Origin of the sequence: Collimonas sp. NPDC087041 (assembly GCF_044745265.1) — a bacterium.
In the GTDB taxonomy this organism is placed as follows: Bacteria; Pseudomonadota; Gammaproteobacteria; order Burkholderiales; family Burkholderiaceae_D; genus Collimonas.
The window spans coordinates 1-57671 of the sequence record NZ_JBIUZX010000010.1 but is presented as its reverse complement, the minus strand read 5'-3'; the positions used below and the strand labels follow the sequence as shown (position 1 = coordinate 57671).

The window sequence follows — 57671 nt, the reverse complement described above, 5'->3', positions numbered from 1 at the left end:
ATAATTTTCTATGGGGTTTTGATGGCAGTTTGTTCCGCGCGTTACGTTACATGTTACGTGTCACGGGTGGGTATGACAGCCATCCATTTAGTTTTCGCAGATTTTCGATTTCGTTTGTTAGTCATTGATTTTTAACGATTTTCCTCAATATTTCCCAAGTCCCATGAGGTCTGAAAAAAGGCCGTTTCGGAGGCATTTTTGCCTGGCACGCTCTTTGCGAAATGACAGTAGGCATAGCGGTTATCCGATTCATCAAAAAGGGAGATAGATCATGAAAGCATCGAAGAAAAGCGGAATCTTTGCAGCATCCATGTTGCTGACGGCTTTGCTCGCCGGCTGCGGCAGCAGTGGCGACCTGGTCGGCAACACCGGCACCGGCGGTACTTCAACCGGTACAGGTCCTGGCACGACACCAACCACGCCTACCACTCCAACTACGCCGACCACGCCTACTGCTTCATCGAGCAACCTGATCAGCAATGTTGGTACAACCGTCACCAGCGTCGGCACCGCAGTAAACGGCATTGGCAGCACAGTCATCAGCCAGCTGCCGCTGTTGAATCCTGAAACCAAAGCCGGCCTGACCGGAGTCGTGAATAACGCCAGCGGTATCGTCACGACACTGGGCGGCGGCTTGACCGACGGCCTGGGTCAACTCGGTACTGCGCAGAACCCGGTCGGCATTACAGTCGGAAGCGTCGGCGGTGTGGTGGCTCAGACTGGCGCCACAGTGCAAAGCCTCGGCCAGACTGTCACCGGCCTGGGCAGTAGTGGCCCGCTCAGCGCCCTGGCTCCTGTGACGGCACCTGTCGGCGGTTTGGTCAGCACGCTGGGTGGCACGGTCTCCGGCACAGTGGCGCCGATCGTCACAGGCGCACTGACCACCGGCCCAGTACAGCAACTTACGCAAACTGTGAGCACTGCGATCGTGCCGTTGACCAATACGGCCGGAACTTTGTTGCAGACAGTTGGCAATGCTACCGCGCTGAATCAACCGGCCAATCTGCTGCTCGGCGTAGTCGGTGGCACGGTTGCCAATGTTGGCAATGGCCTGACTAATTCCGGCGTACCGGTCGTCAGCAATCTCGGCCCGGTAGTGAATAACGGCGGCAAGCTGGTGGGTGACCTTGCAGTCAACGGCGTGACAGGCACCGGTCAGCCTCTGCTCGGCAACAAGACTGGCGGCTTGCTGCAGCCTCTCGACAACACGTTGGTTGGCGCACTTGCCGGCCCATTGGCGCCGGTGGTTGGTGTCGTCAACGGCTTGACTGGCAGCTTGAGCGGAGCGGCCGGTAGCGGTGCGCTGGCTCCGGTAACCGGCTTGCTGGGCGGTTTGACAGGTGCAGTCGGCGGCGCAGGCGGCAGTGGCCCACTGGCTCCTGTGACTAGCCTGCTGAGCGGTTTGAGTGGCGGTGTGGCTGGCGGTAGCAACCCATTGGCTCCTGTGACCGGATTGCTGAGCGGCCTGACCGGCGGCGTTAGCGGAGCGGGCGGCAGCGGTCCTTTGGCCCCGGTAACCGGCTTGTTGGGTAGCGTGACTGGTGCAGTCGGCGGTGGCACTGCTGGCGGCAGCAATCCGCTGGCTCCAGTGACCAATCTGGTGGCCGGCTTGACCAGCACCGTTACGTCAGGCGCTGGCGCCACCGGGACCGGGCAAGCGGGTGGATTGCTTACCGGCTTGCTGGGTGGCCTGACCAAAAAATAATTGTTGGCAGGGTGGGATGAAAAGCCTTGGCGTTTGCCAAGGCTTTTTTATTTGTCAGAACTCAGCTGAATTGCACAGAGGCGGAATGACAACATGACGCACAATAATATAGTTGCATTAAGTTAATTATTGCCGTAATTTAATAGCGACTTATGGTCCCCCAGGGCGTATCGCCGATAACAAAAGAGAGCCGTAGCCGCATGCAATTATTCAAATCGAGTTGGCGTATCCAGTGGCCGTCCAGAATAAACCGTCGTGTCGTTTTGAGCCTGGCAAGCGGCGCATATCTGATCGTTGCGTTGCACCCGGCGCCGGCCAATGCCGATGCGCGCAGCCCGTTGCAAGGTAATCCGGCTGATACCTTGCCGAAGGCGGAAGCGCCGGTCAGTCCGCCGGTGACGATCAATATCCAGACCCAGGCCGTCGATCCGGCCCTGCAAAAACTGCTGGCCAGCCATTTGACGCCATCCAGTTTCAAGATTGCCGGTGTGCAGGCTTTGCCGTTCGAGGAAGTCGCTGCATTGTTTACACCGATGGCGAACCGCGACACAACCGTGGCTGAATTACTGCAGGCGGCCAACAAGGTCACGGCGATGTATCAGGAGCGCGGTTATCCGTTGTCCTTTGCCTTCATTCCGGCGCAGACATTTGAAAATAATGTCGTGGTGGTGTCGGTGGTCGAAGGTTACGTCAAGACGGTCAAGGTCGAAGGCAATCCCGGCGGCAGTGAAGAGCGCCTGAAGCAGATTGCCGAGCAATTGCAGCAGGAACGTCCGCTGCGCCGCGCAACGTTCGAACGGGTTGCCGGAATTCTCAGTTTGCAGCCCGGGGTCAAGATTGTCGCCAACGTGGCGCCGCCGACCACCACCGATGGTGCTACCGAAATGGTGCTGACGGTGAAGCGCAAGCCGATTACGGTCGGCGTTGGCGCCGATTACCGGCAACCGGGAATACGCGGTTTGCTGACTGCCAGCAGCAATGGCCTGACGCCGCTGGGTGAACAGATCACCGTCAGCACGCTGCAGCCAAGCGGCCCGCAGGATGAGAAATACTATGCGATCAATTATGTCCAGCCGGTCGGCAATGACGGCATGCTGGCCAGGTTGAATTGGTCCGACTATCGTGCCGAGCCGCAGAATAATGCGCTGGAAAGTGTGCAATACCAGGCTCGCTACCAGACCAAGACAGTGCGCGCCGGCGGCTCCCTCAGCTATCCGGTGATCCTCGACAATACGCATAGCCTGACGGTGACCGGCGGCGCCTATGCCGCTGAAAACACGCAGGAATACACGCGTTCGGTGCCGACCACGCCGATGTCGATCAAGCTCAGTTCGCAAGTGCGCGTATTGAGCGCCGAAGCGGCCTGGACCGACGTCAAACAGGATTCGGACAAACTGCAGCAGACGCGCCAGTTGAGCGTCGGCATATATAAGGCGGTCGACGCGCTCGGCGCCAAGCGCGAGAACAGCAATGTCGATCTGGGCTTCACCCGGGTCACGCTGCAGATGGCGCAATCGAACCAGCTGCCGGGCGGCTTCGGCGTTGCGGTTGCGGCCAGCACGCAGTACAGCAGCAACATCCTGCCGACCTCGGAGCAGATCGGCTTCGGCGGCAAATTGTTTGGCCTTGCCTATCCTGCAGGTGAGGTGGCGGGCGACAAAGGCTGGGGCATTTCGGCTGAAATCAATCGCCTGTTCCCAATGAGTTATACCTACCTCAAGAGCGTCCAGCCATACTTCCTGGTCGATCACTCACGCGTGTATTCGAATGCCGGCCCGCTGATCCACGATACCTTGGGATCGGTTGCGTTTGGCGTGCGCTTTTCGGATGGACGCTACTACACCCTCGATCTGTCGCTGGCAAAACCGGTGGCGGACATTCCTACCAACGCCACGTCACGATCACCACGTGTAAATGCGATGTATTCGTATCAGATGGATTGAGTATCGATGCTGCGCGATTGAATTTTTAAATCGAACGCGCAGTGATCGATTGCGCATTGCATGAGCATTCCGGAATATCTGCGCGATGTGATGTTTCACTGTCTGAATTTACTACTGCACTACCGCAGGTTTTTGTTAAGCGACGTGTAAAAAAGTGTAAATAAATTTCTGAAATTTACGCATCGCAAAGCCCCAAAAAAAGCGCAGAAATGGCGGCTACAAGGCGCTGCCGGCTCATCTTGGTGTGTGCTGACGCGGGCAAATATTTTCACAATATAAAACGCTATTGCATATCTAAAGTAGGTTTTCCCTATGAGGAAGTGGTTAGAGCATATGTTCTAACAACGTGTTGCTTTTATGGAAAATTTATCTTGAGGTAATTTTTAATCGGGGCTATGCTGATACCGCGTAGTGCAAATTAACGGATCGTTATTTGCGATAAAAAAGGCGCGCGATGTCTCAGTGGTTTGTTACGCAATGTTAGATTTTTTGTGCACTGGTTTCTTCTTCGGGAGCTTGCTATGAACGCCAAATTACTCAAATTTCTTCGGGACGAAGATGGTATTACCGCGATCGAATATGGATTGATCGGGGGACTCGTAGCCGTGGCTTTGATTACGGCTATTGGGTACCTGACCGGCAGCGCCGGTACGGGAGGTTTGAGCGGAATATTTAACGCTATCGGCACCAGATTAACTACCCTCGGCACTTCAATCACTTCGGGTTCCTAAAGAAAACGGTCTTGATCAAAACGATGTTGTTCCGTTCGACATTTTTCAACTGCTAGTTGGACGGAGAAAAAATGTTTGATGCGACCGTTTTCCTGCTGATCCTGTTTGTGGTGTTCTGCGCGCTGATATTTTTATCCGATTACCTGTTTCGCCGAGTGCCCAATAACTGGCTGTTGATTGCGTTAGCGGTGCAACTCGGTTGTCTCCTGGTACTTGGTAAAGGATTGAACGGAATCGGTTGGTCGAATGCGTTGTCCGGTTTGGCCGTTGGGATGGCGTTTTTCTTGCCGCTGTATGCACTGCGTGCTATGGCTGCGGGGGATGTCAAATTTTTTGCAGTCCTTGGTTTTTTACTGGGACCAGTTGCATTGTTGCCGATTTTCCTGATTGCTTCGCTGATTGCGGGGGGGCATGCCGCTGTTGTTTATGCGTTGCGGTTGGGATTTGTCCCAGGTATGCAGTTGGTTGCCATGCGGATGTCACGCTGGCCGCTGTACCAGTGGGTGTTGGAAAAGCGTGGCAACCGGGTCGGCATTCCTTACGCGGCTTACCTGGCTTTGGCAGCCGCTTGGGTCGGAACAAGCGGTGCGGGAGTTTGGATGTACTTTACTTGACGGTTGGTTGAATCGTGTGTGGTTGGCAACGCACATCGTCGGGATCGGGAGCAGGGATGTACAAAAAATATAAATGCATGGCTCATCCCGACGTTGCTGCGGCATCCGGCTGCAGAAAGCAACGCGGTGTTGCGGCCATAGAATTCGCGTTGATCTTCCCGGTATTTTTCATGCTGTTGTATGGAATCATTACCTATGTACTGATTTTCCTGGCGCAGCAATCCCTTGCGCTGGCAGCTGAAGAAGGGGCGCGCGCTGCATTGCGTTACTCGACCGCTGCCGCCGCAGATCCCAAGCAGCGCGGTTTGGTCGGCTGCGCTGTGGCGAAAGGCCTTGTTAGCTGGCTCGGCAAAGACTCCCAAAATAATTCAATTGCCACTTGCAGCTTTCCTCCGCCGGGTCCTTGCACGCTTCCGGGCGGTGGTAGCGCGTTTCCTGCAGGCGTCACATCGCAATGCATCACGATCAAGGTTTTCTACCCATATAGCAGCAATCCATTGGTACCGCGGTTGCTTGGGCCAGTAATGAATGTGGCATTGCCGACGACGTTAGCGAGTGCCGCCACGGTACAAATTGATTGAGCCGACTCAAGCGGTACTCGTTTTCGATTGCGACTAAATACCTGCCAGCTGTAGCGCTGTAATGGCCGATCACGAACCGGTGATCGAATGAACTGTAGCCCTGTGATGATTTGCGTTTGACATGGAAGCCACCTTGAACAATTTCCGCGTTCGGATAGACATCGAGTACATGCTATGAATAACCTGACAAAAATTGTTGCTGCGCTACTGGTAATGGCGGCCCTATGCCTGGCGTTTGTTGCCTGGTGGCTGGGCAGCCGGCCGCCGCCGACCATCTCCTCGGCGCCGGCCGCAACCGCGGACACTTCCCGGCAATATGACGTCGTCGTGGCGGCGCGCATTCTTGAAGCCGGAAAGGCCATTACTACCGACGATATCCGTCTGGTAAGCCTGCCGATCAATCCGGCCGGCGCCTACAATCAAACCAGCGCAGTAGTCGGCAAGGTGCCGCTGATTGAAATCGGCACCGGTACGCCAATCACCGAAAGCGGCCTGGCCAGCGGCCTTGCGATCAAACTTGCGGACGGCGAACGGGCCATCGCGATTCCCGTCGACGAAATCGTCGGCGCCGGCAATCGCATCCAGCCAGGCGATTTTGTCGACGTGTTTTTCACCCTCAAACAAGGCCAGGATGTCGATCGTACGCAGTCGCGTTTGCTGATGTCGCGCTTGCGCGTGTTGTCTTATGGCGCCGCCGTGATCGGTTCCGCAACCGCCGGCGGCAGCGCCGGGGCGATTCCGGCAACACAAACGCAACAGTCCTCGACGCAGCAGATGCAATCGCAACAGCAAACGCAACAGGGACAGCAGGTTCCTCGCAACGCCGTGCTGGCGACGCCGGTGGCTGAGGTCAATCGCTTGCTGCTGGCAACGCAGAATGGCAAGTTGACGTTGGCGCTGCGTAATCCAACCGATGAAACCGTGCCGGACATGGCCTTGTTCCCGCAGCCGGCATCAGCGCTGAGCGGCAAAAAAGACCTGACTCGCAACGAGATCGAAGCGCTCAAGATTCCCGATAACCAGGCCTTCGCCGGTATCGAGCTGACTGGCTTGGCAGGCGAATCAAAGTCACCTGTGCGCAAGCCAGGCAACCCGACGCCGCAAGCAAAGGCGCCGCATGCCGGCGCAACGGTTGAGGTGATTCGCGGAACGCAACGGGAGTCGGTGCCGTTTTGACGAAAACGGGTTTGCCAACATTGCTTGATTGATTGCTTGTATTCATAACAGGATTGACCGCAACTCATGAAAATACACGACTTATTCTTGCCGCTGATAGTGAGTGTAGCCGCCGTTCCCGCCATGTCGATGGCAGCCGGAAAAGATGTCACGATCGGCGTGCGCGAGCAGCAAAGCCTGGCTGTTGCGGGAACGCTGGAACGGATCGCCGTTGCCGATCCGGAGGTAGCCGATGTTTTGATGGTACGCGGGTCCGATGGCAAGAGCGGCAGTGTGATACTGGTCGGTAAAAAAGCCGGGTCGACTACTGTGACGGCCTGGTCGAAAGGCCTGCCGCCCACCACATGGCGGGTGACGGTACAGGGTGATCTGCAAGCGGCCTTGTCCGGCAAGGGCGGCGCCGAGGTGCATGTGCATGGTGCGCTGGGCGTCGTCAGCGGCCAATCGCCTTCCCTGATGGCTCACGCGAACAGCGTTGCCGCTGCCGTCGATGCGGTGGGCAAAGACAAGGTCGCGGACATGTCGACCATCGACAGCAGCGGTGTGGTGCAGATCGACGTCAAGATCGTTGAGTTCAGCAAATCGGTCTTGAAGGAAATCGGCTTTGATTTTGGGTTTGGCCTGAACCGCGGAAATTTCAGTTTCAACCTGGCCAGCAATCTGGCGTCCAATGGCGGCTTGTCGACTACCTCGTCGGCATTCAGTCTGCTGACCAAATTCAGCCGTGGCAGCTACAACCTGAGCAACAACCTGCGCCTGATCGAGGGCAATGGCATGGCACGCGTGCTGGCCGAACCGTCACTAACTGCATTGTCCGGCCAGAGCGCCAGTTTCCTGGCCGGCGGCGAATTGCCGATCCCGCAATCGGGCGGACTTGGCACCACCACCATTACTTATAAGCCATTCGGTATCGGCCTGACGGTTTCACCGACCATCTTGTCGAAGGGACGGATCGCCTTGAAGGTAGCGCCGGAAGCCAGCGATGTCGATTACAGCAAGGCCATCGTCACCGATGGCGTATCGGTGCCGGCGATCACCACGCGGCGCGCCGACACCACGGTTGAATTGGGCGATGGTGAAAGCTTCATCATCGGCGGTTTGGTTTCGCGCACTACCCAATCAAACGTCAACAAAATCCCACTGTTGGGCGACCTGCCGATCATTGGCACCTTCTTCCGTAACCTGAGCTACAGCCAGGACGACAAGGAGCTGGTGATTGTGGTTACGCCGCACGTGGTGCAGGCGATTGCCAAAAATGTGCCGCTGCCATTGCCTGGAGAATCCCAGGAACGCAGCAATACCGCATCGACCGCATGGGGGAGCTACCTGCTCGGCAAGGCCGGCCGGGATGAGTTGCCAGGATTTTCAAAGTAGGCGAAACCATTTTTGGACCACATGATGAATGCTCGCAACAAGGCTCTGAATGAATTGACGGCGCTCAGCCGCTTCGTCTTCTGTTCTCGCAACAGTACGCAGGCGGAATGGCTGGGCGCTGCGCTCGGCAAGTGGGGAACGCTATTGCAGGAAAAGGCCGAGGTGGCCGAACTGCTACCGCGCATAGTTGAACTCAATCCCTTGCTGGTGCTGCTGGATTTTTCCGGCGTCGAACATGCACACGACAGTGCCAGCGTCATCACCGCCGATTTCCTTGGCACCACGGCGCACGCCATTGAACTGGCGCAGGCGCTGGCCAAGAAGGCGCCGGGGTTGCCGTTGGTGGCGGTCGGATCAATGGCGTTTCCAGAAGGCGCGATTGCTGCGTTGCGTGCCGGCGTCAGTGATTTCATCGATGTCAGCGCTTCTGAAGAGGAAGCGCGCGATGTGGTCCAGAGAGTCTTGGCCAAGGCGGCGGCGCGTGCGCCGGCGCCAGTCAAGCGCGGCCAGCTGGTGACCTTGCTGGGCGTACGTCCAGGCATCGGCACCAGTACCTTGGCGGTGCATCTCGCCGACATGATCCAGCAACGCGGCGCAACCGTGACGGGCAACAAGCGATTGCCTGCAGACAGCCGTGTTGCACTGCTGGATCTCGGACTGCCCGCCGGCGACGGCAAGCTCTACCTGAGCGCCTCTGGAAATTTCGATTTTGCCGAAGCGGTGCGCAACCTGCGCCGTTTCGATGAAACACTGGTGCACACCGCATTGCCGCGTAGCCCCGGCGGCGTCACCGTGATTTCTTTGCCGCACAGCCTGAGCGAGATGCGCACTGTGTCGCATCACGACGCGCTGGCCCTGCTGGATCGCTTGCGCCTGTATTTCGATGTGCTGATCGCTGACCTCGGCGGTTTCTCCAACCATGAATTCATCGCCAACCTGGCTGGCGCCGCCGATCAGGTATGGCTGGTGACCGATCAAAGCGTCGGCGCCCTGGTGTCCCTGGCCGGTACCTTGCAGGAATTGAATGGACGTCATCCGGATGACGGCAAGCGGCACCTGCTGGTGAATCGTTATGACGACCGCTTCGGCATGGCGGCAACACAGATCGCCGAACGCTTCAAGTTGCCGTTGTTGGCGACCTTGCCGGAACGTACGCTCAAGCTGACCTCCAGCGCCAATCGCGGCAAGTTGCTGCATGAGGTTGCGCCGCACGATTCCTATGTGCAAGCGATCGACGGCTTGATAGATGGCTTGCTCGATCACGATGAAGCGGTGCCGCACAAGCATGGAGTAGGGCGCTGGCTGCCAAAAATCATGCTGCGAAAATAAGATCGATTAAGCCGATTTCCGCCGCGGCCATGAGATCACCATGCAACGGCGTCTGACGAAAGACGGGAGAGCCACGTGAGTAACCAGATTGAGTTTGCCGACGACGATCAAACGTTCTCGAATACCCAGGAATTCCAGGACATCAAGACCGCAGCCTACGATCATCTGCTGACCCGGATCGAAGAGCTAGGCGCGGAATTCGGACGCTGGTCGCGCAGCGCGATCCAGCAATTCGTCAATCTGGATGTCGACGGCTTCGTGCGACTGCAGCGCATCCCGCTGAATGAAGCTGAGGTGCGGCAGATTGCCGATGCCCTGACCAAGGAACTGGCCGGCCTGGGACCGCTGGAAGACTTGCTGGCCGATGTGACGGTCGAGGATATCCTGATCAACGGCTATAACGATGTGTTCGTGTCGCGTCACGGTGTGCTGCAGCGTGAAACGCTGCGGTTTACCGATAACGCCCATTTGCTGCGCATCGTGCGTCGCATCCTGGCGCCGCTGGGACGCCGCCTCGACGAATCGAATCCGATGGTCGACGCCCGCCTTCCGGACGGCGGTCGTCTCAATGTGGTGATCGAGCCGTTGTCGGTGGACGGTCCGATGGTGTCGATCCGGAAGTTCCGCAAGGAACCGCTGAAGCCGACCGACCTGCTCAATCTCGGCACCATGAACCAGGAGATTTATTCCTTGCTGGATAACGCGGTCAAGGCGCGCTGCAACATCCTGGTCTCGGGCGGCACCAGCTCCGGCAAGACATCGTTATTGAATGCGCTGGCCTTTTTCATACCGGAAAACGAACGCGTGGTGACAGTCGAGGATACTGCCGAACTGTCGCTCAACCACCCGCACGTGGTGCGGCTGGAATCGCGGCTGGGCGGCTTCGAGGGCAGCGGCGCGGTCAGTATCCGTGACCTGATCCGCAACAGCTTGCGCATGCGGCCGGATCGCATCATCGTCGGCGAAGTGCGCGGCGCCGAGGTGCTGGAAATGCTGCAAGCGATGAACACCGGGCATGATGGATCGATGGGCACGATCCACGCCAACACGCCGCGCGAATGCCTGTACCGGATTGAAATGCTGGCGGGTTTCGCCGGTTTCCAGGGCAGCGAAAGCAGCCTGCGCCGGCAAATCGCCGGTGCGCTGGATTTCATCGTACAAATTGGGCGGCTGTCCAATGGCCGTCGGCGGATCGTCTCGATTACCGAGGTGACCGGCATGGGCGACAACATCATCACCCTGCAGGAGCTGTACAAGCACGAAAGTTATATCGCGCCGGATGGCGAAGAAGCAGACCGTTGGGTGTCGCTCGGGATATTCCCGCATGCGCCGAAACTGCAACGCCAGCGTCAGCTTGGGCAGCAGAGCACCGGCAGTCCGAACACCGGCGGCTTTGGTCCCAGCACCGGTGGCCAGACAGGGAGACGCTAGCCATGCGGATTGCGTTATGGCTATTGGCAGCGGCCCTGCTGTTGGGTGGCGTCGCGTTATGGCTTTGGCAGCGCGCGCAACGACGCTCGCGGCAGGACGTTAGCGCAGCGTTCGTCGACCGCCAGTTGCAGGGCATGCAGCCGATGCAGCAGCAAGCGCCAGAAGCAATCGGCCAGCAACCACAGTTGCATGTGCAGATCGAAGCGGTGCGTCATTTCTTCCTGCGCGCCGGCATCCAGCAACCAGATGGCCGCCTGTATGCCAATTTGCTGGTGCCTGGAGCGGTGCTGATCCTGTCGGCGCTCGTGTTCGGCGGCTGGCTATCTGCGCTAGGGACCCTGGTCTTGTATGTGATGTTGGTGGCCTTCTATTTCTGGTTGAGGACATCCCGCTTGCAGCGCACCATGGTGCGGCAGTTGCCCGGCTTCCTGGATACGCTGGTGCGCCTGGTCACCATCGGCAACAGCATCGGCTCGGCGTTCCAGACCGGCATTGTCGGCACCGAAGGGCCATTGCGAGTAGTGCTGGATCGCGCCAATCGCCAGGTGCAGGCGGGTGTGGAACTGGAGCAGGCATTGCGTCAGCAGGCTGCGATATTTCATTTCAAGGAACTGGATCTGGTCGCAGCGGTGATCGGCGTCTCATCGCGTTTCGGCGGCCGCTCGGATCTGGTGCTGGAGCGTATGGCGGCATTCATGCGCGATCTCGAGCACGCGCAGAACGAAATGGTGTCGTTGTCGGCGGAAATCCGGCTGTCGGCCTGGGTCATGGGCGTGCTGCCGATTGCCATCGGCATGTTCCTGATCATTTTCAACAATAGCATGTTTGCCAACATGTGGCTGGACCCGATCGGCCGCAAGATGATGATCGGTGCGGGTCTGCTGGAAGTGATCGGCGGTTATGGCTTGTACCGACTGGCGAAAACGCTATAGCCGGCGTGGACATAGATAGGGTGGAACTACGGTGAACACAACACAACACACGCTGATCGTACTGGCAATCCTGCTGCTGGCTTCGGCCCTGTTGCTGGTTGGCGGTGCGCTGCTGGCGCGGGCTTGGCGTCTCAAGCGCAACCTCGACACCGTTGAGCAGAAGATTGCCGCGCATGACCATCCGAGCGGCGTGGCAACGGCGCCGACGCAGTTGCACTGGCGGGACCGGCTGGTGGCGCTCAGCGCCGATTGGCTGGACACGCCGCTGGGTCGGCAATTGGTGGCCGAAGAGGATCGTCATTTGTTGGATCAGTGCGGGGTTAATGACAGGCACGGCAAGGCATGGTTCTTTTTTGCGCGGGTGGTGCTGGCAATCTTTTTGCCGTTGATCGGCCTGTTCCTGTTTGGCTCGGGTGGTGGAATCAAATTACTGTTGATCCTGTTTTTCGGTATGGCGCTTGGCTACATGCTGCCGAAATGGGTGATGCAGCGGGTTGCCAAGAAACGTCAGAGGCTGGCTGCGGAAGAACTACCTTTGCTGATCGACTTGCTGCGTTTGCTGCAAGGCGTGGGTTTGTCGGTCGATCAGAGCCTGCACGTGATTGAAAACGAATTCAGCAACGTACTCAAGGTGCTGGGTCAGGAGCTGGCCATCGCCGGGCGTCAGTACAGCACCGGACGCAGCCGCGAGCAATCGATGCGGCGCTTCTCGACCATATTCGACAACGAAGATCTACATGCCGTATCGCGTTTGCTGGTGCAGGTCGAGCATCATGGCGGCGCGGTGCAGGAACCACTGAAGCAATTCAGCGAGCGCATTCGCGAACAACGCAAACTGGACATGAAAGAAAAGATAGGCAAACTGACCGTGAAGATGACAGGGGTGATGGTGTTGACCCTGTTGCCTGGCTTGTTGGTGATTACCGGAGGGGTCGGCTTTCTGGCCGTGATCCGGGCCTTGTCGAAAATGGGAGCAAATATATGAATGACAGGAAATCGTTGTGCTCCGCGCAGCCTGGTGGACGTTCGGGATTGTTCCTGGCGCCGGCCATCGTGATAGCAGCGCTGGCGCTCGGTGGCTGCGCCAGTAACTCGGCTCGCGTGTATGCGCAGCAGAACGAAGCGGCCCAGCTGCGTCAGCAGGCGGAAGAGAAGGCGCCGACACCGGACAACAAGGGCATGTACCTGGGATTGATACGGCAGATGCAGGAGCAAGGCATGTACTACGCCTCGCTGGCGCATATCGATGCCTATGAACAGCAAAACGGTAGCACCCCGGAAGTACAGCGCTTGCGCGCCGATGCCTTGCGTGAAACCAAGCAGGGCGCGGCAGCGGAGGCAGCCTATCGCAAGTTGTTGAATTCCACCGAAGCCGGTGCAGCCTGGCATGGCCTAGGCCTGCTGGCGGCGCAGAACAGCGATTACAAAGGAGCAGCGACTGCATTGCGTGAAGCAGTCAAGCGCGAGCCGACCAATCCTGTGATGTTGAGTGACCTGGGTTTCGCCTTGTTGCGCAGCGGCGATGTCGCCGGCGCCCGGGTGCCATTGGCGCAAGCTGCTGAACTGGCGCCGGACAATCGAAAAATGATCGGTAATCTGGCGCTGTTGCTGCTGGTGTCGGGAGATGGCGAAAAAGCGCGCGCGGTCATGGACAAGGCGGCGTTGTCGGCAGACAGCCGCGCCACGGTATATCGGCTGGCAGCCGAAATCGGCCAGGCGCCGCAACCGGTGGTGATGGCGATACCAAGCGCAGCTGCCGCCAAAGCCACCAATTCCGCACCGGTGCAGCAGACCGCGACGCCGTTCCAATCGATGCTCGATCGTTTCGGCAATGGCGGCTGAGACCAAATGACGCTGTCTAATTTTTGTTCAAGAGGTGGCAAATGAAAACGCAAATACTGCTTCGCCATTATTTCCATTTGACTGGCTGTGCATTGCTGGTGGCAGTGGCGATCCAGCCAGCGTTCGCACAGGATGCGGCGTCGCGTAACGGCCGCTTGATACAGCCGGCTGTCAGCGCAACGACAAATGCGCCTGTACCGGCCGTCGCGCAGGTTGCGCAAAGCGCACCGGTGGAGCAGGCGGTAAGCCAGGCCGCATCGGCCGCACAGACGGAAACACCTGCTCCGCGCGAACGTTATCGCAGCGTACAGATCGGCGACGTAACCCGCACGCTGTTGCAGGCACAAGCCGATGGCAGGGTGGCAGGCCCGCGATTGCCGATGTTGGGAGTCACCGCAACAGCTAGTTGGCAACGTTATCTCGATAGCTTTAAGCACCCGTTGCCGGAAAATTTTGAAAAGAAGGTGACAAGCAACAATTAGCAATCCGAAATTTCTTCAAGCAACCTTGAGCCGAGTCGAATGCCTTCCATGACCTCATCGCGCATCCAGTCGCCATGCCACCTTCCTGTTCGCCGCATGCGGCGTGACCGGCTGCGGCAGCATGGGTCGATTGCAGTGATGGCAGCTATTTTCCTTTCAGTGATCGTGATCCTGCTGTCATCGATCGATATTGGCTACATGTTTTATATGCGGCGGGATTTGCAGAAGACGGCTGATCTGGCGGCCTTGGCCGGTGCTCAAATGTTGGTTAGTTCACAGACATTTACCAGCACCGCTACTACATGCGCATCGGGTGATCTGCCGGCGCAGGCCGCCAGCGCCAACGCTCAGGTCAACGGCTTTGTCACAGGTACACCCGGCACTGCCGCAAATACACTGACAGTGACGTGCGGCCGCTGGGACCCGGTCGCCAATGCGGCGATGGCGCCGAACTATTTTTCAACGCCAGCCGCGTCAGGTACAAGATTGAATGCGGTCAAGGTAGTCTTGTCGCAGTCCATTCCCACTTTTTTTGGCTGGGGAACACACATTATCAATGGGCAGGCGATTGCAGCTGTCAGCGATCCTTATGCTGCTTTTTCAGTTGGCTCTCAATTGTTGGCAATCAACGGCGGCGTGGTGCCGGGTCTGCTGTCGGCAATCGGACTCAATCTGAACGGTACGTCGCTGGTTTCCTACAATGGACTGGCTAACGTATCAATTACTCCAAATGGCTTGCTGCAGGCATTGGGCTTTGAAATTCCATTGCATGCGGATGTCGGAACCATTCAGCAGATACTGCAAGCAAACACCGCCGGCTGCAGCAACGGCATGTGTACCTTGCAGGCCTTATTAGGCGCCATTACCACCGTTGGCGGTCAGCAGAATCTGATAAGCGCGCTAGGTGGCCTGACCGTCGGTCAGCTCAATGTGATGATTCCGCTGTTGTCCGATGCCAGCGGACAAGGGGGGTTGTTTACCTTGATTAATGTGGCTGATGGCCAATCCGCATTGAACGCGAACGTGAATGCGCTGAACGTCTTAAACACGGCGATCGGGATAGCCAATAGCCACCGTTTCGGCAGCGTTAGTCTTGGCGTTAGCCTGCCTGGTGTCGCTACCGTAACGACCCTGGCCGGTATTGTGGAGCCACCTTCGATTGGCATTGGCGGGATCGGTACGACCGCTTTCACCTCGCAGGTCCGGTTGTATGCGCGGATTCAGAGCAACCTGTTGAATCTGAACTTGTTGAATGTCGATCTGCCGTTGATTATCGACGTTGTTAACGGACTTGGAACGTTGACTGACATGTGCACGGCAAAAGATAGCAGTGGCAACGACTTGGCGACGATCCAGGTGCAGGCGCCGGTTCTGAGCTTGTGCGCAGGCAGCATTAATAATGCCGTGGACGGCAGCACGGTTTTTTCGACTAACGGCGCGTGCAAGACGAATTTGACAAACTGGCCGATGGTCAATGTGCTCAACGGAGTGTTGACGATCAACAAGGCAATCGCGGTTGACGGCCTGCAGAATACCAACAACGTGACACTGAGCAAGGGGCAGACGGTTACGACTGGAAATAACAACCTGCAAATCGGCACAACTCTATCGAATCTGTTCAGCGCCTTGACTGGCGCTCTGGCCGGCAGCTTATTGGGTGGCAGCGGAGTGAATAGCAATAATTTAGCTACCGGCTTACTTAACGGACAGAATTTGGCCAATGCCCAGTCGATGGTCACCAATGCACTGAGCAGCCTGAGCAATTTTGTCAACGGATTGGGTACTAGCGTTACCAGCATCTTGGGTAACCTGTTGACTGTGAATGTGTTGGGAATACTGACGAATGTCGGTGGACTGGTCAATAACCTGCTCAACACCATCGGTCAGATCGTCAGTGGCCTTGTGTGTTTGGGAAACAGTCAATGCATCTTGTCAAATCAACTGAGCGGTAGCCAGACTAGCGGCGGCACGACGATTTCAAACGCACTGCTCACGGCAGTGGGTCTTTTGATCAATCTGTTGCAGCCGATCTTGAATGTGCTGGGTGGCGCACTGTCGACAATATTGAACGGCCTGCTCGGTATTCAGCTGGGGCTGGTTGACGTCAACCTGATGGATTTGAATTGCGGCGGCACCAGCGTCAAGCTGGTTTATTAATCAAATGGACATGCACAATAATTTCAACATGACGAACAATCAAACCAGATTCGGTAAGCTGTTTTATTTTTTTGGATTTGAAAAACTGATCGCCCCAGTGCTGATCAAGTTGATCTACTGGATCGGTATTGTGGTGATCCTGGTAGCCGGTGTCGCCAGTTTTTTTAACACTGGCGGCGGAGTGGGGCGCATGTTGTTGACGCTGGTCGCATTGTTGTTGTCCTTGTTGATCTGGCGCCTGGTCAGCGAGTTGTGGATTCTGGCTTTTAATATTTACCAACGGTTGGTTGAAATTCGTGATTTGCTGTCGCGCCATGGCCAGGCGTCGGCTGTGATCCAGCCGGTTTTGCGCGACGGCGACTGAGAAGAGATAACCATGCAGAACAAGCCTTTGCAAGAAAGTCTCGACATATACGTATGGGAAGGCAAATCGGATATCGCAGACCGGATTTCTCTGTGTCTGGCGAGTTTCGATATCGAGGTGATCCGTGCCGACGAAATGCCGGTCACGCGCGATCAGGTATCGTCGCGGCCATCGATAGCAGTGATCTCGGTCACCGTGATCGAGCAGGCCCAGTTCTCCGCCGACGCCTGGCAAAAGTCGCACGGTATGCCGGTGATCTGGGTGGCGGAGGTGGGGCGCGCTGCCAATCCGCGCGTGTATCCGGTCGAGTATTCGCACATCCTGATGCTCGATTTCACCTGCGCCGAACTGCGCAAGCTGGTGTTCCGGCTGGCCTCGGAGTTGCATGCCAGCGCCAGCACAGATCGCATGCCGCAGCCATTGATCGCGCAATCCGAATGCATGCAGACGCTGGTCTCAGAAGCGGAAGCCTTTGCCGATTGCGAATCCAGCGTATTGATCGTCGGTGAAACTGGTGTCGGCAAGGAGCGCATTGCGCAGTTGCTGCACCAGCGCCACGGTCGTTATCGGCATGGTCCATTTGTTGCAGTCAATTGCGGAGCGATTCCGGACGGCTTGTTCGAGTCGCTGTTCTTCGGTCATGCCAAGGGCGCTTTTACCGGCGCCTTGGTGGCGCATAAAGGCTATTTCGAGCAGGCTGATGGCGGCACTCTTTTCCTCGACGAGATCGGCGATCTGCCGCTGTACCAGCAGGTCAAGCTGCTGCGCGTGCTGGAGCAAAGCAGCGTGACCCGCCTCGGCTCGCAAACTGAGGTCAAGCTGGATTTCCGGCTGGTGGCAGCGACTAACCGCAACCTGCGCGAGCAGGTGCAGCAGGACATGTTCCGCGCCGATTTGTATTACCGCTTGGCGGTGATCGAGTTACGAGTGCCGAATCTGGAAGAGCGCGGTAGCGTCGACAAGATTGCGATTTTCAATACTTTGCTGACACAGACCTACAGCGACCTGCCGGCGCCGCCCGAGTGGCTGCTGGAGCAAGTGGCAACGGCTAAATTCGCCGGCAATGTGCGCGAGTTGCGCAATGTGGCGGAGCGGGTCGGCATCATCTACCGGCAGTTAGGAAGCTGGGATCGTACGCGTATCGACCGCGTATTTGAAACGCTGGGAACGATGGAGCGGGCGGCGGAAGGCAATGACCTGACAGCGGTCCGTAAAAAATGGGACATGACAGAACGTAATCGCATCCTGTCGGTGCTGGATGCCAATGGCTGGCGGCGCCAGGATACTGCCCATGCGCTCGGCATCAGCCGCAAGGTGTTGTGGGAAAAAATGCGCAAATTCCAGATCGCCGATACCGAAGCGATTGGTGAGGCGGAGTAACCGTTTGCTGACGGGCGATGATGGATTATGCACGCTGCCGCTCGGGTGATATCGGTAACAGTAAAAAAGAATGATAAAAATGTCATTTTTATAAAAAACAATGCTCAATAACAACAGGATTGCAGCTAGAATTGACTACAATATCGTGGCTTGTACCTACAAAAATCATTGTTAGCGAAGGAATCAGGGGATGAATGTGAATGTACGCAATGTGATCAATGGATTCGGGCTGGGATTGTTCCTGGCAGGTTTGTCGATCAACGCAATGGCGCAGTCCACCTCGAGCGGAGCAGCGACTGCCGGTACATCGCCAAGCGCCACAGTTTCTCCTGCCGCGGCAGCCAGCGCCAAGCCGGCCGCCAGCAACGCCAACAGCACCATCGGCGAATTGCAGCAATTGATGCAACAAGGCCAAGGCATCAGCGAGTTGCGCACCACGTATAACGGCAACTATGGTTCCAGTCTGCTGTTCAAGCCGGACAACCGTACTTATTACGTCGCCCTGTTCCAGCAAAAGAATTTCTGGCGCGTCGTCAAAACCACATCGGATACGCAAGCCGAGCAAACCTACAAGAACTTCGTCGGTCAGACCGAAAAGCTGGCCGAGGTGGATATACGCCGCATCAAGCTGGAAGCGGAAAAGGAATACACCGAACAGCTGATATCGACCCAGGAAGCGCGCCTGAGCGCTTTGCAAAACGATCTGGCGGTACAGCAGCAGCAGGAGCAGAGCGTCGCCGTTCAGCAGGACCAGGCACGTCAGCAAACGCAGTTGTTGGGCAACAAGCAGCAAGCTGCGCGTAGTCAGTTGACGGCGCTGCAGAATCGCATCCGCACGCTGGAAGCGCAGCAGACTACCTTGGAAAATATCAACCTGACCAACGGCAAGGCGGCTGTGGCGAAATAATTCGATAACTGTATAGACAGTTTGCCGGACTCTAAAGACCAGTATATTTGCCAAAATATACTGGTCTTTTTTTGTCCATGGTTCCCGCCGGAATGGTGGCGAACGAGATTGGCAACAAGATCATCTTGTAGATGATTGTCGTTGTAATGCCTGGGGTGGGAGTTTGAAAAAATACAGCGGAAACGAAAAAAGCACTGAGCAAGTCAGTGCTTTTTTGCAAAATCTGGTGCCCGGGGCCGGACTCGAACCGGCACGCCTTGCGGCGGGGGATTTTGAGTCCCCTACGTCTACCAATTTCATCACCCGGGCAGAGTGAAATACATTAACAACTACATCGGCGCGCTCAGATTGCCGTGTATTTGTCTCGCATGCTTTGCTATACAGCCTTGCTCTGCAACGCGTCCGCTATTATGACTGATTTCCAGCCCACGATCAATAGGGACCTCGAAAAACCTGCTGCACGGCCCAATCTCGGCACTGCGATGCTCGCTACGATTTTTCGAGGACCTCAGTTTGTCAGTTACCGACGCGCTGGTACAGGCGGAAACGTTCATCACGGTCGGACGGCCGGCGGCCGGTCCACAGCAGCTTCCAGTTACCTTTGAACTGGCGCCACAGCGCGTCGTCCGTTTTGACCGAGGCGTTGTCCTGATACAGCAGGTAATCGCAATGCTGCTGGCCGAATTCGCCAAATGGGATGTCGCCAAAATAGGCGAACGAGGCGCGCTGGGCCGGGCCGACGTTGGTGTCGACGCATTGTTTGACGGCCGGCAGGTGTTCGTCGATTTGGGCGGCGACGCCGGCGTAGCTCTTGCTGTAGTTGATCCAGGGCATCCACAGCGTGGTCAGAAGCAGCCAGCACAGGATCACGCCGCCTGAAGACAGCACCACGGCGCGCCACAGCACCGACGGACGGCGCGACAGGCGCCAGTTCACCAACAGGATCCAGAATACCGAAGCGAGCAAGGCAATGATCAGCGCCACCAGGTTGAATTCAGGCTTGAACCCCGGCGCCAGCTTGTAGACATTCTTGGCGATTTGCGCCGGCCAGCCGCTTTCCTTGGCTATCCAGGCCAGCCAGATGAATGCAGCGCAAGCGGTCAGGGTCATGACCGAGAACCAGTCGACCGCGTTGATCGCGCCGCGCTTCATGGTCGGCAGGCCAAATGCAGCAAGGATCACCAATGCCGGCAGCAGCGGCAGCAGGATGCCTTCTTCCGGATGTGGATTGAGCAATATCACGGCCGTCAGGCTGATGAAAAATGCCAGCGGCAAGGCGATGTGCAATGTCGATCGTTGCTGGCGCCATGCATACACGGCCCAACCGGCGAAAGGCCATGCCGGCCACGCAAACCAGATGCCGTATTTGAAGTAGTACGAGAGCGCTGCCCAGCTCGGCCAGCTCAATTGCGCCCGGTTGATATTCTCCCAAACAGCGAAGTAATCGATATCGCGCGGCAGCAGCAGGTAGGTAGCAACGAACCAGATGCCGGCCACAATCGCAGCCAATGGCAGGCTGACCAACAGCAGGTTGCGTGCGATCTTTTTTTCGCGCATGAATGCCAGTACCAGCAAACCGAGCAGCAAGCCCAGCGGGATGGTCCAGCCGCGCGCCAGGATCATCAGGCCCAGGGTAAGGCCGAGCAAGGCGGCAGTGCGAATATTGCGCGTCGCGTTGGGAGTATCGAACATGCGCACGGCAACATAGATCGAAAAAGCCACCAGTGAAATTTGCAGGCTCTTGGCGGTCGGTTCATGGCTGTGCGATATCAGTCCGAGACAGCCAAGATAGATCAGGAAAGCGCCATCGGCCAGTGTGCGGCCGAAATCCCTTGGCTCGGGCTGGCCGCCGAACGCCAGCCGCAGCGGCTGGGCTTCGTTGCGTCGTCCAAGCAAGTAAGTGGCATACCAAACTGAGAGCGAGCCGATCAGGAAAAAAACGATAGTCGACAGGCGCGCGGCAAACGGATCACCGAGCAGCCAGCCGAACAGCTTGATGAAGATGGCGCCGATCCAGTAGGTCAACGGGCTTTCGCCTGGCATCGGCAAGCCTACGATGTTGGGCATCAGCCAGTCGTGGATGCCGCCGTGGGCCATGGTCCAGGCGATGCCGAAACTCGATGCGTCTTCATTCTTCCAGGGATCGCGTCCGATCAGGCCGGGCAGGATATAGAGTAATCCAAGCGCCCATAGAGCCCAGCGTGGCAGTGCGCTGGTGGCGGAAGCAGGAAGGCGGACGGGCTTCATCACAATATTGTTTGACCGATTATTTGGATTGCTGGATATTGTGCCGGATAGCCGTGTACTGCGCTACGGCCGGCTTTGCTTTTTGGTGACCTCGAATCAACGTTGGCTATGGTTTTTCGAAGTCCCCTTTATTCTGGATATCTTTTTCGGGCATCGTTTTTTTTTGCGATGCCTCCCGGATTGGTTCACCCGCTGAATCAGCCTACGCGAACGCTTTGGAGCGCAAGCCCGGCCGGCAGTTCTCGATCATGCCGATAAAACAAAAAAGGCAGCCGCAGCTGCCTTTTTGAAACGACGATCGAATTAAGTATTGGCGATCGAAGTCTTGGAACCGACAGTACCGAATTTCTTGCGGAACTTGTCAACGCGACCGGCGGTGTCGACGATCTTGTGTTGGCCGGTGTAGAACGGATGCGATTCCGACGAAACTTCAATCTTCACCAGAGGGTATTCTTTACCTTCGTGGGTGATGTTTTCGCGAGTCTGGATAGTCGAACGTGTGACGAACTTGAAATCGTTCGATACGTCGTGGAACAGAACTTCGCGGTAATTTGGGTGAATGCCGTCTTTCATAATTGCCTCAATTGAGTGGTAGCCAATCAATCACTTCGTCGGTCGTCCTGCTTCTTGACCCGATTGTCGATCACTTGCCGGGGGTGGAAAACCGCAGATTATACAATAAATCCCGCAATGGATTGGAAAAAATGAATGAAATCAGTGCCTTGGCGACAATTGGGCACTGATTTTCATTTTCCCGCTACGTCTGCAATCCTGGCTGAATCTGTGCTTCAGCCAGGCCTGGTGTCAGCCTTTTACCGGGACGGGATTCTGATTGCCGTTCTTGCGGTACAAATACAATGTTGCAAACAAGCCACAAATAGCTGCCGCAGTCATCCACATGCCTGGCGCGCCTTTGTCGCCGGTGTATTCGATCAGGCCGGTGGCAATCGCCGGCGTGAAGCCACCGAAAATCGCAGTCGCCAGGCTATAGGCCAATGAAAAACCGGCGGTCCGCACTTCAACCGGCATGACTTCGGTCAGCGCCACCACCATTGCGCCGTTGTAACTTGCATACAGGAAAGAAAGCCACAGTTCGACCACCAGCATCTTCTGGAAGCTCGGATCGGCTACCAGCCACGACAGTGCCGGATAAGCGGTCAGGATGGTCAGGATCGTGAATGCCAGCAGCAGCGGCTTGCGGCCGATGCGGTCAGACAGGGCGCCCATCACTGGCAGCCAGATGAAGTTCGAGATGCCGACGCAGAAGGTGACAACCAGCGCATCGATAGTGCTCAGCTTCAGGACGCTCTTGCCGAATGTCGGGGTGTAGACGGTGATCAGGTAGAACGAGACTGTGGTCATCGACACCAGCATCATGCCGGCAATTACCAGGCCCCAGTTGTCGACCATCGAGCGCAGGATTTCGCGTACTGGCGGCTTGTGCTTGCGCGCCATGAATTCTTCGGTTTCCTGCAGCGAACGGCGGATCACGAACAGCACCGGCACGATCATGCAGCCGATGAAGAATGGAATGCGCCAGCCCCAGTCGGCGATTTGCGCCGGCTGCAGCCACACCTGCAAACCGAATCCCAGAGCGGCGGCGACGATGATGGCCACTTGCTGGCTGGCGGATTGCCAGCTGACGTAGAAGCCCTTGTGGCCCGGTGTCGCCATTTCGGACAAGTACACCGAAACGCCACCCAGTTCCACGCCGGCCGAGAAGCCTTGCAGCAGCCGGCCGATCAGCACCAGCAGCGGCGCCGCATAGCCGATGGTGGCGTAACCCGGCACGAAGGCGATCAGCATGGTGCCAGCCGCCATCAGCGCCAGCGTTGTGATCAGTCCCTTGCGGCGGCCAACCCGGTCGATATAGGCGCCGAGGATGATGGCGCCCAGCGGCCGCATCAGGAAGCCGGCGCCGAAGGTCATGAAGGTCAGCATCAGCGAGGCAAATTCATCGGCCGCGGGGAAGAATGTCTTGGAAATGTAGGTCGCGTAGAAGCCGAACAGGAAGAAATCGAACATCTCCATGAAGTTACCGCTGGTAACCCGCAGAACGGTGCCGAATTTCGATTGCCTAGTTTGAGTGGTAGCCATGATGAGCTGTGCGAAAAATGGAGGTTCGCAAGGATAGCATTTAACCAGTCGAATTGTTCTGGTGATGGCTTATCATTTCGCCGCCCGGCATTGCCGAAAATCATCATTTTTTCGTGGCAGCACTTGCCCCCGCTGGCAGCAGGTCGGCAGGCTGCGTCTATAAATTAATGGCATAGCAAAGGCAGAATTTTTCATTTTCGCTTATTCCAGGAGGGTTGCATACTGACTCGCATGTTCACTCCGCCAAGCGGTTTGAGATGACGCCGGGACGCATGCCCGGCTTGCCTGAGTTGATAGAAGGATCGTACACACGGTTTGTGTAATAAGAATAGCAATTGATAGGACAGGGAACAAGAAGATGGTAACGAGACAAGATTGCATTACGTTGGACCAGCGCGACGGACTCGCCGCGTATCGTCAGAAATTCACTTTGCCGGAAGGTGAGATTTACCTCGACGGCAATTCGCTGGGCGCCATGCCAAGCCATCTGCCGGCGCGCATCCAGGAGGTGGTCGCCAACGAGTGGGGACGCGGATTGATCCGTTCCTGGAATGATGCGGGCTGGATCCATGTGCCGAAACGCGTCGCGGCCAAAGTGGCGCGCCTGATCGGCGCCAATGCTGATGAAGTGATGGTGGCTGACTCGACCTCGGTCAACTTGTACAAGGCGCTGGCGGCGGCGGTGCGTCTCAATCCCGGACGCAAGGTAATTCTTACCGAGCTGGATAATTTTCCTACCGATTTGTATATTGCGCAGGGCGTCGCGGAATTGTTCGGCCTCGAAATCCGTTACGTCGAATCGAATCCTGAGGCTGTGCTGGCCGCCTTGGACGACAGCATCTGCCTGACCATGCTGACGCACGTCAATTACCGGACCGGCGCCATTTATCCGATGCAGGAAATCACCGCGAAGGCGCATCAGGTTGGCGCCTTGATGGTGTGGGATCTGGCGCACAGCGCGGGCGCGGTGGAAGTCGATTTGAATGGCGCCAATGCCGACATGGCGGTCGGTTGCGGCTATAAATATCTGAATGGCGGCCCAGGCGCTCCTTCGTTCATCTATGTCGCCCAACGCCATCACCAGCAGATGCGGCAGCCACTGTCGGGCTGGCACGGCCATGCGCGGCCTTTCGAGTTCGTGCTGGATTATCAGCCGGCTGCCGGCATGGACCGCATGCAATGCGGCACGCCACCGCTGATTTCGATGCTGGGTCTGGACGCTGCTCTGGACGTTTTCGGTGGCGTCGACATGCACGCGTTGCGCGTCAAGAGCATGGCTCTGGGCGATTTATTCATCAAGCTGGTCGATGAAAAATTGTCGGAGTACGATTTCGGATTGGCCTCGCCGCGCGACAGCGCTGTACGCGGCAGCCAGGTCTCGCTGACCCACGCACAAGGCTACGCGATTGTGCAGGCATTGATCGCCCGTGGCATTACCGGCGATTTCCGCATGCCGAATATCTTGCGATTCGGCTTCACTCCGCTTTACGTGCGCTATGTCGATGTCTACGACACGGTCCAGGCGATAGCCGAAATCATGATCGGCGATGAATGGAACCAGGCGCATTTCCTGGCCAAAAAAGCGGTGACATAAAACAGAAAACGATGCGAGCAATGCCGAAAGGCCTTGCTCGTTTTTGCATGTGCCGACGCGCGATGGATATGCAACGTCGTGCGCTGCCGCATGCCATGGATCGCAAAAAAAGGGGTAAAGGCAATCATTGATGAGAAGCGTGTTTTGAAAACAAACCTGATTCGGCAGCACAAGCGAACAGGTAAATAAAATCCAAAAAAGAGGAGACGAAATGAAAATCAAGGGAGTTGTAGCAGCCGGCATACTGTTGGCTGGCGCGCAGGTGCATGCCGACGAGGGCCTGACCATATCGGGCTGGATCGATCTCAACATGGAAAGGATTTCTTCGCCGAAGGGTGCTACCGAGCGGATTTCCAGCGGCGGCTTGAATTCCTCGCGGTTGGTGTTCAGCGATTCGGAAAACCTGGGCGGCGGCTGGAAGGCTTTCTTCACCCATGAGATGCAGTTCGATGCCAGCACCGGCGCTGGTCCAACGCCGCGGCAATCGTTCGTCGGCATGACCGGCCCCTATGGCACCTTGTCACTGGGGCGTCAGAATACGCCTTCGTACTGGGTTGCCGGTTATGCGGATCCAAGCTGGTCGGCGGACTACAGCATGGTCAGCAATATGGAGTTTTTCTATGCGCCATATCGCGAAAGTAACTCGATCAATTACAACACGCCACGCATCGGCGGTGTCCAAGGGCGCTTCATGTATTCCACCGGCGCCGAAGACGGCACCAGGAATGGCCGTTATCTCAGCACCGGCGTCGATTATCGCAATGGCCCCTTGTACGCCGGATTTGTCAGCGACTTGACCAACACCAAGAGCATCGTCGCCGGCTCCAACGCGATACCGACATCGCGCGATAATTATTTCGCATTGACCTATCGCTTTGGCGATCTCGAACCGACTTTCATCTATCACACCTATAACGGCTATTACGCCTATCCGCCGTATGTGGCTTTCCAGAGCAAGGGATGGGACATGCAAATCGGTGCGCGCTACAACCTGAACGAGCGCAACAGTTTCTTCGGCAGCTATGTGCGTCGCAAGGATGCCAACAATGTCAACCTGTCGGATGCGAACGGCGCCGTGGTTGGTTACGGCTATCACTTCTCCAAACGCACTGACTTGTATCTGAACTACGCGCGCATCATCGCCAAAAACAATACGGCAATCCAGTACCCGGTGACGTTCTCGAGCAATCCCGCGCCAACCAGCGGCGTGCAGCTTGGCTTGCGACACGGATTTTGATCGACAGTAAAGACAATAAATTTTGTTTCAAGCTCGGCGGCGACGTCGGGAAAAAATCTTAGGAGAGTCAGAAAATGAACGAGACAGGCAGAACAATCAAACTATTTTCCTGTAGCACCGTGGCGATCGTGTTGTCGGCGTTGCTGACAACGTCCGCCTTTGCCCAGGCTGCTCGCAGCGGCGCCAATCTGCACGCACCGGATGCCCCGCCGGCAGCCACCAATAGCGACCCGCTGCTGCCGGGCGAGCCGGCGTTCCCGGCACCGGGTACCTGGGGTTACAACAAGAAAACCGGAAAATTCAAAAGCCCGGACATGGCGCCCGATGCTTTTGGTGCGCACCCGGTCGACGGCAGCTTGACATATCTGGATCAGAACCAGTACCTGAAGAATGTCAAAATTGAAGGCTTTGTACCTTACGTTGCCGGCGCCGGCCACAGCTGGCAGGCATCCTTTGATTTCGAGGGACGCCGCTATCTGTACGACTATGAAACCTGGATGTACAATCTGTTCGATATCACCGATCCGCACGACGTCAAGGTGATCCAGCAGAAACAGATCAACACCAAGGCCGGCGAACATCAGTTCGGCCCATTCAACGTCAAGTTCAACAAGAAGCTGAACAAGATGCTGGCGGTGCAATGCTATGAAGTGCCGCGCTACGGCACGCTGCATAACAAATATCTGCATCCGGAAGAAATTTCCAAGATCCGTGACCGCAAGATGTTGCGCGGCTTCCGTATCTATGAAGTCACCAGCCCGAAATGGACCGATTGGAAAATCCTGTCGGAAACGCCACTGAACGACAAGCAAACCGCGCAGGACCAGCCGCAGGAAGGATCCGGCTGCCAGGACGTGCCGGTCTATAACGGCGATCAATACTTGTTCGTAGCGGGAGCACCGGACAACAGCTTCAGCAATACCGAATACAAGACCTACTTGTATTCGGGCGCGCAGCTGGCCTATGACGTATCCGATCCAACCAAGCCGAAGCGCCTGTCAACCTGGTGGGCGCCAGGATCGCGTGCTGGCGAAGAAGAGGAATACAAGAAGAATCCGCGCGCGGGCAACAAGACCTCGTGGATGGGATCGCGCATGCCGCTGTTCATTCCGAAGCCGGTCGAGCAGGGCGGCAAGTATGGCTATGCAGCGATGGGCGGCTTTGGCTTCTGGGTGATCGACATTTCCGACCCGAAGAACATGAAGGCGGTGTCGCACATCGATATGCCGGTCAGCGTGACCGGCACCGAGGGCGACAATATCGATGTCTCCAAGGTCGATTCCACCGGCATGGTCTACTACAGCGGCTACCCGATGACCGAGGACTGCTACGAACCGCTGAAAGCGATCTACTCGATCGATGTGCGCGATCCGCTGCATCCGAAGATTGTCAACACCTTGCCGACGCCGACCCCGCCAAAGAGCGCGCCGTTCACCGATTTCTGCCAACGGCGCGGCAGCTTCGGCCCGAAACGCAGCGGTTATGCGCAGATCCAGCCGGGCACGCCAAGCCAGCGCTACATGCCGTATTCGTACTACAACGCCGGCATGCAGATGTTTGATGTGAAAGATCCGCTGCACCCGACCATCGCCGCGTATTTTGTACCGAAGATGATCGATGCCGGCATGAAAACGGTCGATGCCCAAACACTGTCGATCCGGGCGTTGCCTAACCCGGTGCACAGCATATTTGTGGAATGGGATCGCCATCTGGTTTGGGTATTTTCAAACCACGGCATCTACACTTTGTCGGTGCCGTTGTTGGGCAAGCCGGTATTCGGCATGCCGGAAGCCGCCAAATAGAGCGCTTTCAGAATCTGCATGAGCGCCGCGATTTGGCACTCATGCCAGTGTGAAGAAGTTTGTCCCCCTGTGTTTATGTTTCATGCATTTGCCGCTCAGTCTTGAAAGCTGAGCGGCTTTTTTTATCGCGGCAACAGCTTGCCGCGATATCCCTTTAAACGACAACCAACAACAAGAGAGCAGATATGACGATTCGAACCACCCTGGCTGCCACGCTGTTCCTGGCGACTTTCTGCGGCCATGTAAATGCAGCCAGCGAAGACACTTGCCGTGCCTGCCATGCAATCGACAACAAGGTTGTGGGGCCGCCGTTCCGTGAGGTTGCGGCCCGTTACAAAGACGATCGCCAGGCTATCGAAAAGCTGAAAAAGAGCATGCTGGAAGGCAGCAGCGGGAAATGGGGCGATGTGGCGATGCCGCCCAACGCCGGCTTGACGCCGCAGGAAGCGGAGCGCTTTGCGCACTGGGTGATGAGTTTGAATGTGGCTGCACCGTAATGCTCGCCGCGTCGGCGCGCATCAGGCGACAGCTAATGTCGAGTGGTATTTAGGGGAAGATGCGGAAGGAGTTTGAGGTAATGCGCCACCGATTCGGTGGCGCATTGTTACGGCGAATTGCGGGAGTTGGAGCAGGGGACTGTATTTAAATTTCTGTAATTGGCTTGCCAGCTGCTGCAACTTCCGGCGCCTGCACTTCAAGCTCATGATGCTGCGGATTCCGATACCAGACGAAATACACGACGCTCAGTACTGCGACAAACGGAATTCCCGTCAACAGCGTTGCCTTGAATTCGTCGGTGAAGAGGGTAGTCCCCATGATCGCCAGCATCAGCCCTGCACCCAGCAAGGTCAGCACCGGAAAGCCCCACATGCGGAACGCCAGCGGCCGGCCACCTTCCTTGTTCCAGCGGCGGCGGAAGCAATAGTGGGTAACAAAAATCATCAGCCAGGTAAACATTGCGCCGAACATCGAGATTGCCATCATCAGGCCGAATGATGCGTGTGGATAAAGAATGCTGAGCCCGGCCGCCAGAGCGATGCCGATGCAGGACAGCGCCAGTGCCTGCAGCGGCACGCCGCGTCGGTTGACTCGGCCAAAGCGTGGCGATGCGTAGCCGGCGCGCGACAGGCTGAACATCATGCGGGTGGTGATGTACAACTGGCTGTTCATGGCCGACAGCGCAGCGATCAGCACCACGAAGTTGATCAAGGCAGGAGCGCCGGCAATATGGATTGCTTCCATCACTTTAACGAACGGGCTTTTGTCGGTGCCGGCTGCGGACCACGGCACAATCGCCAGCATCAGCGCCAGTGTCAGCATGTAGAACACGACCAATCGCACCATCGCAGCACGGAACGCATGGGTAATTGCCTTTTCCGGTTCTTTGGCTTCGCCTGCTGCGACGGCGATCATTTCAATGCTGAGGTAGCTGAAGATGGAGACGATGACCGCAACCCAGGTGCCCCAGAAACCTTTTGGGAAAAAGCCGCCGTGATCGAAGTAGTTCTTGAAGCCGATCGGGCCGGAAGCAGGAGCGCCGTAAACGATATAGGCGCCAAGCAGGATGAAACCGACAATCGCAACGATCTTGATCGCCGAAAACCAGTATTCCACCATGCCGAAGATATTCACGCTGAGCGCATTGACGCCGATCAGGCAGGCTGAGAAAAGCACGATCCAGACCCAGGACGGTGAACTGGGAAACCAGTATTGCATGTACAGCGCCACCGCAGTTACTTCGGCGCCGATGGCCAGGACGATCGAGGCCCAGTAGGCATAGCGCACCATGAAACCGGCCCATGGGCTAACGTAGTAGCCGGCGTAGGCGCCGAATGAACCGGAGGTCGGATGTGCTACGGTCATCTCGGCCAGGCAGCCCATCAGCAACAGGGCGATGACTGCGCCGATGGCGTAGCTGATGAGGACGCTGGGGCCGGCAAAGCCGATGGCAAAGCCGCTGCCCAGGAACAGGCCGGTGCCGATGGCGCCACCGATGGCTATCATCGACATCTGGGAGCTGCTGAGGCTGCGCTGCAGTCCTTTTTCCTGATCGACTATCTTTTGAAAATGATCGCTGCTGTGCGTCATGACTATCTCCTGATGATTGTTTTATTTGTTGCGTCCCGGGATTCCGGGATCGTGGACATCGATGTGCCGTTGCACCGGCGCCCGGTTGTGTCAGACACCGGTAATTGGGCGCTTAGATGCCGAAGAAGCGGCGTGCATTGCCGCTCAACAGCCTTTCCCGAGTCTGGCTGCTGAAGCGGCTATCGTGGATCAGCTTGCCGACCTGTTGCTCGCCAAGCGGGTAGGGGTAATCAGAGCCAAGCATTACGCGCTCTTCTCCCATTACATCCACCAGCAATTCCAGCGCTCGGGTATCGAACACGGCGGAGTCGACATGGAAGCGGTCGACATAGGACGAGGGCAGTTGCGGGCAATCTTCGCGAATGATGTCGCGCTCGCGCCAGGCATTGTCGACCCGGCCCAGCAGGAAGGCGAAGCTGCCGCCGCCGTGGGCGAAACAGATCTTCAGCGAACGCGGCAGCTTTTCGAAAGCGCCCGACAGGATCAGGGACAGGATGCCGAGCTGGGTTTCCGCCGGCATGGCCACCAGCCACGGCAGCATCCATTTTTTCATGCGCTGTTCGCCGCCCATCATGTCCCACGGATGCACCAGCAAAGGAATCTCTTCATTCGCGCAATGCGTGAGGAAGGCCAGCATGTCGGCGTCGTCCATGTCCTTGTTGCCGAAATGATTGCCGATCTGAACGCCGATGTGGCCGATGTCCTTCGCTCGTGAGGCTTCCCGGCAGGCGGCGTCGATGTCCTGCAACGGCACCTGCGCCAGGGTTTTCAGGCGTTGTGGATTGTGCGCGCACAGTTCGATGGCGTAATCGTTCATGCGTTGTGACCACGGCAGTGCCTGCGCGATCGGATAGCTGTAGCCGAACATCACGGGCGTTGCGCACATGATCTGCAGGTCGACCTCGGCGGCGTCCATTTCAGCAATGCGCCGTGCAGGATCCCACAGCGCCGAATATACCGGCCGGAACGGCTTGTTGCCGGTCATGATCATGCCCTGTTCGTCACCGCTGACTTGCAGCCACGGCGCCCGTTCCGGGTCAAGCGAGGCGGCTTCCGCCTGGGTGATCGGAGGGAAAAAATGGGAATGGATATCGATCACGGAGGATGCGTTTTGCTTCAAGGTGTAGCCCCTTTTTGAGTAACTGATTGCTGGTTCGATGCGGCATGCGCATGCTTGCCAGGGTGGACCGTGTTGCAGTGGCTGCAGACGCGAATGGCGGGATTGCTGTAGAACTGCTCGAACAGCGGTGGCAGGTTGGTGACGATATTTTTCAGCTGGATTTCAATCCGGTGCACCAGGTGGTTGCAGTTGAGGCAGTACCACTCGAAGGCGTCGATCACGCCGAGCGGTCGCTGGCGCTCGATCACCAGGCAGCGGCTATCGGCCTCAGGCCTTTGCGGGGAATGGCGTACATGCGGCGGCAACAGGAAAATATCGCCTTCCTTGAGATCGATGCGTTCCAGCTTGCCGTTATCCATGATGTTGAGATAGGCGTTGCCTTTGATCTGATAGAAAAACTCTTCCAGCGGATCATCATGGAAATCGGTGCGCTGATTCGGGCCACCGACTACCGTGACCATGAAATCGGCGTCCTGCCAGATTTGCTGGTTGCCAACCGGCGGCTTGAGCAGGTCGGCGTGTTGCTCCAGCCAGTGCTGGAAGTTGAATGGTTTGCCGTAGGTCAGCATGAAAGTCTCCTTGCTTGTCTGTCGATTTTTATTTTGTTTTATTTTATTGGCGCTGCTTGATCTTCAAGTCGATTGAGGATCCTTACTTAACGGCTTATATGCGATCGCCTTGATTTCTATCAGCAAATGCGGATGCGGCAGTTGATGCACGGCGACTGTAGTGCGGGTCGGGCCGTCGTAATCAAAGTATTCGCCATAGACCTGGTTGTAGCCACCGAAATCGTTCATGTTGACCAGGAAGGTGGATATCTCGACGATGTCCGCCAGATCCGCGCCGGCACTGCGCAAGATATCGCGCATGTTGTCGATCACGGCGCGAGTCTGTGCCTGGATATCCAGGCGGGTGGTGCCCATCGCATCAACCTCGACGCCGACCAACGTGTTGTCTGGGCGACGCGAACTGGTGCCGGAGACGAACAGGAAATCACCGGCGCGCTTGATGTGCGGGAACTTGCCGCGTGGTTTCGCTTTGCCGGTGACTACAGTGGCCTGGGTAGCATTGGAAATGGCGCTCATTGCGGTTCTCCTGCTGCGGTAAAGAATTCGACCTGGCCCAGGCCGCCAATCTCGGTCGCCACATGCAGTCCTGGTGTCAATGCCTCAGCTGCGGTAGCTGCGCCGGCCATGATCAGGGAGCCGGCCGGCAGCGACATTTCGGCCTTGCTGAGCAACTGCGACGCTTGCACCACACTGCGCAGCGGATTGCCGAGGATGGCGCCGGTGCTGCCGAGTTGCACCGCGTGGCCATTGAAGCGCATGGCGACGCCGCAGTTGACCAGCTCGCGCAGGTTGTCGGAGAAGGCGCCGACTACCAGTGCAGCCGATGAGCAATTGTCTGCCACCACATCTTCCAGCGTGAACTTGAAATTGCGATAACGGGAATCGATGATTTCCATGGCCGGCGCCGCTGCCGCCAGATAGCCGACCGCTTCCAGCATGGTCAGCGGACGATCGATCACGCGGCTGGTCAGGAAGCACACCTCCGGCTCTACCCGAGGATGGATGAAATCGGCCAGGTCTACTGTGCCGCCGTCATCGCGTAGCATGGCGTCAGTCAGCAATCCCCAGATCAGGCTATCGACACCCATCTGCACCATCTTTGCGCGGCTGGTGAAGCCAAGCTTGATGCCGATCGGCTGCTCGCCACGGCGGTGTCGTTGCGCAATTGAGGCGCGCTGGATCTGATATGCCTGATCCAGGTTGAATGCATGCTGTGGCGTCAGTGGATCGATTTCAATGCGATCCTTGGCTGCATTATCCAGTGTGGCTGCCAGCGCTTGCAGGCTGGCGGCAGTGATGGTTGTACTCATGCCGGCACCGCCAATCCGCGTTGCTTGATCAGGTCCAGTGCGACGTCGACGATCATGTCCTCCTGGCCGCCAACCATACGCCGTTTACCCAGTTCGACCAGGATGTCTACCGCAGCAATGCCATAGCGCCGTGACGCCGCTTCGGCATGCCGCAGGAAGCTGGAGTAGACACCGGCATAGCCGAGCGCCAGGGTCTCCCGGTCAACCCGTACCGGGCGATCCTGCAGTGGCCGCACCAGATCGTCGGCGGCATCCATCAGCGTGAACAGGTCGGTGCCATGCTGCCAGCCCATGCGGTCGATGGCGGCGATGAATACTTCCAGTGGCGCGTTGCCGGCGCCGGCGCCCATTCCTGCCAGCGATGCGTCGACGCGATCGCAGCCGTGTTCTACCGCAACGATCGAGTTGGCGACACCGAGTGCCAGGTTGTGATGGGCGTGCATGCCGGTCTGGGTTTCCGGCTTGAGAACATCCTTGAAAGCCTGGAAGCGTTCGGCGACATCGCGCATCGACAGCGCACCGCCGGAGTCGACCACATAGATGCATTCGGCGCCGTAGGATTCCATCAACTTGGCCTGTTGCGCCAATGCAGTTGGCGTCGTCATGTGCGACATCATCAGGAAGCCGACCGTATCCATGCCCAGCTTGCGCGCGTGTTCGATATGCTGCTTCGAAATGTCTGCTTCGGTGCAGTGGGTGGCCACGCGCACGGTACGGGCGCCGACGGAATGCGCTGCATTCAAGTCATGCAGGGTGCCGATGCCTGGCAATAGCAAGGTAGCGACGCGCGCATGTTGTAGTACGTCGGCGACGGCTTCCATCCATTCCAGATCGGTGTGGGCGCCGAATCCGTAGTTGAAACTGGAGCCGCTCAATCCATCGCCATGCGCGACTTCAATGCTATCCACCTTGGCGGCGTCGAGTGCTTTGGCGATGGCGACCGCCTGCTCGATCGAATATTGATGGCGTATCGCGTGCATGCCGTCGCGCAGCGTGACGTCGGAGATATAGATTTTCTTGTTCGGTTGTGTGTGCTGACTCATGGATAGGGTCCTTATTTGACGCTGTGCGGATGTGCAAGGCCGGCTGCGATCTGTTCCGCGGCAGCCAGGGCTGCCGAGGTCATGATGTCGAGGTTGCCGGCATAGGCGGGCAGGTAGTGGGCGGCGCCTTCGACTTCGAGGAATATCGATACTTTGAGCCCGGAAATTTTTCCGAGGCCGGGAATGTTCACTGCCTGCTCCGGGCTAATCCGGTCGAACTGGACTTGCTGTTTCAGGCGATAACCCGGGACGTATGCCGCTACGTCGCGCACCATCTGTTCCACCGACGCGCGGATGGCCGTTTCGTCGGCACCGGCTTCGGCCAGGCAGAACACCGTATCGCGCATCATCAGCGGCGGTTCTGCCGGATTCATGACAATGATCGCCTTGCCTTTTTCTGCGCCACCGACACTGACGATCGCGTTGGCAGTGGTTTCGGTAAATTCGTCGATATTGGCGCGGGTGCCAGGACCAGCCGATTTGCTGGCGATCGACGCGACGATTTCCGCGTAATGCACTTTGGCCACACGCGACACCGCACGTACCATCGGAATCGTCGCTTGGCCGCCACAGGTGACCATGTTGATGTTGGCGCTGCCGAGATGTTCGCTCAGGTTGACTACTGGCACCACATACGGACCGATGGCGGCGGGCGTCAGGTCGATTACCTGGATGCCGTGTTGTTGCAGTACCCGGTTGTGTTCGGCATGGGCGCCGGCGGAGGTGGCGTCGAAGGCGATCCTGATTTCATGGAAGCCGGGCAGGCGGGTTAGCCCGTCGATTCCCTCATGCGTGGTGGCGATGCCCATGCGCGCGGCCCGGGCGAGGCCGTCGGATCGCGGATCGATGCCGACCATCGCGCCCATTGCCAGGTGCTTGGCGTTGCGCAGCACCTTGATCATCAGGTCGGTGCCGATATTGCCGGAGCCGATGATGGCGACTTTGTGGCGGGGATGACCGCCTGGTTGTGTGACTTCCATAATTTTCCTTAGAACCTTTTCGAAATCTTTGATCGGTGTTTCTGTAGTCGCGGCCATTTTCGTCGCCGTCAATCAATACGCATGCTGCCCTCGCGTTCCGTCGCGAGCCACTCCGTGGTTAGCGAGTTGCTTCGCAGTGAGCGAATCACCTCGCAATTAGCGAACCACCTCGTAGTTAGCGAACCATCTCGCAGTTAGCGAACCACCTCGTAGTTAGCGAACCACCTCGTAGTTAGCGAACCACCTCGCAGTTAGCGAACCATCTCGCAGTTAGCGAACCACCTCGCAGTTAAATGGGGTCAGAGTTTTTTTTCGGCGGGGGTCTTGCCGAAAATTACTCTGACCCCTTTTAACGGGCCACGGAGTAAGTGCGGTGGTGCATCAGTCGTGTTCATTCGGTACTACTTAAAACGGTTGCTACTCCGTGGAGACTAGCCGGGGGTAGCCCGGCAGCTACTTACTTTCTTTGCTTCGCCAAAGAAAGTAAGCAAAGAAAGGCGATCGCACAGCCGTTGCCCGCCTGCGGCGGGTCCCCAAATGCGCCGCGCGCCAGTCGGATGGGACACAAACTCGCTTCGCTCAAACATGTGTCCCATAATTCCCGACTGTCACCCGCCCCATTTGGCAACGTCAGCATGCGAAAAGTCAAAAGCAACGGCAACTTCAAAAACAACGGCAACTTCAAAAACAACGGCAACTTCAAAAGCAACGGCAACTTCAAAAGCAACGGCAACAACAACGTCAAAAACAACAGCCTCGCTATTAATACGTTCTCAGGATCGCAATGCCTCAAAAGCGGCACTGACGCGTCCTAGTCCTTCGATTTGTGCGTCGAATACGTCCCCGGCATTGACTGCCACCATCGGTCCCAGTGCGCCGGTCATGATGATGTCGCCTGGTTGCAGCGGTCGGCCGTAGCGTTGCATTACATCGGCCAGCCAGACCGCGGCGTGTAGTGGATTGCCTAGGCAGGCGGCGCCGGCGCCGATTGAGACTTGGTCGCCGCGTCGCTCCATCAGCATGCCGCATTTGACGATGTCGAAATCGGCCAGTTTGACCGGACGCGAACCGAGTACGAACATGCCGCTGGAGGCGTTGTCGGCGATTGTGTCTGCCAGCTTGATATCCCAGCCGGCAATTCGGCTGCCGACGATTTCCAATGCCGGTAGCGCGTAGGCGGTGGCGTTGATGATGTCGGCTATCGTATGTTTTTCATGTGTCAGCGGACGTTCGATGATCAATGCGATTTCAGCTTCGATCTTCGGTTGCAGGATACGATCGACCGGGATCGACTCGCCGTCGGCAACGCACATGTCGGCGAACAACATGCCGAAATCCGGCTGGTCGACACCCAGCTGTTTTTGTACGGCCTTGGATGTCAAACCGATTTTTCTGCCTACCAGCCGGCGTCCCTGTTGCACCCAGCGTTCAGTGTTTTTCTGCTGTACCGCATAGGCTGCTCCGATATCGCTTTGACCAATCAGGTCACGCACCGGCGCACAGGGTTGGCGGTCGATGTGCGCTTGCCAGAGACGGTCGGCAGCTTGTTCAATATGGTTGTTCATGCTTCCTCTAGGATTGGACGAAGGAGAATTCGATTTCGACGCTCGCGCCGAGCGGCAAAGCGCTGACACCGACGCTGGTGCGTGCCGGCGGTGTCATGTCGCCGCCGAAGAAGGCTTCCCATGCCGCATTGATTTCCGCGAAAGATTCAAAGCGCGTGGTAAAAATCCGTGCGATCAACAGATCGTCGAGGGCGACGCCGTAGTCGCTTAAAGCGCGCTGCAGATTGGCCAGGATGCAGGCGGTTTCTGCGCCCGGCCCACCATCGACCAATTGACCGCTGATAGGGTCAAGGGCGATCATGCCGGACACCTGCACGATCGGGCCGATCTTCACGCAAGGACTGTAACGAAAGCGCGGCGCCGGTATAGCGGCAGACTGGATGCAAACGCGGTGATTGCTGTTCATGGTTGTTCTGCTTTTACAGTTTGATGCAGATATTCACGACTTCCGAATAGAAATCGAGCGAGTAACGGCCGCCTTCGCGTCCCAATCCGGATTGCTTGACGCCGCCGAACGGCGTCCGCAAATCGCGCAGATACCAGGTATTGACCCATACCAGGCCGGCGTCTATCTGCGGCGCCACGCGATGCGCGCGCGCCAGGTTGGTAGTCCACAAGGCGCAGGCCAGGCCATAGTCGCTATGGTTGACGCGGGCGATGACTTCGACTTCATCGTCGAATGGCGCGATGTGGCATACCGGGCCGAAAATTTCTTCGGTGACGCAGCGTGCGTCGTCCGGCAAACCGGTCCAGATGGTTGGTTGCACATAAGCGCCGGCATCGCGGGCATCGCCGAATTGCGGCACGCCGCCGCCACAGACCACGGTTGCGCCTTCCTGTTCGGCCAGCTTGTAGTAAGACAGCACCTTGTCGCGGTGACCATGTGAAATCAGCGGCCCCATGTCAACGTTTGGCTCATCCGGATAACCGACCTTGAGCACTTCGGCTTTTTCCTTGAGTGCGGCGACGAAGCGCGGAAAGATCGAACGCTCGACATAGACTCTCTCGGAACACAGGCAGACCTGGCCCGAGTTGGTGAATGAGGAGCGCATCACGCCTGCGACAGCTGCATCGAAGTCAGCATCGGCAAACACCACTGCAGCATTCTTGCCACCGAGTTCAAACGACACTTCCTTCATGCCATCGGCGACTGCCTTCATGATGGTGCTGCCGGTTTTCGATTCGCCGGTGAAAGTGATGGCGTCGATGCCTTCATGTCTGGTCAGGAATTCACCGGCGGAGTTGGCGCCGAAGCCGTGGATCAGGTTGAATACGCCGGGGGGAATGCCGGCGTCGCGCATCACTTCAGCCAGCAGCGTTGCCGACGATGGCGATTCTTCCGATGGCTTGGCCACGACGGTATTGCCGCAAGCCAGCGCTGGCGCGACTTTCCAGGTGAACAGCAACAATGGCAGGTTCCACGGCGAAATGATGCCGACCACACCCAGCGGTTTGCGCAGCGTGTAGTTCAAGGCGCCTGCACCATCCGCAGTATCGCTTTGGAACAGATCGGTGTTGGCGGTTTTTGCGAGATCGGCGAAAGTGCGGAAATTGGCGATGCCGCGTGCAATGTCGAGGGTGCGCGCCTGCTCCAGTGGGCGTCCGGTATCGGCGACTTCTGCTGCCACAAATTCATCAAAGCGCGCCTGGATACCGTCGGCAACCTTGTGCAGCAATGCAGCGCGCTGCTGTACGCCGAGCTTGCCCCATGGGCCATCAAGGGCTGCCTTGGCGGCCTTGACTGCCGCGTCTACGGTGCTTGCATCGGCTTCGCAAACCGCGCCGATCAGGCTACCGTCGACCGGCGAAATGTTATTGAAGGTCTTGGCGGTAGCGACGAACTCGCCACCGATGAAATGCTGCAATTGCCTGGCTGTCTTGATGCTCACAACAATGTCTCCCTATGGCTTGCGACCTGGCCGATGTGTTATCGGACCGTGCAGTCTGCTGCGCGCTGTGCGCACGTCTTGGTCGTTCTGGTCGGACTAGTATAGGGAGAGCTAGATATCAATCATAATGAAATAAAGTGAGTCTGATATTCCATAAATCTATAGCGATAGAAGTCGCTTTCACGCCTGGTTGCAAAGTTTTTTCCACTCTCACCGAAGTGCTGGGAAGTTGGCTGAATGGCCACGGTTTAACGCTCGGCTGCAGTCTGTTTCAGGCATTCGATGAACAGATGTGCGGCCGGCGTCGGTGCCCGGTCGGCGCGTACCGAATAACCGATGTCACCGAATTTGCCGAGATCGCCGAGGTCCAGCACGGCCAGCAGGCCGAGCCGGGAAAAATGCTCGGCGACAGCGCGCGGCATCAACGACAGGGAGGGAGAATCCTGCAACAGGCCGATATTGGTCAGCAATGATAACGATTCGACAATGTTGGCCGGCATGTTGAGGCCCGCGTCCAGGAACAGATGCTCGGCAGTCAGGCGCGCCGGCGATTCCGGCAGCGGCAGGATCCACGGCCACTCCAGCAGATCGGGTAAGTGGATATCGCTGCGTTGCGCCAGCGGATGCTGGCAGCCGGCGACCGCACACATGGCTTCCCGGTACAACATCGTGTGTTCAAAGGAGAACATGCGCGCCAGCGGCAGGTCGCGCTCCGGCAGGCGTCCGACCACCACGTCTAGTTCGCCGCTGGCCAATGCCGGGAATAACTGGTCGGTCGGTCCTTCGCGTACTGTGATCAGCACGCCGGGGCGCTGCTGCTTGAGCCTGGCGATGGTTTGCGGCAGCAAGCGCGCGGATGCCGAAATCAGGGTGCCGACGATCACGTGGCCGGTGTCGCCGGAGCGGAAGGCATTCAGTTCGTCAGTCAGGTAGCGCAGTTCGGCGATGACGGTCTTGACGCGCGCGCCCAGCAGGGTGCCGTAGCAAGTCGGCACTACGCCGCGGTTGGTGCGTTCGAACAACGGCACATCAAGATCGGCTTCCAGTTCCTGGATTGCCTTGGTGACGGCGGGTTGGGTCAGATTCAATTCACGGGCGGCGCGAGCGATTGAAGAGGATTCCAGAACGCGCTCGAAAATCAGCAGCGGCTTCAATTTCAAACGACGCATCATGGCATCGACCAACGGAATGTTGGCGCGCTTTTCGGGTATGTCCGACACGTTTGTCTCCTGCCTGAAGCGCGCTGGCGCCTCGGCGATTTTGTTTTATTGGTTGTCTAGGGCCTGTTGCGCAATTGGGGTTGCGCAATATTGCAGCAAGTGTACTGCCGGATAATCGCGGCGTGCAAAAAAAAGTCTGGCCTGTTTGCACAGGTCAGACTTTTCATTGTTTCGTTGCTTGCGGCCGTGATGTTCTTTAGCCGCAATAGCATCCTTGCGAAAACCGTAACGAGCGGCTCAAGGTCTGGTTGAGAAGCGCAGCTGTACGGAGGTACAGCGAGCATCGCATGCCGGAGATTGAGTCGCGCAGCAGGTTTTAGCCGCCGCGACGCATCATGTCGAAGAACTCGGCGTTGTTCTTGGTCGACTTCATCTTGTCGAGGATGAACTCCATCGCTTCGATTTCATCCATGCTGTACAGCAGCTTGCGCAGTACCCAGATCTTTTGCAGCTGGTCAGGCTTGATCAGCAATTCTTCGCGGCGGGTGCCGGACTTGTTGAGGTTAATCGCTGGATAAACGCGCTTCTCGGCGAGGCGACGTTCCAGGTGGACTTCCATGTTGCCGGTACCCTTGAATTCTTCGTAGATCACGTCATCCATGCGGCTGCCGGTTTCGATCAATGCGGTAGCGATGATGGTCAGCGAACCGCCTTCTTCGATGTTACGGGCAGCGCCGAAGAAACGCTTCGGACGTTGCAGCGCGTTGGCGTCGACACCACCGGTCAGCACCTTGCCGGAGGCAGGGATCACGGTGTTGTAGGCGCGCGCCAGGCGGGTGATCGAGTCCAGCAGGATCACCACGTCTTTTTTCATTTCGACCAGGCGCTTGGCTTTTTCCAGCACCATTTCAGCAACCTGCACGTGGCGTGTAGCTGGTTCATCGAAAGTCGATGCCACCACTTCGCCGCGCACCGAGCGCTGCATTTCGGTCACTTCTTCCGGACGTTCGTCGATCAGCAGGACGATCATCACGGTGTCGGGATGGTTGGTGGTGATCGCATGCGCAATATGTTGCAGCATGACCGATTTACCGGACTTCGGCGACGCCACCAGCAGGCCGCGTTGGCCCTTGCCGATCGGCGCGATCATGTCGATGATGCGGCCGGTGATGTTTTCTTCGCCGCGCATGTCGCGTTCCAGCGGCAGCGGTTTGTTCGGATGCAGTGGCGTCAGGTTTTCAAACAGGATGCGGTGCTTCGACGCTTCCGGCGATTCGCCGTTGACCTTGTCGACCTTGACCAATGCGAAATAGCGCTCGCCGTCTTTCGGCGTACGCACTTCACCTTCGATCGAATCGCCGGTGTGCAGATTGAAGCGGCGGATTTGCGAAGGCGAAATATAAATGTCGTCGGTGGACGCCATGTAGCTGGCGTCGGGCGAGCGCAGGAAGCCAAAGCCGTCAGGCAGGACTTCGAGGGCGCCATCGCCAAAAATTTGTTCTCCTGATTTCGCGCGTTTTTTCAGGATCGCGAACATCAGTTCTTGTTTGCGCAAACGCGCTGCGTTATCGATGTCCAGGCCGATTGCCATTTCTAGCAGGGCGGAGACGTGTAACGCCTTCAATTCAGATAAATGCATAGGTATGAGTGTCCCGGGATGGGAAATATTGGGTGGGGGAGGGAACTGCGTGGTGTAGTCAGTAAATCACAAGCGGCGATGCGGGCGCACCGCCGCGGTTCTTATTATATATTCGAATCAATGAATGCCGTCAGCTGGCCCTTGGCCAATGCGCCGACTTTTTGCGCAGCAGGAACGCCGTTCTTGAACAGGATCAGTGTCGGAATGCCGCGGATGCCGTGCTTGGCAGGCACTGCCTGGTTGGAGTCCACGTCCAGCTTGACGATCTGCAGCTTGTCGCCGTATTCCTTGGCCACTTCTTCCAGGATCGGGGCGATCATTTTGCAAGGACCGCACCACTCAGCCCAGAAATCAACCAGGACTGGTTTGTCGGATTTGAGTACGTCTGCTTCAAAAGCTGCGTCGGATGTGTGTTTAATATGTTCGCTCATGGTTTCCTCAGTGTGAGGGAAAAAGAATCAATGTATGCCAAGGACGACTTACCATTCCTGCTTGGTGGTTGCCATCGGCGGCCCCTTATTCTATTGAAAATGTGGGGATGCCGTGCGCGAATTCAAGTTTCTGTGGGTGCGGTAAGAGGTGTTGCGGCGGGATATTCACTAAATCATAACCGATTTTAATAAAAAGTGTGAGGCACGCGCATATTTTCGCTTGTTTTCGCATGTTTTTTTAGGGGGTCGCATAAAATGACAGGTGGTTTGTTGCAAAAAAGAGCCTCCCGCCCGGGCGTCGATTTCTGAACCAGTTTTCCCCGCACCGGCGTTACAGTGAGCTACATGTCCCCAAAATCCCTCAAATCCGTATTAATCGCCCCATCCGCCAGCTTCTGGCGCAGTGCGGCGCGCGCGTTGCTGGCGGCCTGCCGCGAGCGTAGCGGCGACGCCGGCCAGCGCGATTTCGCCGATTGGCGCGTCGTGCTGCCAACCTTTGCCCACGCCCAGCAGTTGAAAGCCGCACTCAATGCCGAATTGGGCGGGACTTTCGTGCCGCCGCAATTCTTCACATTGTCCGGCTGGCTGATGACCTTGCCGCCGCTGCCGAATGTGCTGCACGGCAGTGAGCGCTTGATGCGTCTGTATGCCGAACTGCGTCAGCATGGCTGGCTGAAAAAATTATTCACGGCGCGCCGCAATACCGATTTGCTGCCGCTGGCACAGACACTGTTAGCGCTATCGGATGAATTGACGCAAGCTATGCTGCCTGCGCTACACGCCGCCGGTGGTGATGCCGCCGATCTGGATCAGCGCTGGCAGCATGCACTGGAACAACTATCGCCGGATGCGCGCAAAATATTGTCGGATGAAACCCAGTTGGTTTGGTCGATCTGGAAAAGCCAGCTGGATGCCGATGACGCGATTGCTGCGCGTTTTGCGCAGACCTTGCAGGTGGCCGAACAGGCGAGCCAGCCGATGGCCTGGATCAGCTCGGTGGCGCCGGAACCGCTGGAGCAGGCTTTTCTCGATGCCTATGCCGCGCGCCAGCCAGTGCTGACGATTACGCTTGATTGGCGTGCGCCGGCGTTGTTGCCGACCTACACCGTAGCGTGGCCAGAAATGGTGGAAACTGCTGTCGACGACGGTGGTTACGCTGGCGCACCCGGCGACAGGCAGATCGATGATTGGGCGCTGTCGACTGAACTGACCTTGTGCGCTGCACAGAGCGTCGAGGACGAAGCAGTGCAGGGCGCGCAAATGGTGATCGACTGGCTGCAGGCCGGCAAGACCAACCTGGCGATCGTGGCCCAGGATCGTGTGGTGGCGCGCCGCATTCGCGCCTTGCTGGAGCGGGCGCAGATCCATGTGGCCGACGAAACCGGCTGGAAACTCTCGACCACGCGTGCGGCTTCGGCGATCTCAGCCTGGTTCGACGTCGTCACTGCGCGCGGTGAAACCACGGCCTTGCTCGATCTGCTGAAATCGCCGTTCGTCTTGAACGAAGCACCCAGCGACTTGCTGCACGATGCGCAGGACAGTGTCGCCAATAAATCGGCGCTGGTGATGAAGATCGAATTGCTGCTGCGCCGCGCCAACGTGCTTGGCGAGTGGCGCACGGTGATCAATGCCTTGAGTGCAGCGCCGGCGGAACAAAAGGCGGTCAGCCTGCTGGCGCAGCAAGCGGCGCAGTTCAGCGGTCGCAAGACCTTGCGCGACTGGATTGCCGTCACCAGCGGCACCCTGGATGCGCTCGGCATCAGCTCGGCGCTGGGAGCCGATCCGGCAGGGCAGCAAATCCTGCAGCTGCTGCAGAGCATCGCACCGCCGGGCAACGATGTGACCCAGGATTATGCGGGGCTATTTTCGTTCCCGGAATGGCGTGCGCTGGTCAACCTGCAACTCGACGACACCAGTTTCATCAGCGCCATCAACGACCGGCGCGTGGTGATGCTGCCGCTGAACGGCGCGCGCCTGCGCACCTTCGATGCGGTGCTGGTGGTGGGCGCCGATGCCGACCACTTGCCGTCGCAGCCGCAGGAGACGCTATTCTTTGCCAACACGGTGCGGCGTGAGCTGGGCCTGGCAACCCGCGAAAGCCGGCAGCGCCAGCAATTGCGCGATGTGGTCGAACTGCTGGCAATGAATCCGCAAGTGGTGCTGTCCTGGCAGGCGCACAAGGATGGCGAACCGAACCCGGTCAGCCCCTGGATCCAGCGGTTGCAATTGACCTTGGCGCGCCATGCTGCACCGGCACTGCCTGAACGGCGAGCGACGATTGCTGCGCAAAGCCTGCAGCCGACGCCGTCCACCATGCCGGCCCCGGCCGCCGCGCAACTGACGCCGACGCGCCTGACAGCCAGTGCATACAACAGTTTCATCGCCTGTCCGTATCAATTTTTTGCGCGGCGCATGCTGGGCCTGGCGTCGCTGGATGAATTGTCCGACCTGCCCGAAAAGCGCGACTACGGCGGCTGGCTGCACGAAATTCTTGAGACCTATCACGAGACCTTGCGCGATCAGCCGTGCCCGCCTGAACGTCGCGAAGCATTGTTGGTGGATATTTCAAAAAAACTGTTCGACAGCGTCATCGCCAGGAATCCTGCCGCATTGGGTTACTACGCACGCTGGCAAAAGGTGATCGCTGCTTACGTGGTGTGGGCGAATGAACATGAGGCATTGGGTTGGCGCTTTGTATTTGGCGAGCAGGCGTATGAAAAGCCGTTGCCGTTGCCAGACCGCGAATTGACGCTGCACGGCCGTATCGATCGCATCGATGAAAATGATGAAGGCGAACGCGCAGTGCTGGATTACAAGACCAATAACCTGATCGTACTTAACAAAAAACTGAAGGACCACGAAGATCATCAACTGGCGTTCTACGGCTTGCTGTCCGACCGTCCGGTAGCCGCCGCCCATTACGTCGCGCTGGAAACCACCAAGGACAAGGTCGGCGATGTGAGTGCGCCCGACTATGACGAAGCGCAGCGCGCGCTGGCCGCGCAAATCACGATCAACGTGCAAGCCATCGCCAGCGGCGTCGGGCTCCCAGCCAACGGCATCGAATCGGTTTGCCAGTATTGCGATGTACGCGGCTTGTGCCGCAAGGGAGCGTGGTGATGAGCGAATTGATGCAAACGCCCTTGCCGAGCGCTTACCGGATGAACGGCAATGTGGTCGAAGCGCAGGATTTCACCAACGCCGCCTGCGATCCGCAACACTCGGTGGTGGTGGAAGCGTGCGCCGGAAGCGGCAAGACCTGGCTGTTGGTGGCGCGCATGTTGCGGCTGCTGCTGGCGGGCGCAGCGCCGTCCGAATTGCTGGCGATTACCTTTACCCGCAAGGCGGCGCAGGAAATGCGCGAACGCCTGCTGGAACTATTGCATGACCTGGCACTGCAGCCCGAAGAAAAAGTCCGCACCTTGCTGCTGGAGCGTGGCATTCCGCCGCAGCAGCTGGCGCAGGTGCTGCCGGCGGCGCGCAATCTGTATGAGCGTGTGCTGGCTAGTCCGCAGAGCTTGTCGATCGATACTTTCCATAGCTGGTTTGCCAGGTTGCTGCAAATTGCGCCACTGGCTTCCGGCGTGCCGCACGGCTATGCGCTTACCGAGAAAACCGGCGAGCTGCTGGCTGATGCCTATCTGCGTTTCATGCAATCGCTGAACGATGAAGACAATGGCCAGGTCAAGCAGGACTTGCTGGCGCTGTATCAGCTGGTGGGTGATTTCAGTACCCGTAAATTGCTGACAGCCTTCATCGACAAACGCGCTGAATGGTGGGCCGTGATCCAGCAGGGCGTCGATGTGCCGCTGGAGTGGCTGCGCGAGCTGTGCGGGGAAGACGCCGAGGTCGATGCCCGTCTGTCGCTGTGGAACGACGAGACATTGCTGTCGCAGATTAAGCAGATCGCCTGGCTGCTGGGGCAGGGTTCGGCCACCAATCAGAAGCGCGCGACCGCCATCGAAATGGCGCTGACCGCAGGCCCGGCGACGGAAAACTTCGACGCCCTGTGCCATCAGTTCTTCGATGACGCCGGCAAGCCGCGCAGTAATGCCAAGACCAAAGATTTGGTGAAGGCCTTGGAAAATAGCCTGGGTGGTAATGCATTGGACGCCTTCGATGCGCAATTCATCGTCACCGGCGACGCTCTCAAGCTGCTGCGCAAACGTAGCCATGAGCGTACCGTGTTGAGCTTGAATCAGCACCTGTTCAGTGTCGGCAATGCCTATCTCGAATGCTATCAAGGCCTGAAAGCGGAACAGCGCGTGTTCGATTTCGCCGATCTGGAATGGCAAGCCTATCGCCTGCTGACCAATCCCGAGAGCGCTGCCTATCTGCAAAGCCGACTCGATACACGCTACAAACATATTTTGCTGGACGAGTTCCAGGACACCAACCCGCTGCAATGGAGCATCGTGCGCGCCTGGTTGAGCGCCTATGGCGAGGATGCCGGCCAGCCCAGCGTGTTTGTGGTCGGCGATCCCAAGCAATCGATCTACCGTTTCCGGCGCGCCGAACCGCGCGTGTTCGAAGCTGCACGTACCTTGTTGCAGGAACAGGGGGCAACGGTGCTGCAGGCGAACCAGACGCGCCGCAATGCCAGCGCCATCGTCGCCGTATTGAACGACAGTTTCGTCGCCAACCCGCTGTTTTCCGCGCAAACCACGCTGGGCGAAGTCGGTGGCGCGGTCTGGCGCTTGCCGTTGATCCGCCAGCCGGATGAAGATGGCGATGCCGAAGCAGCGCCACAGGGTTTGCGCAACCCGCTGACCACGCCGCGCGAAGAGTCGGAAGATGCCCGTCGGCGCGATGAGGGAAAGCAGATTGCGCAAGCACTTTGGCGCGCCAGGGCGGAACTGAAGATTCGCCAGGAAGGCGGTAGTCGTACGCTGGAGTGGTCGGACGTGATGCTGTTGGTGAAAAAGCGCAGCCATCTGGGCGCTTACGAAAGTGCGTTGCGCGCAGCCGGCATTCCATTCATGTCGGACAAGCGCGGCGGCCTGTTGGAGTCGTTGGAAATTTCCGACCTGATCGCCTTGCTGACTTTCCTGATCACGCCGGACGACGCGCGTGCACTCGGCCATGTGTTGAAATCGCCGATCTTCGGCGCTAGCGACGATGACCTGATTACCCTGGCGCAGCGCGGCGAACGCGGCTGGTGGGCGCGCTTGCGTGCCGCCAGCGCTGCTGCTGAAGCATCGGCGCCGCTGCAGCGCGCCTCGGCATTGCTCGCGGAATGGCTGCAAGCCGCGCCGCGATTGCCGGTGCACGATCTGCTCGACCTGATTCTGCATCAGGGACAATTGTTGGCGCGCTATGCACAAGCCGCAGCGCCACTGGTGCGCAGCCAGGCCATCGGCAATATCGAGGCTTTCGTCGAACTTGCCTTGAACATGGATGCCGGCCGTTATCCCAGCCTGCCGAAATTCATCGACGCCTTGCGCGGGTTGCAAAACGCTGCTGGCGGCGATGCTCCCGACGAGGCCAGCATCGATGCCGCCACCGACGCTGTGCGCATCCTGACCGTGCATAGCGCCAAGGGTTTGGAGGCGCCGGTCGTGGTGCTGCTGGACGCCAATCACAGCAAGCCGGCGCGCGACGACTACGGCATCCTCTGCGATTGGCCGCAGGACGCCGAAGCGCCGCTGCACTTCTCAGCCTTCGGTAGCAGCGCTGAACGTGGCGCCGCCCGTGATCGCCTGTTCGACGCGGAAGAAGGCTTCAAGACGCAGGAAGACTGGAATTTGCTGTATGTGGCGACCACCCGCGCCAAGCAGTTGCTGATCGTCAGCGGCGTCGCCGGCAGAAGCGGCGGTGTGACCGAGGATAGCTGGTACGCGCGCCTGCAGCATGTGGATGAAGTTGAACTGCAAGCCGTAACAGGGCAAGCCGCGGATGCGGATGCTGGTATTGCACAGCGCTTCGAGCAGGAAATCTTCGATCCGCCGCAAATGCCGCCGGCCGTTATCGCCAGCGCACCGATTTTCAGCAACCAGGAGATTGAGGAAGGTATCGCCCTGCACGGCTTGCTGGAAAGGGTTACGCAACATGGCCGCTGGCCGGTAGTGCTGCCGCCAGCCGATGTGATTGCGCGTTGGCTGCCATGCCCGCTGCCGTTGGCGAAATTGGTCGGCCGCCAGGCGCAGATCATCCTTGATCAGCCGCAACTAACGCATTTCTTCAATCCGGCGCTGCATCTGCATGCGCGTAACGAAATGGAAATCATCGCCGACGGCGCCGTATTGCGCTTCGACCGCGTGGTGATTTTTGAAGAAGAGGTGTGGATACTGGATTACAAACGCAATCTGCTCGATAACGAGCGCGCGGCCTACACCGCGCAATTGCTTGGCTATCGTTCCGCGGCCGAAGCGGTGTTCGCCGGCAAACGGCTGCGCACGGCGCTGCTGACGGTGGATGGGCGTTTGTGGGAAATCGACTGAGAGAGCTTGCCAGGCCCTGATTTATCCTGCTTGAAAATAAATCAGCGGATAAGCCAGGGCGGGCGCAAATGGCTTGCGGATTAAAGCGTTATTTGATCAGCGGTGGTGCGGTGCTGCGTACTTCTTTTCGAGACGGCCAACCAGCATCGCCAACACCATGGTCATGGAAAAGTAGACGACCGAGATCGTGATGTACGGCTCCCAGTAGCGCGAATAGGCGCCGGCCACGGTCCTGGCAGCATACGCCAGTTCGGCCAGGCCGATGGCCGAAACCAGCGATGAATCCTTGAGCAGGGTGATCGCTTCGTTGCCCAGCGGCGGCAACATGCGACGGAACGCCTGCGGCAGCACCACATAGCGCATCGTCAATTTGTAGCCCATGCCCAGGCTGGAGGCGGCGTAAGTCTGGCCGCGATCGATGGATTGGATGCCGGCGCGGAAAATTTCGGAGATATAGGCGCCTGCGTTCAACGACAGCGCGACGATGCCGGAGATGAAGGCGCCGTAGTCTTGCTTGATGGTGCGCGCCAGCTCGCCGGAGATCAGCAAACCGTTATCCTGATGGATCAATACCGGCATCACCGCAAAGTGGATCAGCAGGATTTGCACGAACAATGGTGTGCCGCGGAAGAACGCCACGTAAAAACTGGCCAGGCCCTTGACCAGGCGAAGCGGCCATTTCCACGGGCCGTGCTTGATGTCTGCCAGGCGCAGCATGCCAAGCAATAAGCCGATGATGGTGCCGATGATGATACTGATCACGGCGACCTGGAGCGTCATGAAGAAGCCCTTGACGAATAGCGGCGCGTAGCCTTGTATGATGCTCCAGCGAAAATCCATAAATATTATTGAGAAGAAACTGTGTGACTGGCTGAAGGGATGCGCAACCCACGATGTTGGCTGTATTGCTGCTGCGGGTTGCGCCTGAAGATAATGAAAATTAGCGAAAAATTATACCGTAGTCGCTGCAGACCGCCAAAAACAGCGGGTCTGCGAGGGATTATTTGCCGTTGCCGAAGTACTTTTCATTGATCTTGGCGAAGCTGCCGTCGGCCTTGATGTCGGCCAGGCCCTGGTTGATTTTCGCCAGCAGTTCGGTGTTGCCTTTACGTACTGCGATGCCGTAATACTCTTTCGGAAAGCCGGCGTCGGAGACCACGCGGAAACTGGCGGAGGGGTTATTGGTGATGTAGTTCTTGACCACCGCATCGTCGGCCACCACGGCATCGACGCCGCCGCTTTCCAGTTCCTTCAGCGCCAGCGGCGTTGAATCGAAGCGTTTGATGCTTGGATTGTTCTTGCCGACCAGGTTCTGCACCACTTCATCGCCGGTAGTCGCGCTTTGCACGCCGATCTTCAGGTTCTTCAGGTCGTTGAATTGCTTCACCGTGGTGTTGCTCTGCGGGACAGCAATCAACTGGCTGGCTTCGAAATAAGGCTCTGAGAAGTCGACCGTCTGTTTGCGTTCATCGGTAATGGTGATGGCGGAAATCAGCAAGTCGCGGTCGCCTTGCGCCAGGAAGTTGAAGAAGCCTTCGAACGGCGTCGGGATGAATTTGACTTCGATGCCGGTCTTGGCAGCGATCGCCTTCATCACGTCGATGTCGAAGCCGACCACTTCCTTCTTTTCGTTTTCAGCGGAAAACGGCGCATAGGCCGACTCGACGCCGACCACATACAGGCTTTGCTTGGCTGCCGCAGCCGGCGTTTCTTCTTTCTTGCTGCAAGCGCCGACAGCGATCAGGCTCACGGTCAGCGCGCACAGCGGCAGGTAGCGGGTTAAGATTTTCTTCATGGTGCTCTCACAAAAAGGGCCGTTGAACATGCTGCCAGCATACGGTCCCGGTCAGGTTGATGGCGGTTTACTGTGGGTTACTGCTGACTGTCCGCGAAGTATTTTTTATAGATACGGTCCTGGGTGCCGTCGGCCTTGATCTGCTCCAGTGCGTGGTTGAGTTTCGCCAGCAATTCCGTGTTGCCCTTCTTGACCGCGATGCCGTAGTACTCCTTGGGGAAGCTCGGGTCGTCGACGATGCGGAAGTTCTTGCCTGGATTGTTCTTGACGAAATTGGTGACGACGCCATTGTCGCCGACCACGGCATCGACGCCGCCGCCTTCGAGTTCCTGGAATGCCAGCGGCATCGATTCGAAACGCTTGACGCTGGCGCTGTTCTTGCCGTTCAGGACCTGTGCCGCGTCATCGCCGGTCGTGCCGCTCTGGACGCCGATCTTCTGCGATTTCAAATCCTCGAACTTGGTGACCTTGGAGTTGGCCGGCAGCACGATCAATTGTTTGGCTACGAAGTAAGGCTCGGAAAAATCCATGCTTTGCTTGCGCTGGTCGTTGATCGTGATGGTGGAAATCAGGATGTCGCGGTCGCCCTGGGCCAAGGCGTTGAACAGGCCATCGAAGGGGGTATTGACGATCTTGATCTTGATGCCGGCCTTGTCGGCGACAGCTTTCATGGTGTCGATATCGAAGCCGACCAATTCCTTTTGCTCGTTTTCGGAGGCGAATGGGGCATACGCGCCATCGGCGCCGACCACGTATTCGGTACGGCCGGCATTGGCCGCTGTCGCGCCGTCTTCCTTCTTGCCGCACGCAGTCAGTGCGAGCAGTGAACAGGCCAGCATCAGCGCCGGCAGGTATCGTGATGTCATGTTCGCTCCCGGCTTATTTGGCAGTGTCGGCAAAATACTTGGCGTAGATCTTGTCGTAAGTGCCGTCAGCCTTGATGGCCTCTAGCCCTTTATTCACCTTGGCCAGCAGTTCGGCGTTGCCCTTCTTCACGGCGATGCCGTAGTACTCTTTCGGGAAGGCCGGGTCGGAGATGAAGCGGAATCCTTCGGATGGATTGTTCTTGATGTAGTTCTTGATGACGCCGTTGTCGGACACTACTGCCTCGACGCCGCCGCCTTCCAGTTCCTTCATCACCAGCGTCGCCGATTCCAGGCGCTTGATGTTAGGGTTGCTCTTGCCCAGTTCCTTCTGCACGATTTCGTCGCCGGTGGTGGCGCTTTGCACGCCGACCTTCAAGTTCTTGAGGTCGGTGAATTTGGTGACCTTGGAATCCTTCGGCACGACGATCAACTGGTTGGCTTCGAAGTAGGGTTCAGAGAAGTCGACGGTTTGCTTGCGCTCGTCGGTAATCGTGATGGCCGATGCCAGCAGATCGCGGTCGCCCTGGGCCAGGAAATTGAAGATGCCTTCAAACGGCGTGTTGACGAACTTGATCTTGAAGCCGCCCTTGTCGGCGATCGCATTCATGACATCGACATCGAAGCCGACGATTTCCTTCTGTTCATTCTGATACTCGAACGGTGCAAAAGTGGCTTCGGCGCCGACCAGGTAGACGGTCTGTTCCGGCGCTGCCGCCGTTTTCGGCTCTTGCTTGCCGCACGCTGTCAGCAACAATGCAGCGGAGAGTGCGCACAGGCCAAGATTGAAAATTCGCTTCATTGAGTATCTCCTAAAAAATCAGCATCAGGTCGGTAAGGTGTTCCGGCGCATATTCGCATCGGAGAATATGAACGCTTGCACATATGACATTATCTTTTTGATAATTATATGTGGGATAAGCCGCTATTTTAGATTCATCTATGCAAATAACAACGATTTATATAGTTAGACGATAAATAACGTGAGCTGGAACGCTGCTGTGAGTAATGGAGGCTGGATCAGGCTAGCGGCCGTCAAGTTGACGAAAGGGAGGGGGATTACAGACCTTTGAACGCTGTCGACAACGGCAGGATGCTGCCGGTGTCGCTGCCGTCGTAGCCGGCCAACTGATTGACGATCTCGCGAAAAGCGTCGGACTGCAGAATGCCGAGCACTTGTTGCATCAGCGGATCCTTCATGGCCTCGGTCGACACCGCGAAGAAGTAACGCTCGCGGATCAGCGGGATGAAGTCCAGGCCAAAGCGTTCGGCAGCAGTTTGCACGCCGAAGCCGACATCGGCCATGCCGCTGGCGATAAAGGCGGCGATCGCGGAGTGGGTGAATTCGGCGGTCTCGAAGCCATCGATGGCGCTCGCTGACAATTCTTCCTTATCCAGCATCAGTTCCAGCAGCATGCGAGTGCCTGAACCGGTCTGGCGGTTGACGAACTGTACGCCGTCGCGGCTCAAATCACGCAGGCCGGCGATCTGTTTCGGATTGCCAGGCGCCACCATCAAGCCCTGGTTGCGCACCGCCAGGTGGATCAGGCAATGCTTGTCTTGGTCGAGCCACTGACTATAGACCGCCATCGCGGCATCTTCGAACTCTCCCAGTGGCACATGGAAACCGGCCAGGTCGCACTCCTGGTGCGCCAGCGCCGCCACCGCGTCGGCACTGTTGCGATACCGCAGTTCGACCGGCAGATGGCGTTCATTCAGTTGATTCAGTAGTGCCGCGACGGCAAAACCGTGGCTGGCGTTCAGGCGGATCACCTGCGGTTGTCCGGCTACCGCCTTGCTCAATTCCCATTCCAGTTCAGAGGACAGGCTTTCCAGGATCGGCGACAAGCGCGCCGCAACCCGCCGATCGGCCCAGATCAGTTTCTCCGCCAGCGGCATCAGGCTGCTGCCACGGCCGCGCCCGGTCTGGATCAAAGGGTGGCCGAACATCTTCTCGGCATCGCGCAGGAGGCCCCAGGTATGTCGGTAAGAGCTGCCGATCAGTTTGGCGGCATTGGCGATCGAGCCGGTTTCCTGGATCGAGGTCAGTAGAGTCAACAGCACAGCGGTATCCAGCGGCGAGTCGCTATCGCGCGAGATTTCCCAATGCGGCTTGATCTTCACTTTATACATATATGCAAAATATAGCCTATTGAGCCAGATAGGTGCTAGTGATATTTTTCTAAGTATTATAGGAAATTAAGAATATTTCTCACATAAAACTATATGTAAGCTATTACATATGGTACATATAAGACTTTTTAATTTCCGGGGGGGAAGATGGGGTTTTTAGATAAAGAACGGACCATTGCAGGTCCAGGTTTTAACCGCTGGCTGGTGCCGCCGGCGGCGTTGGCAATTCACCTGTGTATCGGCATGGCGTACGGCTTTTCGGTGTTCTGGCTGCCGTTGTCGAAAGCGATCGGGATCAAGGAATCGCTGGCCTGTTCCAAAGATTTGAGTTTCTTTGCCGAAATTTTCGCAAGCACTTGCGACTGGAAGATTTCGATGCTTGGCTGGATCTATACGATGTTCTTCGTGCTGCTGGGTACATCCGCCGCGATCTGGGGCGGTTGGCTGGAACACGTTGGCCCGCGTAAAGCCGGCTTCGTGGCGGCGTTGTGCTGGTGCGGCGGCTTGTTGATTTCCGCATTGGGCGTGTATCACCACCAGATCTGGCTGATGTGGATAGGTTCCGGCCTGATCGGTGGCATCGGTCTGGGCTTGGGCTACATCTCGCCGGTATCGACCCTGATCAAATGGTTTCCTGATCGGCGCGGCATGGCGACCGGTATGGCGATCATGGGTTTCGGCGGCGGTGCGCTGATCGGTAGCCCGCTGGCGGACAAGCTGATGAAGCATTTCGCATCTGACGTATCGGTTGGCGTGTGGCAGACATTTGTCGTCATGGCCCTGATCTATTTCGTGTTCATGATGGCCGGCGCCTTCGGTTACCGGATTCCGCCAAGCGGCTGGAAGCCAGCTGGCTGGACTCCGCCTGCCACCAACGGCAACGCGATGATCACTCAACACCATGTGCACGTCAGCAAGGTCTGGGGCATTCCGCAGTTCTGGCTGGTGTGGCTGGTGCTGTGCTTGAACGTCTCGGCCGGTATCGGCGTGATCGGTATGGCTTCGCCGATGTTGCAGGAAGTATTTGGCGGCCATCTGCTGGGCGTCAGCACCAAATTTACCGAATTGTCGCTGGAACAAAAGGGCGCTATTGCAGCGATTGCCGCCGGCTTCACTGGTCTGATCAGCTTGTTCAATATCGGTGGCCGCTTTGTCTGGGCTTCCTGCTCCGACTACATCGGCCGTAAGATGACTTACGTGGTGTTCTTCGTACTCGGCTTCGTGTTGTATGTCAGCCTGCCTTGGTCCGGCGCTTCCGGCAACGTGGCCTTGTTCGTGGCGGCGGTTTGCCTGATCCTGTCGATGTATGGCGGTGGCTTCGCCACTGTTCCGGCATATCTGGCAGATCTGTTCGGCACCCAGATGGTTGGCGCGATCCACGGTCGTTTGCTGACCGCGTGGGCGACGGCAGGTATCCTCGGGCCGGTAGTGGTGAACTACATGCGCGAATACCAGATCTCGCTCGGCATGCCGCGTGAGTCGGTTTACAACACCACGATGTACATCCTGGCAGGCATGCTGGTGGTTGGCCTGCTGTGCAACCTGATGATCAAGCCGATCGCTGAAAAGCATTTCATGACGCCGGAAGAACTGGCGCGTGAAAAGAAATTGGCGCACGAGCAGGCTTCCGCCAATCCGGATGTCACGGTATCGGCAGAAGACATGGCGCGTATCGGCAGCGGCGGTAATCCACTGGTGTTGTGGGCATCGTGGGCGGCAGTGATTATTCCGTTGATTTGGGGAATTGCGATTACCCTGCAAAAGTCGGCAGTGTTGTTCAAGTAATAGCAGGGCAGAAGAGAAGCTAGGGTGGGCAAGAATTCTTGCCCACGCGTTGCCTGAATCGTCGATGCAGATAGTATTCAGGTGGTAGGGTGGGTACAGGTGCCCACCCTACGGTTGTCATGATGAAGTAATAAAAAATTCAAAGAAAATAATAATAAAAAGCAGGCACTAGACACTTTTTGCAGTATCAAAGAATACTAGTAGGAGACTGTCGTGAAGATCCAAGCCGTGCAATATCCGCAAGTTCCAAAAGTAACGCCGGAGCAAGCTGTCGACCTCGATCTGCTCAGATCGATCATCCAACAATACAAAGCACTGCCGGGCGCCATGCTGCCGGTGCTACATGCGATCCAGGACGCCATCGGATATGTGCCATCCTCCGCGGTGCCTCTGATTGCCGACGAACTGAATTTGTCGCGTGCCGAAGTGCATGGCGTGATCAGCTTCTATCATCATTTTCGCCAACAACCCGCAGGACGGCACATCGTGCAGATTTGCCGCGCCGAAGCTTGCCAGGCAGTTGGCTCGGAAGCATTGGCTGCGCATGCCAAAGCGGCGCTGGGATGCGATTTCCACTGCACCAGCAGCGATGGCCAGTTCACCTTGGAGCCGGTGTATTGCCTGGGACAATGCGCCTGCGGTCCCAACATGCAGATTGACGATGACTTGCATGCGCGCGTCAGCAGCGAAAAATTCAATCGACTGGTGCAAGCCAAGCGAGGTGTGCGATGAACGCCGCCATCACGATCTATGTCCCGCGCGACTCGACTGCATTGGCGCTTGGCGCCGATGAGGTGGTTGCCGCCATTGTCGCCGAAGCGGAAAAACGTGGCCAGCCGATCAAGCTGGTGCGCAACGGTTCGCGCGGCATGTTCTGGCTGGAGCCGCTGGTCGAAGTTGCCACGGCCGCTGGGCGCATCGGTTACGGTCCGGTCGAGCCGGAGGATGTCGGCAAGCTGTTCGATGCTGGTTTCCTGGCCGGCGGCGCACATCGGCTGGCGTTGGGCCTGGTCGAAGAAATTCCGTATCTTAAAAAGCAGGAGCGTCTGACCTTCGCGCGTGTCGGCATTACTGACCCGTTGTCGCTCGATGATTATCTCGCGCACGAAGGCTACGCCGGCTTGCAGCGTGCGTTGACCATGGCTGGCGCTGAGATCGTGCAGGAAGTGCTCGATTCCGGCCTGCGCGGCCGCGGCGGTGCGGCTTTCCCGACCGGCATCAAATGGAAGACAGTAGCTGCCACCAGCGCCGCGCAAAAATACATCGTCTGCAATGCCGACGAAGGCGATTCCGGCACCTTCTCCGATCGCATGGTGATGGAAGACGATCCCTTCATGCTGATCGAAGGCATGACGATTGCGGCACTGGCGGTTGGCGCTACCCAAGGTTATATCTACGTTCGTTCTGAGTATCCACATGCGATTGCCGCGTTAGACCAGGCGATCAGCACGGCAAACCGCCGCCAGTATCTGGGTGAGAACATCCTCGGCTCCGGTCGCAGCTTCCATCTGGAAGTGCGCAAAGGTGCGGGTGCTTACATCTGCGGTGAGGAAACTGCGCTGCTCGAAAGCCTGGAAGGCAAGCGCGGTGTGGTGCGCGCCAAGCCGCCGTTGCCGGCGATTGAGGGATTGTTCGGCAAGCCGACCGTGATCAATAACGTGATCTCGCTGGCCTCGGTGCCGATCATCCTGGCGCGCGGCGCTGCGTTCTACAAGAACTATGGCATGGGCCGTTCGCTGGGCACCTTGCCGATGCAACTGGCCGGCAATATCAAATACGGCGGTTTGGTCGAGAAAGCGTTTGGGGTGACCTTGCGCGACCTGCTGTTGGACTTCGGCGGTGGTACCGCCAGCGGCAGGCCGATACGCGCGGTACAGGTCGGTGGGCCGTTGGGACCGTATCTGCCCGAATCGTTGTTCGACACCAAACTCGATTACGAAGCCATGGCCGCTGTCGGCGGCATGCTTGGCCACGGCGGCATCGTGGTGTTCGACGATAGCGTCAATATGGCCAGCCAGGCCCGCTATGCGATGCATTTCTGCGCGGTCGAATCGTGCGGCAAGTGCACGCCTTGCCGCATCGGCTCGACACGCGGCGTCGAAGTGATCGACAAGATTGTTGCCGGCCAGGTGCAGCAGATCCATTTGTTGCGCGACCTGTGCGACACCATGATCAACGGCTCGCTATGCGCGATGGGCAGCATGACGCCGTTGCCGGTGTTGTCGGCGCTCGATCATTTTCCGGAAGATTTTGGCGAGGTAAAACTCAACTAGGCCGCCTGAGGGATGCGTAGGGTGGGCAAGTTTTTTTGCCCACGCGTGATGCTCGATATGAATATGACTGTAGATGAGCACAAGTCACGCGTGGGCACAGGTGCCCACCCTACGGCAGCGATGGATAAACGAAGTTTGTCGGAACCAGGAGTATGTGATGAACCAGCTTAATGAACTCGATTATGGCACCCCCGCCAAGCAGTCCGAAAAATTGATCACGCTCGACATCGATGGCGTCCAGGTTGAAGTCGCCGCCGGCACCTCGGTCATGCGCGCCGCGGTGGAAGCCGGGATCAATGTCCCCAAACTGTGCGCCACTGATAGTCTCGAACCATTCGGCTCTTGCCGCTTGTGCCTGGTGGAGATCGACGGCAGGAAAGGTTATCCGGCTTCTTGCACTACACCATGCGAACCTGGCATGAAGGTCAAGACACAGACGCCGAAACTGGCCGATATCCGCCGTGGTGTGATGGAACTGTACATCTCCGACCACCCGCTTGATTGCCTGACTTGCCCGACCAACGGCAACTGCGAGCTGCAAGACATGGCCGGCGTCACCGGTTTGCGTGAAGTGCGCTACGGCTACGAAGGCGAGAACCACTTGAAGCTGAAGAAGGATGAATCGAATCCTTACTTCACCTACGATCCATCGAAGTGCATCGT

General features: G+C 57.6%; 49 protein-coding genes and 1 tRNA gene. 27 read left to right on the top strand and 23 right to left on the bottom strand.

From position 1 onward, the window contains the following. Window positions 1-271: 271 nt before the first annotated feature. The 17 genes from ACIPF8_RS17775 (at window position 272) to ACIPF8_RS17695 (ending at window position 18948) form a co-directional block, all read left to right on the top strand. Entirely contained in the window at window positions 272-1705 is a 1434-nt protein-coding gene (locus tag ACIPF8_RS17775) for a collagen-like triple helix repeat-containing protein (RefSeq protein WP_400423537.1), read from the top strand. Between the two features lie 263 nt (window positions 1706-1968). Next, the gene (locus tag ACIPF8_RS17770) at window positions 1969-3648 is read left to right on the top strand and encodes a ShlB/FhaC/HecB family hemolysin secretion/activation protein (protein WP_400423536.1); all 1680 of its coding nucleotides are present in this window, start codon (window positions 1969-1971) and stop codon (window positions 3646-3648) included. A gap of 521 nt (window positions 3649-4169) precedes the next feature. Further along, window positions 4170-4379 carry a Flp family type IVb pilin gene (locus ACIPF8_RS17765; protein ID WP_400423534.1) on the top strand — a complete coding sequence of 70 codons (210 nt, stop codon included), beginning with the start codon at window positions 4170-4172 and terminating at the stop codon, window positions 4377-4379. Between the two features lie 71 nt (window positions 4380-4450). Next, on the top strand, window positions 4451-4993 hold the full coding sequence (locus ACIPF8_RS17760) for a prepilin peptidase (RefSeq protein ID WP_400423532.1): 543 nt from the start codon (window positions 4451-4453) through the stop codon (window positions 4991-4993). 56 nt (window positions 4994-5049) lie between these two features. After that, window positions 5050-5574 carry a TadE/TadG family type IV pilus assembly protein gene (locus ACIPF8_RS17755; RefSeq protein ID WP_400423530.1) on the top strand — a complete coding sequence of 175 codons (525 nt, stop codon included), beginning with the start codon at window positions 5050-5052 and terminating at the stop codon, window positions 5572-5574. Between the two features lie 174 nt (window positions 5575-5748). After that, on the top strand, window positions 5749-6750 hold the full coding sequence (gene cpaB, locus ACIPF8_RS17750; RefSeq protein WP_400423529.1) for a Flp pilus assembly protein CpaB: 1002 nt from the start codon (window positions 5749-5751) through the stop codon (window positions 6748-6750). Window positions 6751-6816: 66 nt separating this feature from the next. Next, window positions 6817-8124 (top strand): type II and III secretion system protein family protein, encoded by a 1308-nt coding sequence (locus ACIPF8_RS17745; RefSeq protein WP_400423527.1) that lies wholly within the window; start codon window positions 6817-6819, stop codon window positions 8122-8124. Between the two features lie 24 nt (window positions 8125-8148). Beyond that, window positions 8149-9453, top strand: a complete 1305-nt coding sequence (locus ACIPF8_RS17740) for a CpaE family protein (RefSeq protein WP_400423525.1) — start codon at window positions 8149-8151, stop codon at window positions 9451-9453. A 75-nt stretch (window positions 9454-9528) separates the two neighbouring features. After that, on the top strand, window positions 9529-10884 hold the full coding sequence (locus tag ACIPF8_RS17735; RefSeq protein WP_400423523.1) for a CpaF family protein: 1356 nt from the start codon (window positions 9529-9531) through the stop codon (window positions 10882-10884). Between the two features lie 2 nt (window positions 10885-10886). Further along, window positions 10887-11816, top strand: a complete 930-nt coding sequence (locus ACIPF8_RS17730) for a type II secretion system F family protein (protein WP_400423522.1) — start codon at window positions 10887-10889, stop codon at window positions 11814-11816. Window positions 11817-11847: 31 nt separating this feature from the next. After that, window positions 11848-12801: a type II secretion system F family protein gene (locus tag ACIPF8_RS17725; RefSeq protein WP_400423520.1), complete on the top strand. Its 954-nt coding sequence runs from the start codon at window positions 11848-11850 to the stop codon at window positions 12799-12801. Next, a complete protein-coding gene (locus ACIPF8_RS17720) occupies window positions 12798-13658 on the top strand; it encodes a tetratricopeptide repeat protein (protein ID WP_400423518.1) in 861 nt (286 codons plus the stop codon). Before ACIPF8_RS17725 ends, ACIPF8_RS17720 begins: the two co-directional genes overlap by 4 nt. Window positions 13659-13699: 41 nt before the next feature. Further along, window positions 13700-14140 carry a DUF3613 domain-containing protein gene (locus ACIPF8_RS17715; RefSeq protein ID WP_400423516.1) on the top strand — a complete coding sequence of 147 codons (441 nt, stop codon included), beginning with the start codon at window positions 13700-13702 and terminating at the stop codon, window positions 14138-14140. Window positions 14141-14179: 39 nt separating this feature from the next. Further along, entirely contained in the window at window positions 14180-16297 is a 2118-nt protein-coding gene (locus ACIPF8_RS17710) for a pilus assembly protein TadG-related protein (RefSeq protein WP_400423514.1), read from the top strand. A gap of 28 nt (window positions 16298-16325) precedes the next feature. Further along, on the top strand, window positions 16326-16661 hold the full coding sequence (locus ACIPF8_RS17705) for a DUF4282 domain-containing protein (protein WP_400423512.1): 336 nt from the start codon (window positions 16326-16328) through the stop codon (window positions 16659-16661). 12 nt (window positions 16662-16673) lie between these two features. Continuing rightward, window positions 16674-18041: a sigma 54-interacting transcriptional regulator gene (locus ACIPF8_RS17700; RefSeq protein ID WP_400423510.1), complete on the top strand. Its 1368-nt coding sequence runs from the start codon at window positions 16674-16676 to the stop codon at window positions 18039-18041. A gap of 190 nt (window positions 18042-18231) precedes the next feature. After that, entirely contained in the window at window positions 18232-18948 is a 717-nt protein-coding gene (locus tag ACIPF8_RS17695; RefSeq protein WP_400423508.1) for a DUF2968 domain-containing protein, read from the top strand. Between the two features lie 224 nt (window positions 18949-19172). Here ACIPF8_RS17695 and ACIPF8_RS17690 read toward each other — a convergent pair. The 4 genes from ACIPF8_RS17690 to ACIPF8_RS17675 form a co-directional block, all read right to left on the bottom strand. After that, a tRNA-Leu gene (locus ACIPF8_RS17690) sits at window positions 19173-19257 on the bottom strand. A gap of 207 nt (window positions 19258-19464) precedes the next feature. Further along, window positions 19465-21195 (bottom strand): ArnT family glycosyltransferase, encoded by a 1731-nt coding sequence (locus ACIPF8_RS17685; RefSeq protein ID WP_400423507.1) that lies wholly within the window; start codon window positions 21193-21195, stop codon window positions 19465-19467. 303 nt (window positions 21196-21498) lie between these two features. Continuing rightward, window positions 21499-21768 carry a type B 50S ribosomal protein L31 gene (locus ACIPF8_RS17680; RefSeq protein ID WP_061532390.1) on the bottom strand — a complete coding sequence of 90 codons (270 nt, stop codon included), beginning with the start codon at window positions 21766-21768 and terminating at the stop codon, window positions 21499-21501. Between the two features lie 231 nt (window positions 21769-21999). After that, window positions 22000-23292, bottom strand: a complete 1293-nt coding sequence (locus tag ACIPF8_RS17675; RefSeq protein WP_400423505.1) for an MFS transporter — start codon at window positions 23290-23292, stop codon at window positions 22000-22002. Between the two features lie 358 nt (window positions 23293-23650). On the opposite strand from ACIPF8_RS17675, the gene kynU reads away from it, so the two are divergent. The 4 genes from kynU to ACIPF8_RS17655 all read left to right on the top strand — a co-directional run bounded on the left by kynU (window position 23651) and on the right by ACIPF8_RS17655 (window position 28422). Continuing rightward, entirely contained in the window at window positions 23651-24886 is a 1236-nt protein-coding gene (gene kynU / locus ACIPF8_RS17670) for a kynureninase (protein WP_400423504.1), read from the top strand. A 211-nt stretch (window positions 24887-25097) separates the two neighbouring features. Beyond that, the gene (locus tag ACIPF8_RS17665) at window positions 25098-26123 is read left to right on the top strand and encodes a porin (RefSeq protein ID WP_400423502.1); all 1026 of its coding nucleotides are present in this window, start codon (window positions 25098-25100) and stop codon (window positions 26121-26123) included. A 74-nt stretch (window positions 26124-26197) separates the two neighbouring features. Further along, window positions 26198-27925 carry an LVIVD repeat-containing protein gene (locus tag ACIPF8_RS17660; RefSeq protein WP_400423500.1) on the top strand — a complete coding sequence of 576 codons (1728 nt, stop codon included), beginning with the start codon at window positions 26198-26200 and terminating at the stop codon, window positions 27923-27925. A 185-nt stretch (window positions 27926-28110) separates the two neighbouring features. Further along, window positions 28111-28422 (top strand): c-type cytochrome, encoded by a 312-nt coding sequence (locus ACIPF8_RS17655; RefSeq protein WP_400423498.1) that lies wholly within the window; start codon window positions 28111-28113, stop codon window positions 28420-28422. A gap of 145 nt (window positions 28423-28567) precedes the next feature. Here the strand turns inward: ACIPF8_RS17655 and ACIPF8_RS17650 are convergent, their stop codons facing one another. The 14 genes from ACIPF8_RS17650 to trxA form a co-directional block, all read right to left on the bottom strand. Next, window positions 28568-30013 carry an amino acid permease gene (locus tag ACIPF8_RS17650; RefSeq protein ID WP_400423496.1) on the bottom strand — a complete coding sequence of 482 codons (1446 nt, stop codon included), beginning with the start codon at window positions 30011-30013 and terminating at the stop codon, window positions 28568-28570. Window positions 30014-30125: 112 nt separating this feature from the next. After that, complete coding sequence (locus ACIPF8_RS17645) at window positions 30126-31133, bottom strand: amidohydrolase family protein (protein ID WP_400423494.1); 1008 nt, start codon at window positions 31131-31133, stop codon at window positions 30126-30128. Then, on the bottom strand, window positions 31130-31702 hold the full coding sequence (locus ACIPF8_RS17640) for a 3-hydroxyanthranilate 3,4-dioxygenase (RefSeq protein ID WP_400423493.1): 573 nt from the start codon (window positions 31700-31702) through the stop codon (window positions 31130-31132). Before ACIPF8_RS17640 ends, ACIPF8_RS17645 begins: the two co-directional genes overlap by 4 nt. Before the next feature lie 63 nt (window positions 31703-31765). Beyond that, window positions 31766-32218, bottom strand: a complete 453-nt coding sequence (locus ACIPF8_RS17635) for a RidA family protein (RefSeq protein ID WP_400423492.1) — start codon at window positions 32216-32218, stop codon at window positions 31766-31768. Next, window positions 32215-33012, bottom strand: coding sequence for a 2-keto-4-pentenoate hydratase (locus ACIPF8_RS17630; RefSeq protein WP_400423490.1), 798 nt, complete (start codon window positions 33010-33012; stop codon window positions 32215-32217). Before ACIPF8_RS17630 ends, ACIPF8_RS17635 begins: the two co-directional genes overlap by 4 nt. Beyond that, the gene (gene dmpG / locus ACIPF8_RS17625; RefSeq protein WP_400423488.1) at window positions 33009-34055 is read right to left on the bottom strand and encodes a 4-hydroxy-2-oxovalerate aldolase; all 1047 of its coding nucleotides are present in this window, start codon (window positions 34053-34055) and stop codon (window positions 33009-33011) included. Before dmpG ends, ACIPF8_RS17630 begins: the two co-directional genes overlap by 4 nt. Window positions 34056-34066: 11 nt before the next feature. Beyond that, complete coding sequence (locus tag ACIPF8_RS17620) at window positions 34067-35035, bottom strand: acetaldehyde dehydrogenase (acetylating) (protein ID WP_400423486.1); 969 nt, start codon at window positions 35033-35035, stop codon at window positions 34067-34069. 457 nt (window positions 35036-35492) lie between these two features. Further along, window positions 35493-35786, bottom strand: a complete 294-nt coding sequence (locus tag ACIPF8_RS17615) for a hypothetical protein (protein WP_400423484.1) — start codon at window positions 35784-35786, stop codon at window positions 35493-35495. 22 nt (window positions 35787-35808) lie between these two features. Continuing rightward, window positions 35809-36600, bottom strand: coding sequence for a 2-keto-4-pentenoate hydratase (gene mhpD / locus ACIPF8_RS17610; RefSeq protein ID WP_400423482.1), 792 nt, complete (start codon window positions 36598-36600; stop codon window positions 35809-35811). A gap of 7 nt (window positions 36601-36607) precedes the next feature. Then, window positions 36608-37006: a RidA family protein gene (locus tag ACIPF8_RS17605; protein WP_400423480.1), complete on the bottom strand. Its 399-nt coding sequence runs from the start codon at window positions 37004-37006 to the stop codon at window positions 36608-36610. 13 nt (window positions 37007-37019) lie between these two features. Then, complete coding sequence (locus tag ACIPF8_RS17600; protein WP_400423478.1) at window positions 37020-38489, bottom strand: 2-hydroxymuconic semialdehyde dehydrogenase; 1470 nt, start codon at window positions 38487-38489, stop codon at window positions 37020-37022. Between the two features lie 248 nt (window positions 38490-38737). Further along, on the bottom strand, window positions 38738-39661 hold the full coding sequence (locus tag ACIPF8_RS17595; protein ID WP_400423769.1) for a LysR substrate-binding domain-containing protein: 924 nt from the start codon (window positions 39659-39661) through the stop codon (window positions 38738-38740). A gap of 364 nt (window positions 39662-40025) precedes the next feature. Then, complete coding sequence (gene rho, locus ACIPF8_RS17590) at window positions 40026-41288, bottom strand: transcription termination factor Rho (RefSeq protein ID WP_061532391.1); 1263 nt, start codon at window positions 41286-41288, stop codon at window positions 40026-40028. A 104-nt stretch (window positions 41289-41392) separates the two neighbouring features. Next, on the bottom strand, window positions 41393-41719 hold the full coding sequence (gene trxA / locus ACIPF8_RS17585) for a thioredoxin TrxA (RefSeq protein WP_061532392.1): 327 nt from the start codon (window positions 41717-41719) through the stop codon (window positions 41393-41395). A 345-nt stretch (window positions 41720-42064) separates the two neighbouring features. On the opposite strand from trxA, the gene ACIPF8_RS17580 reads away from it, so the two are divergent. Together ACIPF8_RS17580 and ACIPF8_RS17575 are read left to right on the top strand one after the other, a co-directional pair. Beyond that, window positions 42065-44839: a PD-(D/E)XK nuclease family protein gene (locus ACIPF8_RS17580; protein WP_400423476.1), complete on the top strand. Its 2775-nt coding sequence runs from the start codon at window positions 42065-42067 to the stop codon at window positions 44837-44839. Continuing rightward, a complete protein-coding gene (locus ACIPF8_RS17575) occupies window positions 44839-48159 on the top strand; it encodes a UvrD-helicase domain-containing protein (RefSeq protein WP_400423474.1) in 3321 nt (1106 codons plus the stop codon). Before ACIPF8_RS17580 ends, ACIPF8_RS17575 begins: the two co-directional genes overlap by 1 nt. Window positions 48160-48255: 96 nt before the next feature. Here the strand turns inward: ACIPF8_RS17575 and ACIPF8_RS17570 are convergent, their stop codons facing one another. The 5 genes from ACIPF8_RS17570 to ACIPF8_RS17550 all read right to left on the bottom strand — a co-directional run bounded on the left by ACIPF8_RS17570 (window position 48256) and on the right by ACIPF8_RS17550 (window position 52950). Further along, window positions 48256-48999, bottom strand: a complete 744-nt coding sequence (locus tag ACIPF8_RS17570; RefSeq protein WP_400423472.1) for an amino acid ABC transporter permease — start codon at window positions 48997-48999, stop codon at window positions 48256-48258. Between the two features lie 160 nt (window positions 49000-49159). Then, window positions 49160-49954: a basic amino acid ABC transporter substrate-binding protein gene (locus ACIPF8_RS17565; RefSeq protein WP_400423470.1), complete on the bottom strand. Its 795-nt coding sequence runs from the start codon at window positions 49952-49954 to the stop codon at window positions 49160-49162. A gap of 77 nt (window positions 49955-50031) precedes the next feature. Then, window positions 50032-50820, bottom strand: coding sequence for a basic amino acid ABC transporter substrate-binding protein (locus ACIPF8_RS17560; RefSeq protein ID WP_400423468.1), 789 nt, complete (start codon window positions 50818-50820; stop codon window positions 50032-50034). A gap of 13 nt (window positions 50821-50833) precedes the next feature. Further along, a complete protein-coding gene (locus ACIPF8_RS17555) occupies window positions 50834-51619 on the bottom strand; it encodes a basic amino acid ABC transporter substrate-binding protein (RefSeq protein WP_400423466.1) in 786 nt (261 codons plus the stop codon). 257 nt (window positions 51620-51876) lie between these two features. Then, window positions 51877-52950, bottom strand: a complete 1074-nt coding sequence (locus ACIPF8_RS17550; protein ID WP_400423464.1) for a substrate-binding domain-containing protein — start codon at window positions 52948-52950, stop codon at window positions 51877-51879. A gap of 147 nt (window positions 52951-53097) precedes the next feature. Between ACIPF8_RS17550 and ACIPF8_RS17545 the strand changes: the two genes are divergently transcribed. The 4 genes from ACIPF8_RS17545 to ACIPF8_RS17530 form a co-directional block, all read left to right on the top strand. Then, entirely contained in the window at window positions 53098-54735 is a 1638-nt protein-coding gene (locus tag ACIPF8_RS17545; protein ID WP_400423462.1) for an OFA family MFS transporter, read from the top strand. A gap of 213 nt (window positions 54736-54948) precedes the next feature. Next, entirely contained in the window at window positions 54949-55467 is a 519-nt protein-coding gene (locus tag ACIPF8_RS17540; RefSeq protein WP_400423460.1) for a formate dehydrogenase subunit gamma, read from the top strand. Beyond that, complete coding sequence (locus tag ACIPF8_RS17535) at window positions 55464-57008, top strand: formate dehydrogenase beta subunit (RefSeq protein ID WP_400423458.1); 1545 nt, start codon at window positions 55464-55466, stop codon at window positions 57006-57008. The genes ACIPF8_RS17540 and ACIPF8_RS17535 overlap by 4 nt, the downstream gene beginning before the upstream one ends. 157 nt (window positions 57009-57165) lie before the next feature. Beyond that, window positions 57166-57671: 2Fe-2S iron-sulfur cluster-binding protein (locus tag ACIPF8_RS17530; RefSeq protein ID WP_400423456.1), on the top strand; the 506-nt coding region annotated here is incomplete at its 3' end.

What these genes read in the sequence shown, in the direction of transcription:
- ACIPF8_RS17775 (WP_400423537.1), top strand. Translation starts at nt 272, where the DNA reads ATGAAAGCATCGAAGAAAAGCGGAATCTTTGCAGCATCCATGTTGCTG.
- ACIPF8_RS17765 (WP_400423534.1), top strand. Translation starts at nt 4,170, where the DNA reads ATGAACGCCAAATTACTCAAATTTCTTCGGGACGAAGATGGTATTACC.
- ACIPF8_RS17760 (WP_400423532.1), top strand. Translation starts at nt 4,451, where the DNA reads ATGTTTGATGCGACCGTTTTCCTGCTGATCCTGTTTGTGGTGTTCTGC.
- ACIPF8_RS17755 (WP_400423530.1), top strand. Translation starts at nt 5,050, where the DNA reads ATGTACAAAAAATATAAATGCATGGCTCATCCCGACGTTGCTGCGGCA.
- cpaB (WP_400423529.1), top strand. Translation starts at nt 5,749, where the DNA reads ATGAATAACCTGACAAAAATTGTTGCTGCGCTACTGGTAATGGCGGCC.
- ACIPF8_RS17745 (WP_400423527.1), top strand. Translation starts at nt 6,817, where the DNA reads ATGAAAATACACGACTTATTCTTGCCGCTGATAGTGAGTGTAGCCGCC.
- ACIPF8_RS17740 (WP_400423525.1), top strand. Translation starts at nt 8,149, where the DNA reads ATGAATGCTCGCAACAAGGCTCTGAATGAATTGACGGCGCTCAGCCGC.
- ACIPF8_RS17730 (WP_400423522.1), top strand. Translation starts at nt 10,887, where the DNA reads ATGCGGATTGCGTTATGGCTATTGGCAGCGGCCCTGCTGTTGGGTGGC.
- ACIPF8_RS17720 (WP_400423518.1), top strand. Translation starts at nt 12,798, where the DNA reads ATGAATGACAGGAAATCGTTGTGCTCCGCGCAGCCTGGTGGACGTTCG.
- ACIPF8_RS17715 (WP_400423516.1), top strand. Translation starts at nt 13,700, where the DNA reads ATGAAAACGCAAATACTGCTTCGCCATTATTTCCATTTGACTGGCTGT.
- ACIPF8_RS17710 (WP_400423514.1), top strand. Translation starts at nt 14,180, where the DNA reads ATGCCTTCCATGACCTCATCGCGCATCCAGTCGCCATGCCACCTTCCT.
- ACIPF8_RS17705 (WP_400423512.1), top strand. Translation starts at nt 16,326, where the DNA reads ATGACGAACAATCAAACCAGATTCGGTAAGCTGTTTTATTTTTTTGGA.
- ACIPF8_RS17700 (WP_400423510.1), top strand. Translation starts at nt 16,674, where the DNA reads ATGCAGAACAAGCCTTTGCAAGAAAGTCTCGACATATACGTATGGGAA.
- ACIPF8_RS17695 (WP_400423508.1), top strand. Translation starts at nt 18,232, where the DNA reads ATGAATGTGAATGTACGCAATGTGATCAATGGATTCGGGCTGGGATTG.
- ACIPF8_RS17685 (WP_400423507.1), bottom strand. Translation starts at nt 21,195, where the DNA reads ATGAAGCCCGTCCGCCTTCCTGCTTCCGCCACCAGCGCACTGCCACGC.
- ACIPF8_RS17680 (WP_061532390.1), bottom strand. Translation starts at nt 21,768, where the DNA reads ATGAAAGACGGCATTCACCCAAATTACCGCGAAGTTCTGTTCCACGAC.
- ACIPF8_RS17675 (WP_400423505.1), bottom strand. Translation starts at nt 23,292, where the DNA reads ATGGCTACCACTCAAACTAGGCAATCGAAATTCGGCACCGTTCTGCGG.
- kynU (WP_400423504.1), top strand. Translation starts at nt 23,651, where the DNA reads ATGGTAACGAGACAAGATTGCATTACGTTGGACCAGCGCGACGGACTC.
- ACIPF8_RS17665 (WP_400423502.1), top strand. Translation starts at nt 25,098, where the DNA reads ATGAAAATCAAGGGAGTTGTAGCAGCCGGCATACTGTTGGCTGGCGCG.
- ACIPF8_RS17660 (WP_400423500.1), top strand. Translation starts at nt 26,198, where the DNA reads ATGAACGAGACAGGCAGAACAATCAAACTATTTTCCTGTAGCACCGTG.
- ACIPF8_RS17655 (WP_400423498.1), top strand. Translation starts at nt 28,111, where the DNA reads ATGACGATTCGAACCACCCTGGCTGCCACGCTGTTCCTGGCGACTTTC.
- ACIPF8_RS17650 (WP_400423496.1), bottom strand. Translation starts at nt 30,013, where the DNA reads ATGACGCACAGCAGCGATCATTTTCAAAAGATAGTCGATCAGGAAAAA.
- ACIPF8_RS17640 (WP_400423493.1), bottom strand. Translation starts at nt 31,702, where the DNA reads ATGCTGACCTACGGCAAACCATTCAACTTCCAGCACTGGCTGGAGCAA.
- ACIPF8_RS17635 (WP_400423492.1), bottom strand. Translation starts at nt 32,218, where the DNA reads ATGAGCGCCATTTCCAATGCTACCCAGGCCACTGTAGTCACCGGCAAA.
- ACIPF8_RS17630 (WP_400423490.1), bottom strand. Translation starts at nt 33,012, where the DNA reads ATGAGTACAACCATCACTGCCGCCAGCCTGCAAGCGCTGGCAGCCACA.
- dmpG (WP_400423488.1), bottom strand. Translation starts at nt 34,055, where the DNA reads ATGAGTCAGCACACACAACCGAACAAGAAAATCTATATCTCCGACGTC.
- ACIPF8_RS17620 (WP_400423486.1), bottom strand. Translation starts at nt 35,035, where the DNA reads ATGGAAGTCACACAACCAGGCGGTCATCCCCGCCACAAAGTCGCCATC.
- mhpD (WP_400423482.1), bottom strand. Translation starts at nt 36,600, where the DNA reads ATGAACAACCATATTGAACAAGCTGCCGACCGTCTCTGGCAAGCGCAC.
- ACIPF8_RS17605 (WP_400423480.1), bottom strand. Translation starts at nt 37,006, where the DNA reads ATGAACAGCAATCACCGCGTTTGCATCCAGTCTGCCGCTATACCGGCG.
- ACIPF8_RS17595 (WP_400423769.1), bottom strand. Translation starts at nt 39,661, where the DNA reads ATGATGCGTCGTTTGAAATTGAAGCCGCTGCTGATTTTCGAGCGCGTT.
- rho (WP_061532391.1), bottom strand. Translation starts at nt 41,288, where the DNA reads ATGCATTTATCTGAATTGAAGGCGTTACACGTCTCCGCCCTGCTAGAA.
- trxA (WP_061532392.1), bottom strand. Translation starts at nt 41,719, where the DNA reads ATGAGCGAACATATTAAACACACATCCGACGCAGCTTTTGAAGCAGAC.
- ACIPF8_RS17580 (WP_400423476.1), top strand. Translation starts at nt 42,065, where the DNA reads ATGTCCCCAAAATCCCTCAAATCCGTATTAATCGCCCCATCCGCCAGC.
- ACIPF8_RS17575 (WP_400423474.1), top strand. Translation starts at nt 44,839, where the DNA reads ATGAGCGAATTGATGCAAACGCCCTTGCCGAGCGCTTACCGGATGAAC.
- ACIPF8_RS17570 (WP_400423472.1), bottom strand. Translation starts at nt 48,999, where the DNA reads ATGGATTTTCGCTGGAGCATCATACAAGGCTACGCGCCGCTATTCGTC.
- ACIPF8_RS17565 (WP_400423470.1), bottom strand. Translation starts at nt 49,954, where the DNA reads ATGAAGAAAATCTTAACCCGCTACCTGCCGCTGTGCGCGCTGACCGTG.
- ACIPF8_RS17560 (WP_400423468.1), bottom strand. Translation starts at nt 50,820, where the DNA reads ATGACATCACGATACCTGCCGGCGCTGATGCTGGCCTGTTCACTGCTC.
- ACIPF8_RS17555 (WP_400423466.1), bottom strand. Translation starts at nt 51,619, where the DNA reads ATGAAGCGAATTTTCAATCTTGGCCTGTGCGCACTCTCCGCTGCATTG.
- ACIPF8_RS17550 (WP_400423464.1), bottom strand. Translation starts at nt 52,950, where the DNA reads ATGTATAAAGTGAAGATCAAGCCGCATTGGGAAATCTCGCGCGATAGC.
- ACIPF8_RS17545 (WP_400423462.1), top strand. Translation starts at nt 53,098, where the DNA reads ATGGGGTTTTTAGATAAAGAACGGACCATTGCAGGTCCAGGTTTTAAC.
- ACIPF8_RS17535 (WP_400423458.1), top strand. Translation starts at nt 55,464, where the DNA reads ATGAACGCCGCCATCACGATCTATGTCCCGCGCGACTCGACTGCATTG.